The sequence below is a fragment of the Pedobacter nototheniae genome, assembly GCF_004335085.1.
Lineage (GTDB): Bacteria > Bacteroidota > Bacteroidia > Sphingobacteriales > Sphingobacteriaceae > Pedobacter > Pedobacter nototheniae.
This window is the reverse complement of record NZ_RQRS01000013.1, coordinates 1-57671: the sequence shown is the minus strand read 5'-3', so window position 1 is coordinate 57671 and position 57671 is coordinate 1. Positions and strand designations below refer to the sequence as shown.

At 33.8% G+C, this 57671-nt stretch carries 49 protein-coding genes (1 of these 49 running past the window's edge); 18 read left to right on the top strand and 31 right to left on the bottom strand.

The window, feature by feature from the left end; genetic code table 11:
• The 3 genes from EHC72_RS12735 to EHC72_RS12725 form a co-directional block, all read left to right on the top strand.
• Positions 1 to 1857, top strand: partial view of a SusC/RagA family TonB-linked outer membrane protein gene (locus EHC72_RS12735; protein WP_131538089.1) — the 3' portion only. The gene continues 1506 nt to the left of window position 1, outside the view; 1857 of the gene's 3363 nt are visible here — the last part of the coding sequence; its start codon lies beyond the left edge, outside the window; the stop codon is at positions 1855 to 1857.
• Positions 1858 to 1868: 11 nt separating this feature from the next.
• Positions 1869 to 3194: a RagB/SusD family nutrient uptake outer membrane protein gene (locus tag EHC72_RS12730; protein ID WP_131538088.1), complete on the top strand. Its 1326-nt coding sequence runs from the start codon at positions 1869 to 1871 to the stop codon at positions 3192 to 3194.
• Positions 3195 to 3262: 68 nt separating this feature from the next.
• Positions 3263 to 4018 carry a LytR/AlgR family response regulator transcription factor gene (locus EHC72_RS12725; RefSeq protein ID WP_131538087.1) on the top strand — a complete coding sequence of 252 codons (756 nt, stop codon included), beginning with the start codon at positions 3263 to 3265 and terminating at the stop codon, positions 4016 to 4018.
• 358 nt (positions 4019 to 4376) lie between these two features.
• On the opposite strand, the gene EHC72_RS12720 is transcribed toward EHC72_RS12725, so the two are convergent.
• The 5 genes from EHC72_RS12720 to tgt form a co-directional block, all read right to left on the bottom strand.
• Positions 4377 to 4655 carry a lipopolysaccharide assembly protein LapA domain-containing protein gene (locus EHC72_RS12720; RefSeq protein WP_131538086.1) on the bottom strand — a complete coding sequence of 93 codons (279 nt, stop codon included), beginning with the start codon at positions 4653 to 4655 and terminating at the stop codon, positions 4377 to 4379.
• A gap of 3 nt (positions 4656 to 4658) precedes the next feature.
• A complete protein-coding gene (locus EHC72_RS12715; protein ID WP_131538085.1) occupies positions 4659 to 7463 on the bottom strand; it encodes a TolB-like translocation protein in 2805 nt (934 codons plus the stop codon).
• A gap of 1954 nt (positions 7464 to 9417) precedes the next feature.
• Entirely contained in the window at positions 9418 to 10296 is an 879-nt protein-coding gene (locus tag EHC72_RS12710) for a DMT family transporter (RefSeq protein ID WP_131538084.1), read from the bottom strand.
• Positions 10297 to 11400 (bottom strand): LptF/LptG family permease, encoded by a 1104-nt coding sequence (locus EHC72_RS12705; RefSeq protein ID WP_131538083.1) that lies wholly within the window; start codon positions 11398 to 11400, stop codon positions 10297 to 10299.
• Position 11401: 1 nt separating this feature from the next.
• Complete coding sequence (gene tgt / locus EHC72_RS12700; RefSeq protein ID WP_131538082.1) at positions 11402 to 12532, bottom strand: tRNA guanosine(34) transglycosylase Tgt; 1131 nt, start codon at positions 12530 to 12532, stop codon at positions 11402 to 11404.
• A gap of 229 nt (positions 12533 to 12761) precedes the next feature.
• Between tgt and EHC72_RS12695 the strand changes: the two genes are divergently transcribed.
• Positions 12762 to 13796 carry a glycosyltransferase gene (locus EHC72_RS12695; RefSeq protein ID WP_246029423.1) on the top strand — a complete coding sequence of 345 codons (1035 nt, stop codon included), beginning with the start codon at positions 12762 to 12764 and terminating at the stop codon, positions 13794 to 13796.
• Between the two features lie 20 nt (positions 13797 to 13816).
• Positions 13817 to 14452: a 16S rRNA (guanine(527)-N(7))-methyltransferase RsmG gene (rsmG, locus tag EHC72_RS12690; protein ID WP_131538080.1), complete on the top strand. Its 636-nt coding sequence runs from the start codon at positions 13817 to 13819 to the stop codon at positions 14450 to 14452.
• 2 nt (positions 14453 to 14454) lie between these two features.
• On the opposite strand, the gene EHC72_RS12685 is transcribed toward rsmG, so the two are convergent.
• From EHC72_RS12685 to EHC72_RS12660, 6 genes are all read right to left on the bottom strand, one after another.
• On the bottom strand, positions 14455 to 16011 hold the full coding sequence (locus EHC72_RS12685) for a M56 family metallopeptidase (protein WP_165585819.1): 1557 nt from the start codon (positions 16009 to 16011) through the stop codon (positions 14455 to 14457).
• Positions 16012 to 16121: 110 nt separating this feature from the next.
• On the bottom strand, positions 16122 to 16493 hold the full coding sequence (locus tag EHC72_RS12680) for a BlaI/MecI/CopY family transcriptional regulator (RefSeq protein ID WP_131538078.1): 372 nt from the start codon (positions 16491 to 16493) through the stop codon (positions 16122 to 16124).
• 180 nt (positions 16494 to 16673) lie between these two features.
• A complete protein-coding gene (locus tag EHC72_RS12675) occupies positions 16674 to 17618 on the bottom strand; it encodes a M28 family peptidase (RefSeq protein ID WP_131538077.1) in 945 nt (314 codons plus the stop codon).
• A gap of 95 nt (positions 17619 to 17713) precedes the next feature.
• Positions 17714 to 18295, bottom strand: a complete 582-nt coding sequence (locus EHC72_RS12670; RefSeq protein WP_211660310.1) for a rhodanese-like domain-containing protein — start codon at positions 18293 to 18295, stop codon at positions 17714 to 17716.
• 60 nt (positions 18296 to 18355) lie between these two features.
• The gene (gene smc, locus EHC72_RS12665; RefSeq protein WP_131538075.1) at positions 18356 to 21889 is read right to left on the bottom strand and encodes a chromosome segregation protein SMC; all 3534 of its coding nucleotides are present in this window, start codon (positions 21887 to 21889) and stop codon (positions 18356 to 18358) included.
• 171 nt (positions 21890 to 22060) lie between these two features.
• Positions 22061 to 22666: a hypothetical protein gene (locus EHC72_RS12660; RefSeq protein WP_131538074.1), complete on the bottom strand. Its 606-nt coding sequence runs from the start codon at positions 22664 to 22666 to the stop codon at positions 22061 to 22063.
• A gap of 236 nt (positions 22667 to 22902) precedes the next feature.
• Here EHC72_RS12660 and EHC72_RS12655 point away from each other — a divergent pair, with 236 nt between their 5' ends.
• Positions 22903 to 23886 (top strand): potassium channel beta subunit family protein, encoded by a 984-nt coding sequence (locus EHC72_RS12655; protein ID WP_131538073.1) that lies wholly within the window; start codon positions 22903 to 22905, stop codon positions 23884 to 23886.
• Positions 23887 to 23942: 56 nt separating this feature from the next.
• Here the strand turns inward: EHC72_RS12655 and EHC72_RS12650 are convergent, their stop codons facing one another.
• Together EHC72_RS12650 and EHC72_RS12645 are read right to left on the bottom strand one after the other, a co-directional pair.
• Complete coding sequence (locus EHC72_RS12650) at positions 23943 to 26249, bottom strand: ATP-dependent helicase (RefSeq protein WP_131538179.1); 2307 nt, start codon at positions 26247 to 26249, stop codon at positions 23943 to 23945.
• Between the two features lie 273 nt (positions 26250 to 26522).
• Positions 26523 to 26870: a winged helix-turn-helix transcriptional regulator gene (locus EHC72_RS12645; RefSeq protein ID WP_131538072.1), complete on the bottom strand. Its 348-nt coding sequence runs from the start codon at positions 26868 to 26870 to the stop codon at positions 26523 to 26525.
• A 92-nt stretch (positions 26871 to 26962) separates the two neighbouring features.
• Between EHC72_RS12645 and EHC72_RS12640 the strand changes: the two genes are divergently transcribed.
• Entirely contained in the window at positions 26963 to 27850 is an 888-nt protein-coding gene (locus EHC72_RS12640; RefSeq protein WP_131538071.1) for an NmrA family NAD(P)-binding protein, read from the top strand.
• A 1-nt stretch (position 27851) separates the two neighbouring features.
• Here the strand turns inward: EHC72_RS12640 and EHC72_RS12635 are convergent, their stop codons facing one another.
• From EHC72_RS12635 to EHC72_RS12615, 5 genes are all read right to left on the bottom strand, one after another.
• A complete protein-coding gene (locus tag EHC72_RS12635) occupies positions 27852 to 28241 on the bottom strand; it encodes a DUF7793 family protein (protein WP_211660309.1) in 390 nt (129 codons plus the stop codon).
• A 41-nt stretch (positions 28242 to 28282) separates the two neighbouring features.
• Positions 28283 to 28822 carry a hypothetical protein gene (locus EHC72_RS12630; RefSeq protein WP_131538070.1) on the bottom strand — a complete coding sequence of 180 codons (540 nt, stop codon included), beginning with the start codon at positions 28820 to 28822 and terminating at the stop codon, positions 28283 to 28285.
• 14 nt (positions 28823 to 28836) lie between these two features.
• Positions 28837 to 30342 (bottom strand): PH domain-containing protein, encoded by a 1506-nt coding sequence (locus tag EHC72_RS12625; protein WP_131538069.1) that lies wholly within the window; start codon positions 30340 to 30342, stop codon positions 28837 to 28839.
• A 1-nt stretch (position 30343) separates the two neighbouring features.
• Entirely contained in the window at positions 30344 to 30880 is a 537-nt protein-coding gene (locus tag EHC72_RS12620) for a PH domain-containing protein (protein WP_131538068.1), read from the bottom strand.
• A 69-nt stretch (positions 30881 to 30949) separates the two neighbouring features.
• Complete coding sequence (locus EHC72_RS12615) at positions 30950 to 31912, bottom strand: GDSL-type esterase/lipase family protein (RefSeq protein WP_131538067.1); 963 nt, start codon at positions 31910 to 31912, stop codon at positions 30950 to 30952.
• 243 nt (positions 31913 to 32155) lie between these two features.
• Here EHC72_RS12615 and EHC72_RS12610 point away from each other — a divergent pair, with 243 nt between their 5' ends.
• Positions 32156 to 33526, top strand: a complete 1371-nt coding sequence (locus EHC72_RS12610; protein WP_131538066.1) for a dipeptidase — start codon at positions 32156 to 32158, stop codon at positions 33524 to 33526.
• Between the two features lie 258 nt (positions 33527 to 33784).
• Positions 33785 to 34765, top strand: a complete 981-nt coding sequence (locus EHC72_RS12605; protein WP_131538065.1) for a glycoside hydrolase family 43 protein — start codon at positions 33785 to 33787, stop codon at positions 34763 to 34765.
• Between the two features lie 39 nt (positions 34766 to 34804).
• Here the strand turns inward: EHC72_RS12605 and EHC72_RS12600 are convergent, their stop codons facing one another.
• On the bottom strand, positions 34805 to 36037 hold the full coding sequence (locus tag EHC72_RS12600) for an MFS transporter (protein WP_131538064.1): 1233 nt from the start codon (positions 36035 to 36037) through the stop codon (positions 34805 to 34807).
• A gap of 106 nt (positions 36038 to 36143) precedes the next feature.
• Between EHC72_RS12600 and EHC72_RS12595 the strand changes: the two genes are divergently transcribed.
• Entirely contained in the window at positions 36144 to 37022 is an 879-nt protein-coding gene (locus tag EHC72_RS12595) for a glycoside hydrolase family 25 protein (protein WP_131538063.1), read from the top strand.
• A gap of 188 nt (positions 37023 to 37210) precedes the next feature.
• Here the strand turns inward: EHC72_RS12595 and EHC72_RS12590 are convergent, their stop codons facing one another.
• Positions 37211 to 38308, bottom strand: coding sequence for a mandelate racemase/muconate lactonizing enzyme family protein (locus tag EHC72_RS12590; protein WP_131538062.1), 1098 nt, complete (start codon positions 38306 to 38308; stop codon positions 37211 to 37213).
• Between the two features lie 116 nt (positions 38309 to 38424).
• Between EHC72_RS12590 and EHC72_RS12585 the strand changes: the two genes are divergently transcribed.
• Both EHC72_RS12585 and EHC72_RS12580 read left to right on the top strand, forming a co-directional pair.
• Positions 38425 to 40437 (top strand): thioredoxin domain-containing protein, encoded by a 2013-nt coding sequence (locus EHC72_RS12585; RefSeq protein ID WP_131538061.1) that lies wholly within the window; start codon positions 38425 to 38427, stop codon positions 40435 to 40437.
• 193 nt (positions 40438 to 40630) lie between these two features.
• On the top strand, positions 40631 to 41089 hold the full coding sequence (locus EHC72_RS12580) for a hypothetical protein (RefSeq protein WP_131538060.1): 459 nt from the start codon (positions 40631 to 40633) through the stop codon (positions 41087 to 41089).
• 31 nt (positions 41090 to 41120) lie between these two features.
• Here EHC72_RS12580 and EHC72_RS12575 read toward each other — a convergent pair whose 3' ends face one another.
• Positions 41121 to 41798, bottom strand: coding sequence for a hypothetical protein (locus tag EHC72_RS12575; RefSeq protein ID WP_131538059.1), 678 nt, complete (start codon positions 41796 to 41798; stop codon positions 41121 to 41123).
• 326 nt (positions 41799 to 42124) lie between these two features.
• On the opposite strand from EHC72_RS12575, the gene EHC72_RS12570 reads away from it, so the two are divergent.
• Complete coding sequence (locus EHC72_RS12570) at positions 42125 to 42631, top strand: FKBP-type peptidyl-prolyl cis-trans isomerase (protein ID WP_131538058.1); 507 nt, start codon at positions 42125 to 42127, stop codon at positions 42629 to 42631.
• A gap of 72 nt (positions 42632 to 42703) precedes the next feature.
• On the opposite strand, the gene EHC72_RS12565 is transcribed toward EHC72_RS12570, so the two are convergent.
• The 6 genes from EHC72_RS12565 to EHC72_RS12540 all read right to left on the bottom strand — a co-directional run bounded on the left by EHC72_RS12565 (position 42704) and on the right by EHC72_RS12540 (position 48391).
• On the bottom strand, positions 42704 to 43141 hold the full coding sequence (locus tag EHC72_RS12565; RefSeq protein ID WP_131538057.1) for a hypothetical protein: 438 nt from the start codon (positions 43139 to 43141) through the stop codon (positions 42704 to 42706).
• A 100-nt stretch (positions 43142 to 43241) separates the two neighbouring features.
• Complete coding sequence (locus EHC72_RS12560; protein WP_131538056.1) at positions 43242 to 44510, bottom strand: hypothetical protein; 1269 nt, start codon at positions 44508 to 44510, stop codon at positions 43242 to 43244.
• Positions 44503 to 44985 carry an RNA polymerase sigma factor gene (locus EHC72_RS12555; protein ID WP_233166963.1) on the bottom strand — a complete coding sequence of 161 codons (483 nt, stop codon included), beginning with the start codon at positions 44983 to 44985 and terminating at the stop codon, positions 44503 to 44505. The genes EHC72_RS12560 and EHC72_RS12555 overlap by 8 nt, the downstream gene beginning before the upstream one ends.
• A 232-nt stretch (positions 44986 to 45217) precedes the next feature.
• Positions 45218 to 45928 carry a DUF4397 domain-containing protein gene (locus EHC72_RS12550; RefSeq protein WP_131538054.1) on the bottom strand — a complete coding sequence of 237 codons (711 nt, stop codon included), beginning with the start codon at positions 45926 to 45928 and terminating at the stop codon, positions 45218 to 45220.
• A 112-nt stretch (positions 45929 to 46040) separates the two neighbouring features.
• The gene (locus EHC72_RS12545; RefSeq protein WP_131538053.1) at positions 46041 to 46697 is read right to left on the bottom strand and encodes a hypothetical protein; all 657 of its coding nucleotides are present in this window, start codon (positions 46695 to 46697) and stop codon (positions 46041 to 46043) included.
• Positions 46698 to 46768: 71 nt separating this feature from the next.
• Positions 46769 to 48391 (bottom strand): ABC-F family ATP-binding cassette domain-containing protein, encoded by a 1623-nt coding sequence (locus tag EHC72_RS12540; protein ID WP_131538177.1) that lies wholly within the window; start codon positions 48389 to 48391, stop codon positions 46769 to 46771.
• A gap of 238 nt (positions 48392 to 48629) precedes the next feature.
• Here EHC72_RS12540 and EHC72_RS12535 point away from each other — a divergent pair, with 238 nt between their 5' ends.
• From EHC72_RS12535 to EHC72_RS12520, 4 genes are all read left to right on the top strand, one after another.
• Positions 48630 to 49190 (top strand): hypothetical protein, encoded by a 561-nt coding sequence (locus EHC72_RS12535; RefSeq protein WP_131538052.1) that lies wholly within the window; start codon positions 48630 to 48632, stop codon positions 49188 to 49190.
• A gap of 113 nt (positions 49191 to 49303) precedes the next feature.
• Entirely contained in the window at positions 49304 to 49879 is a 576-nt protein-coding gene (locus tag EHC72_RS12530; protein WP_131538051.1) for a nitroreductase family protein, read from the top strand.
• A 20-nt stretch (positions 49880 to 49899) separates the two neighbouring features.
• Positions 49900 to 50244, top strand: a complete 345-nt coding sequence (locus EHC72_RS12525; RefSeq protein ID WP_131538050.1) for a DUF1801 domain-containing protein — start codon at positions 49900 to 49902, stop codon at positions 50242 to 50244.
• A gap of 28 nt (positions 50245 to 50272) precedes the next feature.
• Complete coding sequence (locus tag EHC72_RS12520) at positions 50273 to 50725, top strand: 3-oxoacyl-ACP synthase (protein WP_131538049.1); 453 nt, start codon at positions 50273 to 50275, stop codon at positions 50723 to 50725.
• Between the two features lie 7 nt (positions 50726 to 50732).
• Here EHC72_RS12520 and EHC72_RS12515 read toward each other — a convergent pair whose 3' ends face one another.
• The 3 genes from EHC72_RS12515 to EHC72_RS12505 are packed head-to-tail and all read right to left on the bottom strand — an operon-like array spanning position 50733 to position 53686.
• Positions 50733 to 51902: an RsiV family protein gene (locus EHC72_RS12515; RefSeq protein WP_131538048.1), complete on the bottom strand. Its 1170-nt coding sequence runs from the start codon at positions 51900 to 51902 to the stop codon at positions 50733 to 50735.
• Between the two features lie 42 nt (positions 51903 to 51944).
• Positions 51945 to 52796, bottom strand: coding sequence for a polysaccharide deacetylase family protein (locus EHC72_RS12510; RefSeq protein ID WP_131538047.1), 852 nt, complete (start codon positions 52794 to 52796; stop codon positions 51945 to 51947).
• Positions 52797 to 52807: 11 nt separating this feature from the next.
• On the bottom strand, positions 52808 to 53686 hold the full coding sequence (locus EHC72_RS12505; RefSeq protein WP_131538046.1) for a polysaccharide deacetylase family protein: 879 nt from the start codon (positions 53684 to 53686) through the stop codon (positions 52808 to 52810).
• 174 nt (positions 53687 to 53860) lie between these two features.
• Here EHC72_RS12505 and EHC72_RS12500 point away from each other — a divergent pair, with 174 nt between their 5' ends.
• Positions 53861 to 56371 (top strand): S9 family peptidase, encoded by a 2511-nt coding sequence (locus tag EHC72_RS12500; protein ID WP_131538045.1) that lies wholly within the window; start codon positions 53861 to 53863, stop codon positions 56369 to 56371.
• 109 nt (positions 56372 to 56480) lie between these two features.
• On the opposite strand, the gene EHC72_RS12495 is transcribed toward EHC72_RS12500, so the two are convergent.
• Positions 56481 to 57320, bottom strand: a complete 840-nt coding sequence (locus tag EHC72_RS12495; protein WP_131538044.1) for a M57 family metalloprotease — start codon at positions 57318 to 57320, stop codon at positions 56481 to 56483.
• Between the last annotated feature and the right edge of the window lie 351 nt (positions 57321 to 57671).

Sequence of the window (57671 nt, the reverse complement as noted above, 5' to 3'; positions counted from 1 at the left end):
GCCATTTTGGATTTAAGCTACCAAATTAATAAAAACCTAAATATTCGTACCGAATTAGGCTTACAGTTTGAAGATACTGGTGTAGAAAAATATGCTGCTCAAAATACTTATAACACACGTAAATTAAGACAGAGCACTAGTTTTTATAACTCAGCAACCAAGCAATATGAATATTATTTACCAGTAGGAGGTATAATTTACAACCAAAATAATTCAGCATTTCAATACAATTGGAAATCTATTTTGGAATATAAAAAGGTATTTAACGAAAAACACGAGATTGAAGCTTTGGCAGGGTCGGAGTTAAGAAGAACTTATGATGATGGGACAATGACAAGAGGCTTCGGTTACGATGATCGTACGCTGACTAACCAAGCCATTGTTTTCAGAAATTCTGCTGATGCCGCAAGATCAGATTTGAGATCTTACCAGAAAACACAACTTGAAAATGCCTATGCTTCGTTTTACGGTACATTATCTTATACTTATGATAGAAAGTATACTTTGTACGGAAGTATCCGTTATGATGGATCAGATTTATTTGGTGTAGATCCAAAATACAGATTTTTGCCAATCTATTCGCTATCAGGTGCTTGGAACGCTAGTGAAGAGAAATTCATTAAAAATATCAGCTGGATATCAAACCTTCGCGTACGTACTTCTTACGGTTTGCAAGGAAACATTGATAAAAATACTTCTCCATATGTGGTTGGTACGTATAACCAAACGGGAATTCTTCCTGGCGGAAACCAACCAACTATTGCATTAAGCAGTCCACCAAATGATAAATTAAGATGGGAGAAAACTTCTACTTTTAACGCCGGTGTAGATTTTGGTATTTTAAATAATGCCGTTCAGATTACATTTGATTATTATAACCGTTTCAGTAAAGACTTAATTGGAACTGAAATTTTGCAGCCAGAAAATGGTTTCAATTACACCAATTCAAACTATTCACAAATTAGAAATAAAGGTTTAGAGCTAACCATTTCTACAAGAAACATCAGTACACCTAATTTCCAATGGTTTACAGATTTTAATATTGCCCACAATAAAAGCAAGGTTGTTAGAGAAAAAGTGCGTGATAATCAGCTAAATCCTTCAAAAGAAGGTTATCCAGTTAATGCAATTTTCGTATTAAAAACAGCAGGATTAGATAAAAACGGACTTCCTTTATTCAATAAAAATGGTAAAACGGTTTCGCTTGAAGAGTTTTATCAATTGTATGATCCATATGCAGATAACGAATGGCTTGCCGGGAACTATTCAAACAGCGCCTTAAAAAATACCGATTTTCAAAACCTATACACCTATGCAGGTGATGGTGATGCGGAGTTTACAGGTGGTTTAACCAATCGTTTCCGTTATGCTAATTTCGATTTAGCTATAAGTGCACTTTTCAATATTAATAAACTGGTAAAACAGCAAGCGTTGTACAATCCAACTCAGGTTGATCGAGGTAGAAATTATTCAAAAGATATTTTAAATGCATGGTCGCCAGGAAACACAAGCAGTACTTTGCCTGCAATTTATGGCAATGCAACTTATAACGGTGATAGATGGATGGCTTATGCATGGCAAAATGGAAATGACCCGGCAAACTCTTTCAATGACCTGGATATTTTTGTAAAAAACATGAGTTATGTGCGCATTAACAGCATCCGTTTAGGCTACACTTTGCCAGCCAAAATTGCTGGTAAAATAAAAGCAAATAGTTTAAGATTAAGCTTGGAAGCCAGAAATCCATTTGTATTCGGAACAGATTATAAAGGCTACTTTGATCCAGAAACTTATGGAAATATTTATGCACAACCAATTACCAGAAGCTTTGCAATTGGTTTAAATGCTACTTTTTAATTTATATTAAGATGAATAAGATTATAAAATTAACCGCAGTTTTGTTCCTGACACTATCAGTAAGCAGCTGCAAAAAATACCTGGATGTAGAGCCAGTAGGGAAGGTTATTCCAACGACCGTCGCCGATTTTAGAGCTTTATTAAACTCAGGATACGCACAGTTTCCTCGTCATAAATCTGTATTAGCATTTCGTACCGATGAATTGGTTTTAAATAATGATGAGCCCGATGCAGCAAGCTTCCGCGATCAATACCAATGGAACGATGAAAACCCCGATGCAAATTCAAAGGAAATGCCTTACGGAGAGTTTTATACTTCAATTTTTTATGCAAACTCAGTAATTGCTGATATTGAAAATAAAGCAGGTAAAAACACAGAAACAGCACAAATTAAAGGCGAGGCTTATTTACTTCGTGCTTATGCTTACTTTGAATTGTTAAACGTTTATGCAAAAACTTTTAATAAAAATACAGCAGCAGCAGATCGTGGCGTGCCAATTGCCCTGGTTATTGATATTGAAACAAATTATAAACCAGCAACTGTAGAAGCGGTGTACAATCAAATTTTTGCAGATTTAGCTACTGGTCAATCTTTAATTAATGCCGATAGCTTTAACGCCGGTTTAAATTACCGTTTTACCAAACGTGCAGCACTTGCACTTGCTGCCAGAATTTATCAGTTTAGAGGCGATTGGAGCAATGCCCTTAAAGCAACTCAAAGTGCCTTAACAATCAACAATCAATTAGAAGATTTAAATGTTGCCGGTGCTGTTGCGCCAAATAGCTACCTTTCAAAGGAGAATATTATGTCGATGGAAGATGTGTTTAACTCGTCAACAAGCAGAAGTTCGTACATGTCATCTCACTTAATTGGCATTTACGACCAAGCAAATGATAAGCGATTTGCTTTATACTTCGGTAAAACATTTGATGGTTATGTCTCTAAAAAAGGTAATGATAACGCTTTTAAAATTTCCTTCCGTAACGGAGAACTTTACCTAATTCAAGCAGAAGCAGCTTTGCAAACTGGTAATCTTACTTTAGCACAGCAAAGTTTGTTAGCTTTAAAAGCTAAGCGTTATACGCCTGCTTTTTATGCTACAGAGCAAACGCGAATAGCCGCTATGAATAATGATGATTTGATGCAGGAAATTATCAAGGAAAGAGAAAAAGAACTGGCATTGGAAGGTCACCGTTGGTATGATCTTAAACGATACGGCCAGCCAGTGATTAAGCATATAGTGGATGGTAAGGAATTTACGCTAACTAAAAACGATCCGAGGTATACATTACGTTTCCCACAATCGGCGATAAAGGCAAATCCAAACCTTCAATAGCATTAAACTCCGGTCTGTTTTTACAGGCCGGAGTTTTTTTTTACTTTTACATCCAAGTAAAAAACAGGATGAAAGTAGCAATAATTGAGGATGAAGAGCTGGCAGCGGATACGCTAAAAAAAATGCTGGTTAAGCTCAATCCCGAAATACAAATATTGGCCATCCTCGCTACCGTAGAAGAAGCCATAACATGGCTTACAAAAAATAATGCTGATTTATTGTTTATGGATATTCATCTAGGAGATGGAGAGAGCTTCCAAATCTTTGAACAAGTTTCAGTATCTGCCCCTGTTATTTTTACAACAGCTTACGATCAATACACCCTTAAAGCCTTTAAAAATCAGGGTATAGATTATTTGTTAAAACCTTATGATGAAGAAGATTTAGCTTTAGCATTAACAAAACTTGATAGTATCCGTACGTTTTCTACCCGTAAATTTGCTCAAATCAGTTATCAAACTCAAGGTTCTGCCCCTAAAATTCGTAACCGCTTTATGGTTAAGTTAGGGAAACTGATTAAAACTGTCCAATCTGATGATATTGCATATTTTATGGCTGAAGGGAAATATCTTTTTCTCGTAACCAACGATAAACAAAACTATATTATTGAAGAAACCATTGGCAGTTTAGAACCTCAGTTGGATAGCGCAGATTTTTTTCGCATCAATCGGAAATTTATCATCAACATTAATGCGGTAAGGGAAATGTATAAACTATCCCGAAACAGAGTAAGAATTGTGCTAGAACCTGCACCAGTAGAAGGATTAGAAGTTGTAGTGAGCGAAGAACGTGCAGAAGCATTCAAAAACTGGCTCAATCAGTAAAATTGGTTACTCATTTATTTTGAATGCAATTTTGACTAAGCTAAACCATCCTTTTTTTAATTAATATCGTATTTTCAGCGTTAGGTAATCTGTACTATTTAATGGCATTCCGAAAGGATTTTTTAATGGGGCGTAACTAAACCATAATCACTTTTTATTAATACTTTTATCTCTATACCTAATTTTATTAAACATACATGCAGTATCGATGCATAATGGCGCCAATATAAAGCCTTCTGTTGACGTGAAGACAATAGCGGAGACAAACTAAGTCATTAAAGCTGAAGAAGCCTGTAAAAGCTTAAAAATAAGTTTTACAGCTTTGTAGGCAAATGGATTAAATAATAAATACTTTTTATTAACTAATATAATCTCTATCCTCGTCGCTCAAGGTTTTTTTATTTCCTTCAATCGAGTGTTTTTCTATTTCTGCATCCAGATTTTTTAAGGTTTTTCTTGGGAGACCAACTATAAATCCGATAATAAAGCCAATAACAATACATACGCCAACAACAAGTAATTTTGAAACTGCCAATGTTGTAACCAGGAAATTAAAGTCTACAGGATCTGTATTAACCATTAAGAAAATTGTTAATAGTGCCGTTAGAATGATGATAAAGATTGTTTTTGTGCTCATGTTTTAGAAGCTATAGTTAAATGAAAACTCTAATATCGGGTTTTGATTGTAAATTTGATTAACAAATACTAATCTCGTACCAACATCAACAACAGGTTGATACCTTAAAATGTTTAAGCTTGTGTTCAATTCTACACCATAAGTTTTAGGCTGACTCAAATTTGTGTCTTTGCCAATGTTCTCATAATGACAAAATAATCCTCCTCTAAAATTTCGAATATAAGCCAACGGTCCGATTTCCCAATCTGGAAAAGCAAAAGGAAAACGATAATTAAAAAGTAAGCTATTTTGAAGTTTACTTTTAGCTAAAATATTATTGTAACCATACACCGTTGCAATTTCAGTAGCGTACTGATTTACGCCCGTTGCTTCTTGATAATTGAAGCTTGCCAGGAACGAATGGTTTTTAGCAAATCCAGGGAAGTACAAAAAACTTTCTAAAGCCAAAATCTCTCCTTTTAAATTTTTATCAAAAGGTTGATGGTCGTATGTTACCCTAAAAATTTGTGCCCATTTTGGAGCAATATCTCTTTCGGTTGTTGTAACGCTATGGTTAAAAGTAAAGTTGTATTCCATCGGAAATTTTAGCCTCGTAATAAAATTGGTTGGCATATTTTGCGGCATGTACCTTTGCGTAAAACTCGTTGCCGCATTTAAGTTAAAAGAGTAGTTTTGATTTCTGGCGTTAAACGAAAGTGGGAGTGAAGCATTCAACTTTATATAGTTCTCTCGCCAATCTCCCTGCTGTGTGCCATTTTTAGTTCTGTAGAAAGTTCTTTTAGGTCTGTTGCGATATAGAACACTAAAAACTGGATAAAATGCCTTGTAGCTAATGTCTGCAGTGTATTCAAATCTTTTTAAATCCCGATGGTATTTTGTCCCAGTATAAAAGTCCATCGTATTAAGTAAATTGTTAGATTGTAACTCTAATCCAAAAGTATATTCATCATCAATACTCGGAATGATACTGTGAAAATTGAAAAGATTTAAAGCCTGATGATAACGCCTAGATTGGTAAATACTGTCTGGGATATTTTCAAAAACATTACCCGTATTTTCTTGCTTTTCTGCCGCTGCGGCAAAATCTACAAATCCATCTTTTCCAATTTCTTTTTCCTCAATATTTTTCTCGGAAATTTCATAACCGTTAATTTTATAATCATTAAAAATAATTTTTTTATTCTCGGTTACTGTCGGGTTAAAAGCACCGTAGTTCGAAGCCGTAAGTGCACTAATCTTTCCAGTCGTAATATCAATATCGTAAATATTATCAATGCCATTAAAGTGTGCATTAAAACCTATTTTATCATCAATAAAAATTGGCCTGCTCAGTTGCTGTCGGCTATCGGTAATCAGTAACTTCTTATTCCCGTCATTTAGTAAAATTAAATTTTTACCTTTTTCATTCACCCCAATGTAGGCAATCTTGTTTCCTGTTGCATCAAAATTTGGAGTTTGTAAAATTAGGTTTTCAGGGTTTGGATATGTTTTTAAAATTTTGCCTGTTGCTGTTTCAATTTCAATTAGATTAAACTTATTTTGAAGATCAACTTTTACAGCTATAATTTTCTTTGCGTCGGCCGAGAGACTAGGAGAAAAAATCTTACTTTTTTTACTCAGTTTACTGAATTTTTTTTTGTTGAAATCATAGCTGCAAATCACGCTGTAGTTTCGTTGCTTATACCTCGGGTCATACCTCACTTCATCCCAAACTAAAACACCATTTTTAAAGCTAAACCACGGCTGATCTTGATAACCAATTCCAAATAATTTTTGCTCACTCTTATCCTCGTTAATTAGCACAAAATGTTTCGCCTCAGTCTTACTTTCTTTAAGCGCCAAAATTTGATTTTTATTAAAGCGTGCAGGTAAAAAATAATTGGTAGCATAAACCGATTTTTGATTCAAACTAGAGTAGCTTTCTGTCGATAAATTTTCAGCTTGATTTTTCCATTTTTTCTCAATGCTATTTTGTGTAGAAAGAAAAAACTGCCTTGTGTTTTCTCCAATAAATTTTTTTAAGCTTTCAGAAAAAGGGTATGGGCGAATAGGTCTTTTTCTAATATCATGTAGCAAGCTATCCGAAAAGAATTTTCCATGTTCCTCCTTCATACTTGCAACCATTAAATAGCCAGTTTGGTAATAGCCTGGAGTCACATCTTTATTCGATCCAAAATACGCTTTACTATAACTGAATTTTTTGCCTTCCAAAATTGAAGCCCTAAAAGGCATAATCCAATTTGGCTGCCTCCCTCTGCCCGATAAGGTTAGAGCGGTTTCGTTAACTACTGCATCACCTTCAAAAAACCAAGTTGGTATAGCAGCTCCCATGTATGCAAAGTAAACCAACTCAGGAAAAGGTTTTGCTTGTCCACCTGTCAATCTGTCAAATTGAGCAATGTGCCGAAGCTCATGTACCGCAAGGTTATTGAGCCAATCTTGGCTATCGAAGTACTGTGGAGGGGTAGCGTAAAATTCAGATTTTTTAGGTGCCAGCTGAACAAAGCCGTTCGCTAACGTTCCTCTGTTTTGTAGTAGGAGTGGAATGGAGGTTTTCTGCCTGTTTAATCCGCTTCCAATTTTGGTGTAGATGAATGGTAGGGTATTGGCCATTCTTTGGGCCTCTTTCTCCAATTCTTCAGGATAGATGATTTTAAAGCCGCCAGACGAAATATAGTGCCATTTTACACTAAGTGGGTTCTGAGCAGTGCTGAAAATTTGCCCAAAAACTGATACTGAAATAAAACTTAATGTAATTGTTGATAAGTATCTGATAATTAGTTGTTTGTTTGCTTTTTTGAAGTTCATCTAAGTTTTATGCTAAAATATTTAGTTTTTCAAAATTTGTAATCTTAATTTTATCTATTTTTAAGATTTATATAAAATTTATAACTTATTGATTTTTATTTTTTTATTTAATTTATATAGATTAATTAATTTGATGTTTTTAGTGTTTTTGTTGGCGATTGTTATATCTATTTTTTATCATAAGTGGAATGAACAACTCATCAATATTTACTGCTTTAAATTACACTTATTATTCGATTTTCCTTGAAAATTTTTTCTCCATTTTGAAATTCTGTTTACATAATATGATTTTAAACAGGCTAAAAAAAATCTAATTAAGGCGTCCAATTTTGACTGTATTTCTTTATGTTTTTGTTTTTACCTTGTGCTTCTAAAAAGTGCTTACAAAATCTACGGTTCTCGATTTTGTTTCTTTAGGTTTTTACATTCGATTTTTCTTTTGTGTTTACCTGGAATTCTACTCAATTAAATGCTAGTTTTTAATAATCGAATTACTTTAAAAACTATTCTTATAGAAGATAAAGTTTATGACAATAAGTCATGCTTTGTTTTTTTTAAGCTTCACTATTTAAGATTTACTAATAGATTTATATATAGATTGACATTTCATTCTTAAAATTTTTGGCTAAAAATCTAAAAATCCATTTTTCAATTTCCTTTACTTTTTTGGAATTATCTACCGTTTGAACCAGATTTTTAGGACTATTTTTAGCTTGCAAAAAGTAGGATATTTTAATTTTTTGTATGAAAAATGGTTTTAAAAACAGCTAAAAATTTATAGAATTTGGTTCGATAATGCAGTTTTACTGGAATATTTGATTGCTTACGCCTAAAAATTAGAAAATATTGAAAAATTTCATTTTCGATATAATTATCTGATTTATAGCGATTTGTGGTTATTTTCGTGTTTCCTTATTTTCTTTAAAACCATCGGGCATGTGGAGTTAATTTATTCAGTTTTATGTGAATATGGACTGAACTGCTGATTGAAAACCAGCATTTAATCAGGAAAATTTGAGTCAAATTCAAAAGGGAATAACGATTTTTTTTGCGTTGATTAGAGCCTTTTTTTTAATTTTTATAATTGCTCTTTAACTGAATCAATATAGATTTTATCTCTATTTCTAAACAGGAGTTGGTTGCGGTTAATCAATGTTTTACTCCTATTTATTTGGAATATTTTGATTTTATTTAATAAGTTTTTGGTTTAATAGAACTTATTATTTGCGTTGTATTTTACTTAAAATAGTGTTTTGTTTTTTAAGTTTTTTACTTGGTTTTTAGCGCTTTTTTTTAGTGATTTTAACCATCTATTTGGTGGTTGATTTTTCATTATTTTAATATATTATTTTGTGTTAAATTACTTCATAGATTGGCTGTGTTTATGGTTTTCTGTTAGTCTATTTTTAGGGCGATTTATGTTTAGTTTTATTCCCTTAATGTGGTAAAATTTAGGGCTTATTTTGATGTGAAATCTATCTCATAAGCTTCTTTTATTATCTTAATAAATTAGTTTTTTTTAGCTGGAATATCATTGAATTTATGCTGTATTAATTCTTAATTATGAATACCAAATTTCTTGTTATTGCATCTGTTTTAATAATCATTAGTTGTCGTTTTTACTTAATAAAATGAGCTTGCAGTATAATCAATTTCTTAGCCATTAATTGGTTTTAGGCTTTCGGAATTTTGAGCTTTTTGGCTGTCTTTACGAGCGTAATAATTTAATACCATATGAAATTTAGCGGTTATTATTCACTTAAAAGATTGGTTTATTTCGGAAGATTAGTATTGTTTAAACAACACCAATTTATACACCTAATCTTTTTATTATCTCACTTCTGAAAATATTTTTATACAGGTTTTAATAGTTAGTTTTTGCTCGTTACTTAACTTTTTAAAACTTAAATGAAGTTATAATATTGGATAGAATAGAACTGTTATTATGAAAAAATTAAGGATGATTTTTTCTGTTTTTATATATAGGATAAAGGAATACAGAAGCCAGGATAATGATCGCTCCGATATAAAAGCCACCCGTCATTTGTTCCTTATTTTTAAAGAAAATAAAAGCCAAAATAATTCCGTAAACAGGTTCTAGATTGGTAACTAAGGCTACTCTAAAAGCAGATAAAGTCCTCATTACAGATACGCCTGCAACGTAAGCAACGGAAGTACAAAAAGTGCCTAAAATAGTTAGGTAGAACCAATCTTTTAAGCTCAGATTAAAATGAGTATTTAATAGGGATCCATCATATAAACGGTATAATGTAATCCAAAATAACCCACCAATAAGTTCATAAAAACCAATAATAGATGGTTCACTTTTTTGTACTAAAGTAGAATTTATAGTGGAGAAAAGGCTTGAGGCAACTGCCGCTAAAAGCCCAAAGATTATTCCTAAAGTATATTGACTTTCGAATTTAAAGATTAAATAAATACCAGCTATAATTAATAATCCAACTAAAATATCACCCATAAAAATAGGCTGCTTTTTAATCAGCGGTTCTAAAATTGCAGTAAATAAAGTAAAGGACGAAAGGCAAACAAGGGTAACAGAAACAGTAGAAACCTTGATAGCATGAAAGAAAAATATCCAGTGTATAGCTACAATTCCTCCAGTTAAAAAGAACTGGATAAATTGTTTTCGAGTAACTTTTAAATTAGTTTTCGTAATTAAAAACCATGCTAAAAGAGTTGAAGTTGCAATTAAAACGCGGTACCAAACCATGGGTACTGCATCAATAGAAATTACTTTTCCAAGTACACCTGTAAAGCCCCAAACAAAAACGGTAAGATGAAGAATTAGGAGATTTTTTTTATTTGCATCCATTTATTTAGGCGCTTTAACAAGCAGGTAAACACCTAGTATCCCAAAGAAAATTGTTGGCGCTAATACCGCAATAAAAGGGGGTAAACCACCTTTAGTAGAAAACATTTGAGTAAACTGGTTAAACACTATATAAGCGAAACTTAGAAAGATGCCAATACCAAGCGATACGCCAACGCCTCCGCGTACTTTGCGTGAAGACAAGGCTACGCCGATTAAAGTTAATACGAAGGCTGATAATGGATGCAAATAGCGTTTGTACTGCTCAAACCTAAGATCATTCATTACACCTGTTCCCCTAATTTTTTCTTTCCTTATTTTCTCAGAAAGCTCTGCCGTTGTTAAGTTTTGTACTACGTTATCATAAGCTGAGAAATCATCAGGCCGCATATCTAAAATAGTATCCTTAAGCTTCCCATTACCATAAATCATGGTTTCTTTGAGGCCATCAATTTTGCGAATAGAGTAGTTATTTAGTTGCCATTTACGTTTTAATGAATCCCATTTAATGTTTTCGGCAATGATTTTTTTAGTTAGTACATCACCATCAAAATTATCCAAAGAAAAACGATAGCCTGAATTGGTTTTGTTGTCGAAATTATCAATGTAGATATATGTTTTATCATCCAGTTTCATGTGGATGTTGGATTTTGTTGATGGATCGTTACGTTTGACGTAAGTGTTTTCAAACTTATTTTTTAACGTATTTGTATATGGTAAAAGGTATAAATTTGATAATAAATTTGCCGAAAAAATAATTGTTGCTGAGATGAAATACGGCCACAGAAAGCGATTAAAGCTTACGCCACCGCTTAAAATAGGCACAATTTCTGTTTGATCAGCCATTTTTGCTGTAAAAAATATAACCGCAATAAAGTTAATTAGCGGCGAAAGCATATTAATATAAAATGGAATAGAGCCGGCATAATATTTAGTTAATATGCCCCAAAAACTTAAACCGCTTTTCATAAAATCATCCATTTTCTCCGATAAGTCGAAAACAACGATGATAATTACAAAAATAGCCAGTGCATACACAAATGTACCAAGGTATTTGCCTATAATGTAGCGGTCTATAATTTTTATATTGCCCTTAATTATGTTCATTTTATAGTTTATTGCCTAATACTTTAACCATCTGATTTTTCCACGCGTAAAATTCACCAGTTAAAATCTTTTCTCTGGCCTGTTTTACCAACCAAAGATAGAAATGTAAATTGTGTAATGTGGCAATTTGAGCACCTAGCATCTCCTTGCTGTGTACCAAATGCCTTAAATATGCTTTACTCGTAACTAAATCTACATGTAAATCACTATCCGGTTCTAAAGGTGAAAAATCATTTTCCCACTTCTTATTACGGATATTAATAATGCCGTTTTTGGTAAATAACATCCCGTTTCTGGCATTTCTGGTCGGCATAACACAATCAAACATGTCAACACCCAGAGCAATATTCTCTAATATATTAATAGGAGTACCCACACCCATTAAATAACGTGGTTTTTCTACTGGTAATATATCGCAAACTACTTCTGTCATTGCATACATTTCCTCGGCAGGCTCTCCAACGGATAAACCACCAATAGCATTCCCCTCACGGTCCATACTTGCGATAAATTCGGCAGATTTTATCCTTAAATCCTTATAAACAGAACCCTGTACAATAGGAAACAAGGTTTGATCGAATCCGTATTTTGGTTCCGTCTGGTCAAAATGCGTGCAACAGCGCTTCAACCAACGATGTGTCATTTTAATAGATTGTGCCGCATATGTATAATCGCACGGATATGGTGTGCACTCATCAAATGCCATAATAATATCGGCGCCAATGGTTCTTTGGATATCCATTGCATATTCAGGCGTAAACAAGTGTTTTGAACCATCAATGTGCGAGTGAAAAGTTACGCCTTCTTCCTTAATCTTTCTTACTTTACTTAAAGAATAAACCTGGTAACCGCCGCTATCTGTCAAAATTGGTCTGTCCCAACCTATAAACTTATGTAATCCACCAGCCTGTTCTAACGTGTCCAATCCTGGTCTTAAATATAAATGATAGGTATTGCCTAAAATAATTTGGGCATCAATATCCTGTTTTAATTCTCGTTGGTGTACTGCTTTTACTGTTCCAGCAGTGCCCACAGGCATAAAAATGGGTGTTTGTATCTCTCCGTGAGCAGTTGTAACTGTTCCTGCTCTGGCTTTTGAAAGTGGATCGTTTGCCTGTAAAGTAAATTTCATATCGTTCTTTTCTCCTCGCTAAAAATCTGCCAAAAATAGCAAATTATGAGGTCATATTTTTGTTTAATTTTTTATCAACATAAAAGTGGATTACTGATTTAAAATGAGAAATTTGTGCCTGTTTTATTTTAACATCGTGATATTAACCTTACCCGAACTTTGTTTGCTAGCTTTTCTGGCCTTTTGTTTATTTATACAACTGTATTATGTGCTTTTTGTGCATTTAAAATTGGCAAACATACGTATAGAAGAAGTGCCCCATATTGCCCTAAAGCCTATTAGTGTAGTTATTTGCGCTCGAAATGAAATCGTAAATCTTCAAAAATACTTGCCGTCTATATTTGCTCAAAATTACCCTGATTTTGAGGTTGTCGTTGTTAATGATCGATCATGGGATGGTACAGAGGATTTCCTTGAAGAACTGGAAAAGCAGTATAAAAACTTAAAAGTAGTAAAAGTACTCGATAACGATAAGTTTATTGCAGGCAAGAAGTTTGCCGTTACCATGGGGATTAAAGCTGCTAAAAATGAATGGCTTGTTTTTACGGATGCAGATTGTACTCCAGCATCAGGAAATTGGTTGAGAGACATGCAGCAACCTGCCGAAGAGCAAACAGAAATTTTATTAGGTTATTCTCCATATTTAAGAAAAAGGGGGCTCCTAAATGCTTTAATACGTTTTGAAACTTTTTTTACTGCTGTAAACTATCTTTCTTTTGCCTTAAAAGGAATGCCTTATATGGGCGTTGGTCGTAATATGGCTTATAAAAAATCTTTGTTTTTTAAAAATAAAGGCTTCGCTGCGCATATGCATATTCCATCAGGTGATGATGACCTTTTTGTAAATGCACATGCTAATAATAGAAATACAGCAGTTAGAATTAATAAAGATAGCCATGTTTGGAGCGAGCCAAATACCAGTTGGGCGGGCTACTTAAGACAGAAAAAACGTCATTTTGGCGCTGGAAAGCTATATAAATCAAAGCATAAGTTTATTTTAAGCGTGCAAATTATTTTCCAGTTCTTGTTTTATGCATCATTTGCAGCTTGCATGTTTTTTAGCAGAGAAGTACAATATGTTGCAGCAGGTATTTTGCTTTTAAGCATTATCATTCGTTGTTTTATTTATCCTAAAATTTTAAAACGCTTAAATTATAGCGATTTACGTTGGTGGTTCCCAATATTAGATATACTTTTGTTCTTCTTTTTAACACTTAATGGCTTTTTAGCCCTATTTGGTAAGAAAAAAGTGAACTGGAAATAAGATTCTCAATTGTTATAAATATGCTTGAAGTTAAACCTGACATCATCCTTAAATACTTTACAAATTTAACTGAAAAACAAATTGCTCAGTTTGAACAGCTTTTTGAATTATATAGCTTCTGGAATGCACAAATCAATGTAATTTCTAGAAAAGATATTGAAGAATTGTATGAACGCCATGTATTACACTCTTTAGGAATAGCTAAAATTTGTACATTTAAACCAGGCGAGGATGTTTTAGATGTAGGAACTGGCGGAGGATTTCCAGGTATTCCATTAGCCATACTTTTTCCTGAAACCAATTTCCATTTGGTTGATTCTATCGGAAAAAAAATTAAGGTTGTTAAGGAAGTAGCATCAGCACTTGGCTTAGAAAATCTGCAGGCAGATCATTTACGGGCCGAACAAATCAAAAATAAATACAATTTTATTGTTTCAAGGGCTGTTACCAGACTTGGAGAGTTCTATCCTTGGATCCAAGGTAAATTCAAAAAAGAATCTATTAATGCAATTCCAAACGGTATTTTGTATTTAAAAGGAGGGGATTTAGCTGAAGAAATTAAAGAATCAAAACTGAAAGCAGAATTATATCCGCTTTCAGATTATTTTAGTGAAGATTTCTTTGAAACAAAATACGTGGTTTATGTGCCACAATAATCTTAATCGGTTAAATTAACTACACCTCTTTTATTTAAATAGGGCTTTCCATCAATTTTCATAAGGTACTGATATTTACCGGCTGGCAATGACGAAAGGTATTTTCCATAATTGCCGTTATTGCCATTCCAATCGTTTTCATAATTGGTATTATTGTATACAACTTTACCCTTTTCATTATATACGGTTAATGTTTTAACCTTAAAATCAGAGTCTGGGATAACTAATAATTCACTTTTTCCTCTATTAAGAGAAAGTTTTGAGAATAGTGGGGGCGGGCTGATTGCAGCTGTATTTTTCTGCACTTCTGGTTTCGGCTCAATTGCCGGTGGTGGTTGAAGATGAGTACGAGGCTCACCAATTCTGTTTGTTATTTTTGTGCCTTTTTTTGGCGGTTTAGGTGGTTTAGGTGGTTTTGGTGGAGATGCTGGTTCCATTGGAGGTGGCGGTGCAGGAATATCTAAAATAGTTGCCTTTGAACCAATGATTTCAATAACCCCGTTTTTTCCCTTTTCTCCATATTTTTTAAATCCGTTCTCAGGATTCAATAATATAATGTGATTCACATTTTTTACGCCTCCTAAGGTGCCTGGCTCAACTTCTTTACTGTTAACAATTAATAATCTTTTACTCACGGGCATTGGCTTTTTCTGTTCTTCATTAAACCTGTAATCAAAATAAACAGTGCTTAAATTCGGTACATTAATGCCATTTGAACGAAAAGCTTTTTTAACTGTATCTTGTCTTATAGCCAGTTTCGCTTGGTTTTTGCCTGAATAAAGATCTACAATTCCATAATCTTTTGTAAAGGCCATAGTTGATAAAGAAACTATTCCGCCTACTAAAGGTAAAGTTAATAATAACCTTAGCCTTGACCATTTGCTGGATTTTTTCTGATTTAACATTTTAATTCGTTTTTTTAATATTGAGGTACTAAACATTTGATTCGTTAAATTGACAACGTTAATTCCTTGCGAATTTTGGATGAGAAACATGGCATAATCGTATTTTTCATCATCTTTTTCTGTCATTTGTTCATCAGCAAGATATTCATGAGTGGTTCTTATCTCGCTTTTAATTAGGTAGGTAATTGGATTAAACCAGTTGATGATTTGAGTTAATTCAAAAAATAATATATCGTAACTATGTTTTTGTTTAATATGAACCATTTCATGCTTTAAAATGATATTTCTTTGCGGTAATAATGGATCAATAAAAAGTAAGTTGAAAAAGGAAAAGGCAAATTTTGAATTTTGTAATTCAACTATTTTTATTCCATTTTCTACCCTTTGTGTCGATTTTCTTAGGATTTTATTGATTTTAAGAACACCGATTACGGTTTTACAAAGCAGTATAAACGTTACTAAAGCATACACAATTAATAAGAGTTGAGACAGATTAAAAAAATCAGACTGTTTTGATGCAGCTTGTTGAAAATCAATTGCTTCAGTTGTATATTGTGTGAAGTCATCTTCAGGGATAAAATTAGGTAGTATCGGATTAAAATATCCTATTTTTAGTAGCGGAAAAATGAATGAAAACACTGTACTAAATATCAAGAAACATCGATTTGCAGTATAAAAGGTTTCTTTCTGTAGAAATAATTTGTAAAACCCATAAAATAGGGTGAGGTACAAATTTGACTCGAGTAAATAATAGAACCAGTTCATCATTTATCTTTTTTAAGTTTCTCTGCCAGTTGAATAATTTCATCTAATTCACTTTTACTTAAACTTTTTTCCTTTACGAGAAAAGAAACTAAACTTTCGTAAGAATTTTCAAAGTAATTGTTCATTACCTTGTCAAAAGCAAAGTGTTTATAATCAGATTCTTGTATTGTGGGGAAATAGATGTGCGTGTTTCCTATTGCCTTATGATCGATAAAACCTTTGGTTTCTAAAACCCTAATAACAGTTGAAACAGTATTGTATGCAGGTTTCGGTTCTGGCATTTTCTCTATTACTTCTTTTACTAGCGCTTCACCCAGTTCCCAAAGGATCAGCATAATTTGTTCTTCCGCTTTTGTAAGTTCTTTTATCATTGTAACTATTTTTATAGTTTGCTTAATTGAAGTTACTACTATTTTTATAGTTTTCAAACTATTTTTGTAGTTTGTTGTTAAGTATTTGAATTACAGAATTTTATTTTTTATTTGGAATTAACTTTAAACAAAAAAACCTGCCGATAGGGCAGGTTTTAAAATTATTAAGTGAAAAGATTACTAATTCTTCATCATTGTTTTGTTTTTAAGGGATAATTGCAAGCCTGTTTGACGATCAACATTTTTTGCTACTTCTAAAACTGCATTTGCGGCATCATTAAAAAATGATTGGGTAATGGTTTCAAACTTATCTGTTGATTGATGGTAATCTTTATGATCTTCGACTCCAAAGTATAAAAAAGGGATATTTTTTGAATTAAATGCACCTTGATCGCTTTGATTTGTCCAATCTTCATGCCCCAACTTTGGATCATCATGTCCTAATAAAACCTTTATTTTAGGGTTATTATTAACAACATATTTTTTAAGTTCTGGGTATTTAAAAGTTCCACAAACGTATAATTCACCTTTATCGCTATGACTAATCATATCCATATTTAGATTTAAGCTTATGGTGTTAATTGGCACTGGTGGGTTAGAAACAAATGCTTTAGCGCCTTGTAAACCAACTTCTTCAGCATCAAATGCCGCAAAAATTAGGGTGTTATTTGGTTTGTTCTTTGAAAAATAAGCAGCAATTTTTAATAAGCCTGCAACTCCAGATGCATTATCATCTGCACCATTAAATATAACATCTTTAACTATACCTAAATGATCATAATGGGCAGAAATAACCACCACATTTCCACTTTTTCCAGGAATGTAACCTACTATATTTGTGCCATTAACAGTTGCTCCTTTGGATTTAAAAGTAAATTCTTGGGCATAATTTACATTTGCGGGGTAAGATTTTAAGCCCAATTTAATAAATCTGTCAACAATGTAAGCTCTTGCCATTTCTGCTCCTTTTGTTCCAGTTTTTCTGCCTTGATAAGCGTCAGACGAAAGGACTTGCACATCTTTTATCAATTGGTTATCTACATTTTGAGTGGTTCCCTGCTGATTTTTAACAGATGAACAGCAACTTAGCATAAGTGCTAAAGGGATAATATATAGGATTTTCATTTAATGTTATTTGGCTTAAAGGTATTAATTATTGAAAGAAAACGTCGTTTATTCAACCGTATTGCATAAAAATTAAGACTAATAAACTCTCAAATTTATTTCACTGTTCCTTCAAACTTAATTCTTTTGTCATTCACATTTACCAGTTCATTCAATTCGTACACATTTCTATATCCATAACCATAAAGATTGATGTATGTTGGAATATTTAGCGCAAGCATTATTGGCTTTCTATTGGATAGAATCTGACTTTCCATTTGAGGTTTAGGTGTGGCAATCTTTGATGCAAAATCTACTTGATCTCCCTCAAAATTATTATTACAGTAAATTAATATTTTTGTATTAACATCGGGGATAAGTTGATTGAGATTTTGTTGAGTAAAATCTGTAAAACTTAATGATTTAGCCCCTTTTAAATGCTTTCTTTTATATCTAAATGTAGAACGTGCATCTAAAATAATTACATTTTTCTCTTTACTCATTTTTAAAAATGTATCTAAATTGATTAGGCGATCTCTTCTATGATTTTCTACTGCTGTTACGAGGTTTTTGAAATCCTCATAATTAACCAAAGCTTTTTTATATTTCAGAGGAGAAGAAACGTCTTCCTGGGAAAAGGAATATTTGGTAAACAATAACAGAACAGCTACAAGGGCATATTTAACAATGTTTTTCATACTCATATTGTAATTAACTAAAATTAAAGTTAATAATAATTCCCGTCTATGAGATAAAAATTAAGCTGCTACTTCTCTTAAATCTACGGCTACAACTCTTGAAACGCCTTGTTCAACCATTGTTACACCATAAATTATATCTGTACTGGCAATAGTACGTTTGTTATGCGATACGATAATAAATTGAGACTGATCTGAGAATTTCCGGATAATATTATTGAATTTATCAATATTGGTATCGTCTAAGGGGGCATCTACCTCGTCAAAAATACAAAATGGTGCAGGTTTTAAAAGATAAAGGGAGAATAGGAGCGCTGTAGCGGTTAAAGTTTTTTCGCCACCAGATAATTGATTAATAGATAGCGGTCTTTTTCCCTTCGGACGGGCAATAATATCAATATCAGCTTCCAGAGGATTAGCGGTATCTGATAAAATTAAGTCACAGCTATCTTCATCATTAAATAAAGAGCGAAAAACTACAATAAAGTGCTCTCTTGCCTGCGTAAAAGCCTGCATAAATTTCTCTTTTGCGGTATCATCAATTTCTTTAATGGTTTGCAAAAGATCAGTTTTTGCTGCAATAAGATCCTTTTTTTGGTTCTGAATAAAGGTATAACGCTCATCCATTTCCTTGTAAGCTTCCATAGCCATAGAGTTAATTGCTCCAAACTCATCAAGCTGTCGCTTCATTTTCTCTACTTTTTGCCTTAAATCAAATTCGCTTTCAGTTACTTCAGTTTCAGTTTCTAAAAGGTCATTAATATCTATGTTAAATTCAACTGCAAGGCGCTCTTTTAAAGCATTTAAGTCTATTTTTAATGCATTTTTCTTATCTTTTAATTCAGTTAATAGAAAGTCGGTTTCCTCTCTATTTTTACGAAGAGTTGTTAGGTTTCCTTCAACTTCATTAATATTACCCTTGCTTTCAAAATATTCTTTTTCCGCTTCGGCAAGTCCCTTTTCCATTTCCTCGCGTTGTTGATACATTTCTAAAAGCGTATCATCATTTAAATCAGTATGCTGAAGAGTTTTAGTGATTTCTGTTAAGGTTTCCTGCAGGTCTTTTTCATTCTGTTCTACACGTTTATTCAAAGCTTCTTCCTGCACAAAACGATAGTCTAAATCCTTTTCAAGGCCAGAAAGTTTGTTTTGTTGCTGATGAAAACGGATATTATCCTGATTGTATTTTCCAGCCAATTCATTAACCTGATCGGCAATTTCTTGATAGTTAATTTGTTGCTCCTGTAGATTAATGTGCGCTTCTTGCTGATTTTTTTGTAATGCAACCAATGCCGGAAGCTTTTCAGACAAACCTTTTTCTATCGAAACAATCTTTTGAGCAATATCCGCTTTACGGTTTTCGCTCGTGGTAATAAACTCATGGTATTGATCTCTACGGGTTTGCACAGAAATATGCTCGTTATTTAGGCGATTTAATTCCTGTTGCAGGGCGTTAATCTGATTAAGTCTTGATGCCTCTTTCAGATTGAAAATGTTATCTGTTTCAGTCGCAATTGCTGCATTGTATTGATTAATAAGTGTTTCTGCAGATTTTACTTCTTTTGCTAAGTTTTCTAAATTTTTAGCACGACCAATTCTCTTTCCTTCAAATAAACCAACGGAGCCACCTGCCAAAGTAAATTTTGTTTGTGCATACTTCCCATTTTTAGCCAAAATAGTAAGTCCTTCTGTTGGAGTTTGCTTAAATAATTGCTCTTGTTCGCCAGTCGCGATGTATACATTTTGAAGCAACAAATTGCAAAGATGCTGGTATTTTTTATCAACTTCTATAACTTGTAAAGCAGAAATAAGGCCATCATGTTCTTTTAATAAAGGGTTTTTATCAGGCACATTTTCTAAAATAAAGAAATTTGCTCTTCCTCGGCTTGCATCTGTTAATAGATTAATTGCCTGAACTGCGTCCGCATATTTTTCAACTACATAATGGTTCATTACGGGCTCCAAATAGTTCTCAATTGCGATACGATAATCTTCATTACAGAATAAAATATCAGAAAGGAGAAGGGCACTTTTTGCAAAGGAATTGTTCTTTTTTAAGAAACGAATAGACTCTGGAAAGCCTTCTAAACTATCTACAAGTGATTTTGTAAGGTTATATTCATTTTGCTTTGCATCCCTTTTGCGGTTTTCTGCATTAAGTTTTTCTTTATTTGAGCTTAAATTGATTTCTGCCTCCGCCAGTTTGGTTTTTAATACTTCCTCAGCTTCCGTATATTGCTTAATATTACTTTGCTTTTCGCGTACCTGAATATCGAGCTCGGCTAAAGCATGATCAAAAGCTTTTAATTCGAGACTTTTGGTTTCCGTATCATCCACATTTCTATTGGTTTCCTGCACCAAAGCATCTTTTTGGATATTTAAAATATCTATTTCCTTTTGCGATTGATAAACCTGATTCTGCAAATCGTTAACAGATTTAATCAAATTATCCGTCCGGTTTTTCTCCGTTTGCTGTTGTTCTCTTAAAGTATCAAGTGTTTGCTTTAAAAGTTTTAAATCAGATTCAAGGCGATTAAAAACTTCAGTTTCTGTTAGCACTTCCTCATTTAAGCGCTTAATATTATATTTTATATGATTAACTTGGTTTTTATCCTTTTCCAACTCACCTGACAAACGGTTTTCTTTTTCCTGCAGAAAACGCATTTGCTCATTTTTAACCTTCTTTTCGCTTTCGTAAGCACGAATTTTAGAAACAAAGTCATTGGTCGCTCTTTGCTGCACAGAAAGATTTTTTTCCTGATTTATGCTGCCTAATTTAAGCTTTTGCAATTCAGCCTCACCAGTATCAATTTTGGTGCTTAGCTCAGTTCTATTTACTTGTTGTAACTGTTCCTGGCCTTCTAATGCGGTTAAATCGGTACGGAAAAAAGCAATACGATGGGTAGCAAGCTGAACACTTAACTCGCGGTATTGCTCTTTTAATTTATAATAGCGTTCTGCCTTTTTAGCCTGATTTTCTAAAGTTTTAAGATTTTTCTCAATTTCAAAAAGTAAATCTTCAACACGTTCTAAATCGGCTTCAGTATCTTTTAACTTGTTAAAGGTTTGTTTTTTTCTGAGTTTGTATTTTGAAATTCCTGAAGCTTCTTCAAATAAAGAGCGACGAGAATTTTCCTTATTGGAAATAATTTCATCAACCATCTTTAATTCGATAATTGAATAGCTATCTGAACCAATACCTGTATCAAGAAATAAATCTGTTATATCTTTTAAACGGCACTGAACATCATTTAAACGATATTCGCTATCACCATTTCGGTATAATTTACGGGTAATTGTAACTTGTGAATAAGCTGTTGGAAGTACATTTTTAGTATTATCAAAGCTTAAAGAAACTTCTGCAAGCTGCGCCTGCTTTCTATTTTTTGTGCCGTTAAAGATGATGTTTTCCATCTTTTCTGAACGTAGGGCACGAGTACTTTGCTCGCCCAAAACCCAGCGCATGGCATCAATTACATTGGATTTTCCGCAACCATTTGGACCTACAATAGCCGTAACACCCTCGTTAAAGTTAATGGTAACTTTATCGCCAAAGCTTTTAAAACCTTTAATTTCTAATCGGGTGAGTTGCATTTATATCGAACCCTGGAACGGGAACTCAATAATAAGGATAATTTCGCTGATTTTCAATTTAAATACTAAGCCGATTTTTAAAAATAAATCCTTGTTAGTTTAAGGATCTTTAGTACATCAACGCTAGATATGGGGATCAATAATGGATTGATCCCCTCACTTAAAAATTAGCTATTTGGATTTTGGTGTGGATGGTTGTCCGGGGCCTTCACCTCCACCAAGTATTTGTTTAGTATATTGAACTTTTATCCCTTCCGATGGAAATATACTGACTTGTGAAGTAATATCTTCTTGTGTATCAAAGTCTATTACTTTTTTTATTTTAATATTATATTCTTTATGGATAACTGTAGTTTGTACAGCACCTACACCCGTTGTCATATATTCGTTTTCAAGAGAATAATCAAAAAAATAATTTGGATAAGCATGAATAAAGCAAGAGCCAGGACCAACTAATTCAAGCTTGCCTGTTGGCTTACTCACAGATCTTGCTTCCCATATAATTCTTAAATTTCTATTACTGCCTTCTTGGTAAACCCTAAAAGTATCCCAATTATCAACTGGATCTAAACTCTGCCCGTAGATAGTTCCCGTATTTACAATATATATATACTCGGTAGAATTAACTGTATTATTTTGAGTGTCGTTTGCCCGCTTATTATTTTGCTGTATTAATGCATTACTAGATTCAAGTGTGGAAGAGTCATTTTTTTTACAAGAAAGAATTAACGTTACAACAGTGGTCATCGCTAAAAAATAAATTTTTGTGTTTTTCATAGTGCTAAAAAATATGTATTTGGATTGTTTTATGTGGGTATTATTGTATATGGCTTGTATTTTTTATTTGTAGTACTCAAAAATAATAAAAGTATCTGGATGCAAAGAATTAATAAATTTATTGAAATAGTTTGTTGTTTGTAAAAAATCTAATAACTCAAACATTCTCTAAACTTTAATGGTAATATTGATAGTGAAATTCAATCATTTAAAACTTAAACATTCAATAATTAAACATGGAATATAGAAGATTAGGTAAATCTGGCTTACAGGTAAGCGCTTTATCATTAGGTAGTTGGTTAACATTTGGTGCGCAGATTAGTGATAAAGTTGCCGATGAATTAATGGGAATTGCATACGATGCTGGTGTAAACTTTTTTGATAATGCTGAAGGTTATGCAGAAGGTAAGTCGGAAATTGTGATGGGTAAAATCCTTAAATCAAAAGGTTGGGAAAGAGAGTCGTTTGTGGTATCAAGCAAGGTGTTTTTTGGTACGGAAAATAAGGGTCCAAATCAAATGGGTTTATCACGTAAGCATGTTGTAGAGGCTTGTAATGCCGCTTTAAAACGTTTGCAAGTGGATTATTTAGACTTATATTTTTGCCACCGTCCAGATAAAAATACGCCGATTGAAGAAACAGTTTTAGCGATGAATACTTTATTACAACAAGGTAAAATTTTATATTGGGGTACATCAGAGTGGAGCGCAGCAGAAATTACCGAAGCCATTGCGGTTGCTAAAGATTATCGTTTAATTGGCCCTACTATGGAACAACCACAGTATAATTTGTTTGAGCGTAAAAAACTGGAAGATGATTTCTTATTGCTTTTCCGCGATCACGGATTGGGCACTACCATTTGGTCGCCACTGGCATCTGGTTTATTATCAGGTAAATATACTAAGGGTGATGTAAAAGATACACGTTTGGCTGATGCGAAATTGGGTTGGTTAAAAGACAATGTTTTACAGGCTGATAGATTAAAGAAAGTGGAAGAACTGCAGAAAGTTGCTGATAAACTGAATGTATCTTTAGCGAAATTCTCTTTGGCTTGGTGCTTAAAAAATCCAAATGTAAGTACGGTTATTTTAGGTGCATCTAAAGGAGAGCAGTTGAAAGAAAACCTTACCGCTTTGGAAGTTGTGCCTTTACTTACTGATAAAGTGATGGAACAGGTGGAAGAAATTATGGGAACAAAACCAAAACTTCCTCAATTTTAATTATAATTCGCCAGGTTGAGTTTCGCTAAACTTAACCTGACGAATCTTGACTATTGTTAATTTTTTACAATCATTAGTTTAGCAAATTTAAGCAGCAATTGCTTGTTTCCTAAACCTTGAAAAAATACGGTTGCTTTAACATCCGGTAGTTGACCTTCCAGGCTGATAATTTTTCCAAATCCAAATTTTTCGTGTTCAACTTCCATTCCACCTTGAAACTCGTGTGGAAGTGATGGTGTAAAGCCAGGCGTTGGCACATGGGCTTTAGCTAGTAACGAAGTAGTTTTTGGCCTAACTGGAGGAGCTGAAGTAGTTGCACCAGCAGCAGGCTTAGGTTTGCTAAAGAAATCACGCGGTTGCGATGTCCATGTTTTACGTTCATCATCAAAATTACCTTCCAAAGAATTAGATTTTGAAGGTTTTACATCCAGTTCTAAAAATTTTGGATTTATTTCGTTAATGAAACGACTTGGCTCACAATTAGTTAGCGTACCCCAGCGGTAACGAGAGGTGGAGTAGGTAAGGGTTAACTTTTTCTCGGCACGAGTTACGGCTACATAAAATAAACGACGCTCTTCTTCCAAATCCGAACGTGAATTGACTGACATTTGCGATGGGAAAAGGTTTTCTTCCAAGCCAACAACAAATACATTTATAAACTCTAAACCTTTGGCAGAGTGTATGGTCATTAAGGAAACGGTATCCTTATTTTTGTCGCCATCCTTATCATCATTGGTTAAAAGTGCAACATCCTGCATAAAAATATCCAGTCCACGCTCTTCAATATCTTCACGTTCTGCAAATTCCTTAATACCGTTTAGTAGTTCTTGAATGTTTTCGTATCTGCTTCGGCCCTCAACACTATCATCGCTATATAATTCTTTTAAAATACCAGCGTGTTGCGCAATAAATAAAGCAGTTTCGTACGCATCCAACTTTTTAGCTTCCGCTGCGAAGCTCTGAATCATCATCGAAAAATCATTCAACTGGTTGGCTAAACGGCCATCAACGTACATGTGTGCATTGGAAATTACTTCCCACATGGTTTTATCATGCTGATCGGCGGCAACAATAATTTTATCTATTGAGGTATCGCCAATACCACGTTTAGGATAATTAATTACTCGTTTTACGGCTTCTTCATCATTTGGGTTAAACGTTAGGCGGAAATAAGCAATTAAATCTTTAATCTCCTTACGCTGATAGAATGAAAGTCCTCCATAAATACGATAAGGAACATTAAGCTTTCTTAAAGCCTCCTCCATAGCCCTACTTTGTGCATTTGTTCGGTATAAAATGGCGAAATCGTGATAATTATAACCTTTTGTACTGCGCTCCTGAACAATGGATTCTGCAACCAGTTTGCCTTCCTCATTATCGGTAAAGGCACGGGTTACTTTGATGCGATCTCCTGATTCATTATCAGAAAACACATTTTTTTCCAGTTGATTTTTATTATTGGCAATAATACTACTGGCTGCATCAACAATATTTTGGGTAGAGCGATAGTTTTGCTCTAATTTATAAACCTTTAAATCAGGATAATCTCGTTCAAAATTTAAAATATTCTGAATGTTTGCACCACGGAAAGCATAAATACTTTGTGCATCATCACCAACAACACATATATTTTGATAAGCAGCCGCCAATTTTTTCACAATGGTGTATTGCGAAAAGTTGGTATCCTGATACTCATCCACCATTAGGTATCTAAATTTTTGTTGGTATTTATTTAAAACGTCAGGATGATCTTTTAACAAAATGTTAGTTTTGAAAAGTAAATCATCAAAATCCATTGCACCAGCTCTAAAACAACGTTTGGCGTAGGTTTCGTAAATCTGACCAATTAAAGGACGTTTGTTCTGAATATCTTCAGCCTGAATTTGATCATTGGTAATGTACTCGGCAGGGGAAATTAAATTATTCTTAGCAGAAGAAATACGGTTAAAAACAAAGTTAGCTGCATATAATTTGTCGTCCAACTGCATTTCTTTCAAAATACTACGGATTACACTTTTACTATCATCGGTATCGTAAATGGTGAAATTGCTTGGATAGCCAATTTTCTCCGCTTCAACGCGAAGAATTTTAGCGAAAACAGAGTGAAAAGTACCCATCCAAATGTTTTTAGCCTCCGCACCAACAACTTTACTAATACGCTCACGCATATCCTTACTCGCCTTGTTGGTAAAGGTTAAAACCAGAATGTTAAAGGCATCGGTTCCCGATTGAATTAAATGGGCTACACGGTATGTAATAACCCGGGTTTTGCCCGATCCGGCACCAGCAACGATCATTACCGGTCCTTTAGTGTTCTCTACTGCTGCTCTTTGTTGTGGGTTTAATCCTTCTAAGTAATCCAAATCGGCTCCTGTTTTTTTGAGGCTCAAAAATAACAAATTATGTGCGCTTATTAAAAGGTGTTGGTAAATTGAAGCCTAATAATATATTTTTGGTTCTGAATGAGCTGAATATAAGTGTATTGCTGTTCTTAGAAAAGCAATGTCATTATTTTATAGTAAAGGCAGTTCCCGTGCTCCGCTAATCCCGATGAAAAATCGGGGAATCGCTTTGCCCGGGTTTAGGTGGCATCGAAAGTAAAACTATATCCTGTTAATTGCAAAGCCAAACATTAATCAACTGTGTTTTAAGGCCCAATCCACCATAGAATTTAATACCTGAGAAAGTTCGCTGCCTGAGGCAGTTAAACTATAAGTAACTTCTGGTGGCACAACAGGTTTTGCTTTCCTAATCACTAGCTCATCAGCCTGCATTTGTTTTAAATGCTGAATCAACATTTTTTCAGTAATCTCCGGAATAGCCCTTTTTAATTCGCTGTAGCGTTTTGGTCCGCTCATTAAATGGTACAAAATAATCGGCTTCCAATAGCCACCAATTTTATTCATTACAAAAGTTACTGGGCAACTGCCTAACGCAATTCCTTTATTATAGTTACGAGTAGAATTTTCCTTAATGGCTGTCATTAGTTACATACTTTGGGGTAAGTACTTGTATAAAAGTAAGTACAAATATAACTTTGTATTAGACAATTAAAAAGATTAAAAACATTTTAAATATGAAAATTACATTAACAGGATCACTAGGAAATATTAGTAAGCCATTAGCGCAAACATTAATAAATAAAGGTCACGAAGTAACTATTATCAGCAGCAATGCTAATCGGGCGGCAGAAATAGAAGCTTTAGGAGCAACTCCAGCCATTGGAAGTATTGATGATGTAGACTTTCTAACTTCTGCTTTTAGTACTGCAGATGCAGTTTACACTATGGTACCGCCTTCATTTACAACAACAAATTATAGAACCTATATTGCTGGGATTGGAAGTAAATATGCCGAAGCAATTAAAAAATCTGGGGTTAAAAAAATTGTAAACTTAAGTAGCATCGGTGCTGATTTACCTGCAGGAACAGGACCAATTGCGGGTTTACATGATGTAGAAAACATTTACAAAAATTTAGATGGTGTTGCTATAAAGCATTTACGTCCGGCTTATTTCTTTATTAACTTTTTTGGCAATATAGATATGATTAAGCACGCAAATATTTTAGGTTCTAATTACAGCGCCGATACTAAATTAGTGCTTGTACATCCTAATGATATTGCAGAAGCAGCTGCAGAAGAGTTACAACAAAATTTTACCGGTACAAGTGTGCGTTATATTGCCAGTAATGACGAAGTTACGGCTGGAGATGTTGCTTCTACTTTGGGTAAAGCGGTTGGCAAGGCAGAATTACCTTGGATAGAATTTACAAATGAACAAGCTTTGGAAGGCATGGTGCAAGCAGGATTATCTGAAGAAATTGCCAAAAATTATGTGGAAATGGGAGATGCAATTAGAAATAAAGTACTTTTTGAAGATTATTATAAAAATAGACCAGCAGCTTTGGGAAAAACGAAACTTGAAGATTTCGCTTCAGAATTTGCCTTAGTTTATAATAGTTAAGTTAAATAAATTGCTTTAACCATTCTTTGGCAGTTTCATCATCAGTAAAACTTTTTATTGGAATAGGGGATGCTTTAAACTTGAATAAAATCTTCATAATAAATTGGGCAAGCCCTGGTTTGGAAACCATTGCCATTGCAGAATAAATGATAGGCAATTGTTGGGTAGAAAATTCTCTTGTTTCCCGATCGGGAACAGGAGAGTTTTTTAAATAAATTAATAATGGCATCCGCTTGCCATTTGTAATCTGCTTTACTAAAGCTACATTTTCTGTTATATTTTGTACCGTACGTCTAATGCTTTTTGATAGTGACACTAAAATTTCATCGCTAAACCAATAGGTGGCAATTTGACCTTCATAAATTTCTCTATCTTTTGGAATTTCTATCATAACGTACAATATTTATTGACTGAAAATAATTTCTTGCTCTTTTATAAGGTTGTCTTATTATTTGCATTCAATGCATTAAATTTTTCTTTAATGTATTCATAAAGCCCTTCATCAAACATCCCCTGGGTTTTACTTCTTCCAAATCTTATGGTATTTATCAGAATATCTTTGCCATCAAAAATAATGGTAACCTGGGTTTTCCAATTGGGAATGGCAATCATCAGTCTATCTTCTTCATATATTTCCCAGTTTAACGGTTTGAAAATGCCATTTAAATGCTCTTTGTTTTCAATCAGATTGTTACCAGTTATTCTTAAGAGTTTTTTTCCTCCAGTAAACAATTTAAATATCAAGTAGCCTAAAATAAAGGCAACTAAATTAGCTGTTGCAATATATAATGTATAGCCTTGATTAAAAAGATACGTGTTCTTTAGCGTTATAATTATCGCACTAAGCGGGATAATAGTGATAATGGCAACCTCGATACAAATAATTAGGAGCCGACTCGTTTTACTTCTTTTCAAGTATAATCTATTCCTATTTATACTTTTTACTACATCAATTCTATCTGCATCAATCATTATTCGTTCCTTATTTACATCCAATCTTTGTTGCCACTTTCAATTTGATAAAGCCAATAGTTTACCAATTGTTTAATTTCTGTATAGTTGCCGTATTTAAATCGAATTTGTCCGGCGGCAGTGTGCAAACAAAGATGACCTACATCTAAACCTTTATGCCACGGATATTGAAAAGTTGTAATGGCCTGTATTTTATTAGGTGTTATAATTTCGTGGGAAATATCCCAAATACCACTTTTCTTTATGATAAACTCTTCATTTACAGTAATTCTATGCCTTTTATAACTCATGTAAATCATAAATACACCTGTTAAAAAATAAATAACAGCCAGTGGCAAGTAGGGTTTAACTTCCGAAACGTTGAAACCAATAACTAAGAAAATTATTGTAGGGATAACCAGATTGAAGAAAATAGGAAGATTTATAAATCTCCAGTTGGGAACAAATATTTTACCCTGTGCAGGGATTTTCCCAAAAATCATTTTTAATAATTCATCTCTCTCATTAGCATTGCAACCCACAACTTCCAAAGTACTATCCTGCATTTCATGTCCATCCTTGCTTTTTCCAAAATGTGCCTGACTGAGACTCATATTTAAAAGCTTTATTTTTTTCTGGAAAAAATTTTGAGTGTATTTCGTAATCTGAACTCTTTCAGGATTAACTAACGTATTCTTTTTTGCAAATAAACCATAAGATATTAGCAAGGAGTGCTTATGCTGGGTAATTTTGAGTTCGAAATACTTGTAAAATATTCTAACTAAATTAAAAATTAAGAACAAAAGCAATAGCGCAAAAACCAGAAATGCAACCGAAAACATAGTCGCCATTCCACTCATTACCGACATATAGTGATTGCCATCAATTTTGAAGGCTTTAATAATTTGCTGTCCCTCATGAATTAGCGAGGTTAAAAACAAGATTAATAAACCTAAACTTCTTCCATAATTTGAAGTTAAACCAACTTTAAATAAAGTTCCGTTACTAATTTGCAGAATAGAACGATTTTCTACTGCTGTGTTAACTTCATTGTTTTCTTCAATATTCGCTAAATCAATGTTTTTATTAAGTAGATGTTCTTTTAAATTATACGCTGAACTTTCATCAATCGCCATTATATTGGCTTCAACACTATTAGAGCCTGCAGTATCAATTTTTAATCCGTAAACGCCGATAATTTTTTGAAGAATGGTTTGATTGATATTTACCTGTTGGATTTTGGCGAGCTGAATAATAACCTGATCTCGGTTAAAAATTCCCTTATTAACAATAAATTCCTGTTTTTCTTTATCCAGAAAGAAGGTGAATTTTAAGTACCATAAATAAGCAATTAGAAAGCTAATGAAAATAATAATTGCCGAGCCAGAAGCTAGGAATATCAAATTATTGGTTTTCATTTTAACCAACGATATAACAAAAGGAATAATAAAAATTTTTACAATTTGGAAAGCTGTGTGGCTTCCCATAATAATAATTCCTGCTGCTGATTGGCGTTGTGGCTTACTGAAATCGTTATCCATTTTACTCTTCAGGGATTGTTGGATTTTTAGCTAAATTAAGTGTATTCAATAATAAATCACGTATGCTTTTAGCTTCATCAATAGGAATTCCCTTTATCTTTAAATGTCCGCTATCGCCTCCGGCAGTAAACACCTGTAGGGAGCCAAGTTTGAAAATTCTGGAAAAAATCCCCTCGTTTAGTTCAATATGTTGAATCCTATTTAAAGGAACAATGGTAGTAGATTCAGCTATTATACCACTTTTATAAATCACATCTTTGGATCTAATGGCATAACCACGCTTTTTAAAACTGGCCACAAATAGCAGTATAAGCAAGGCCATGAAAATAAGATATATGGATAAAATTAGAATTGCATTTGGTTTAAGTTCATCAATAAAAGTGACTCCTAAACCTATTACAACACCAAAAATAACGAAGGAAATAATAAAATTTAGGTAGATAATTTTAAGATAATCTCGGTGAGGTTTATTTAATTCAATTTCTTCGTAACGCGGAATTGTACTAATATCGATCGTATCATTTTCAAATAGGGACATGATGTTTGAACTTTCTGTTAAAGATATAAAACTATTGATCCACTAATAGATGAAAAATATATTGCTTTGTTACCGAACAACAATGAATTTCTTTATAGCAGAATATTGACCAGAATCAGATGATATTTTGAAAAAATATACACCAGGGTTAAAATTAGAAATATTAACATCTAAAGTATGTTTTCCTGTGTTAAGATATTCGTTTACGACCGTTTTAACTAATCTGCCCATTAAATCATAAACCTGCACATTAATTTTATCAGTTTCAGGTAAAACAATATCGATATAAGTTTGGTTTGCAGCAGGGTTTGGATAGTTTTGAGAAACAATGAACATCAAAAACTTATCAAAAATAGCTTTGTTAATAGCGTCGAAAATAACATAACTAATTAATCTATAGCCTCGTGCATTTGGATGGTAACTATCCTGATAAAGTGAAAAATCTCGACGCATGGCTGCGTTAACATCTGCCAGGTATATTTTATATTCCGCAACTAGTTTTCTATAAATACCATTTAATGTTCTAATGTGGTTGTTTACTGCCACTAAATCTTTATTTGTACGGTCATCAACATATTGAAGCGTACAAAGTATAGGAACTAGTTTTTGATTTAAGCAAGTTTGAATTAACGACCTCATGTTAGCTTCAGTATTAGCAATTGTGCCTTTACCTGCAGCTATTGCCCCAGCATCATTAATGCCCATATCAATTACAATAAAGCCAGTTCTATTATAAACAGCCCTATCAATACGCAGTAAACCTTGCGCAGTTGTTTGTCCGCCAATACCCTGATTAGTAATATCTATAACCTTACCAGTATAGCAATTTTGGAAATTATCGCTCAGCATGGTTTGAAACCCCAGGCCTTTTACACCTTCAACAGTACTGGCACCAAAAGTTACAATATTTACACTGTCCTTAGCGTAATATTGGGCCGCTTCAGGACAGCTTACTCGGGTTTGAGCAAAGCTTGAGGTGTTAAAATAAAAAAGCAGCAGTAGAAAAGGGTAAACTATTGCGCTTAATTTCATTGTTAAAGATCTTTCAGACAGGATTTAAGGATTTAAATATTGGGGCGCAATTTACTAATAAAATTAATTAATCTATTTAAGATATTGAGTTTTATAAAATAAAATTATACAATAACACCACGATTATAAATTGGTTAATCTAGGAATAATTATTTGTCAAACCAGTGAAAATTAATTTGTGATCAATCTAAAATTTAATGCCTTTTACCTTAAAATCTTATATTTGCCCAAATTCATTTTGTTATGCAAGAGATTAAAAATTATGTAGAAACGCACAAACAACGTTTTTTAGATGAGTTGTTTGAGTTATTACGCTTTCCATCGGTTAGTGCCGATCCAAAATATAAAGCTGATGTTTTAAAAACAGCAGATTATGTAGCACAAAAGCTAAAGGATGCAGGCGCAGATAACGTTGAAATATGCCCTACAGCAGGTTATCCAATTGTTTATGGCGAAAAAATTATAGATGCTTCTTTACCTACAGTTCTAATTTACGGTCATTACGATGTACAACCAGCAGACCCAATAGAACTGTGGAAAACACCACCTTTTGAACCTACAGTACGCGATGGTAAAATTTATGCCCGTGGAGCCTGTGATGATAAAGGCCAATTTTATATGCACGTTAAAGCATTTGAATTGATGATGGAAACCAATACCCTTGCCTGCAACGTCAAATTTATGATTGAAGGTGAAGAAGAAGTTGGATCTGCTAATCTTGGTGTTTTTGTTAAGGAAAATGCTGAAAGATTAAAGGCAGATGTTGTTCTAATTTCAGATACATCAATGATAAGCATGGAAAACCCTTCTATTGAGACTGGTTTGCGTGGGTTAGCTTACATGGAAGTAGAAGTTGTTGGTCCTAATCGCGATTTACACTCAGGTGTTTACGGTGGCGCAGTAGCGAATCCGGCAACTATTTTGTGCAAAATGATTGCTTCATTACACGATGAAAATAATCACATTACCATTCCTGCTTTTTACGATAAAGTTGTAGAATTAACTGATGATGAGAAAAAAGCTCTAAATTCTGCCCCTTATGATGAAAAAGAATATAAAGAAGATTTAGATATTGAAGAGGTTTGGGGCGAAAAAGGTTATAGCACTTTAGAGCGTACCGGAACAAGACCAACGTTAGAAGTAAATGGCATTTGGAGTGGTTACATTGGTGAAGGCGCAAAAACAGTACTTCCAAGTAAAGCAAATGCTAAAATTTCGATGCGTTTAGTACCAAACCAAAGTTCGGATGAAATTTCTGAAATTTTTGCCAAGCATTTCGAAAGTATTGCCCCAAAAAATGTAAAGGTAAAAGTTACGGCACACCACGGTGGCGAGCCTGTTGTTACACCAACAGATAGTATTGCCTATAAAGCAGCAGAAAAAGCTATTGAAGATAGTTTCGGTAAAACCGCGATTCCGACAAGGGGTGGAGGCAGTATTCCAATTGTAGCCCTGTTTGAAGATGTTTTGGGGATTAAATCGGTATTATTTGGCTTCGGCTTAGATAGCGATGCGCTACACTCACCAAATGAAAAATACGATATTTTTAATTACTATAAAGGTATTGAAACCTTGCCTTTGTTTCATAAGTACTTTGCAGAGTTAAGTAAATAGAATTTTCTGTAAAAATCTAAATCCCTGTTTAATTTTAAGCAGGGATTTTTTTTGGAAATTAACTTTCATTATTTCATTGGAAAGGGCAGTCCCGCCCGCTGCTAAATCCCGATGAAAAATCGGAATACCGCTGTTGGTCGGTTTTATTTCACAACATTCTGTGCATTTTTACAATCTGTTTTATCAATACTGCCATTTCAATTGCTTTTTAATCAGGCGTTAATTTTTTTAGCGGCAATTTTTTTCTAAATTGGTATTATGAAATATCTAATCCCATCCCTTTTGTTATTTGCAGCATCCTCTTGTTTTGCTCAAAATACTAAAACGATTAACCAATCTGGAAACCCGATATTTAAAGGTTGGTACGCCGACCCTGAAGCGGCAATTTTTAACAATAAATATTGGGTTTATCCAACTTATTCTGCCAAATACAAAGAGCAGGTTTTTATGGATGCTTTTTCTTCTGATGATTTAGTAAATTGGAAAAAGCACGAACATATTGTAGATACTGCTGCAATAAAATGGGCTAATAAAGCTATGTGGGCACCTGCAATTGTACAAAAGGATAAGAAGTACTATCTGTTTTTTGGTGCTAACGATATTCAAAGCGACAATGAAATAGGCGGAATTGGTGTAGCCGTTGCAGATAAACCCGAAGGGCCATACAAGGATCATTTAGGAAAACCACTGGTTGATAAATTCCATAATGGCGCTCAACCCATAGATCAGTTTGTGTTTAAAGATAAAGACGGTCAATATTATTTAATTTATGGTGGTTGGAAGCATTGCAATATTGCAAAATTAAACAAGGATTTTACAGGCTTTCTACCATTTGATGATGGGCAGATTTTTAAGGAAATTACACCCGAAAATTACGTTGAAGGACCATATATGTTTATGCGCAATGGAAAATACTATTTTATGTGGAGCGAAGGCGGCTGGACGGGGCCTGATTATTCAGTTGCCTATGCTATTGGCGATACACCTTTTGGGCCTTTTAAAAGAATCGGTAAAATTTTGAAACAAGATCCTGCAATTGCCACTGGAGCAGGGCATCACTCAGTAATTATTAATGAGAAGAAAAATCAATATTATATTGTTTACCACCGCAGGCCGTTGGGCGATAATGATGGTAACCATCGCGAAACTTGTATTGATGAAATGAAATTTGATGCCGGTGGAAATATCCTTCCGGTAATTATTACTAAAGAAGGCGTTAAAGCACAAAAAGTTAAATAGTTTTTAGCCACAGGAAATTAAATTCTGTGGCTAATTTATTTAAGTGCTAATTTCTGTAGCCGCTACCGGAATATGTCTTTTACTTAGTAAATGATAACCATAGGCACAAAAAAATAAAAGTATGGCAACACCAGCCCAAAGCCAGTTATAGCCCAGCTGCTTGGCTATGTAAAAGCCAGCCAACGGACCAACAACTTGTGCAAAAGACCAACTTAAAGTATAGCCTGCAGCATATAAACCTCGGTTGTGTGGATTACTTCTACTAATTACCACCGTATTAATAAATGGTAAGGCAAACATTTCGCCAATGGTAAGTGTAATTATTGCGAGCACGGCAACACCTATATGAAATATTAACGGAACACTTAATAGAAGGTAAGATACTGCAAAAAATAAGGCACCAACAATGATAAAAAAGATTGGCGGGCGCTTTTTTTCGATCCTGTTAATCATTATCATTTCAAAAAGGGCAATTATACCGCCATTTAAACCAATAATAATTCCGATCGCAAACTCATCAATATGCCACTGTTCTTTAAAAAATATGGGTACAACCCTAAACATCAAAAATGCACAAGTAATAAAAATAGTTGTTAATAAAATAAATTGCACATAAAAAGCATCCTGCCAAGGTTTTACGATATTCATTTTGCTTCTATTTTCTTTAGCTTGCTTAACAAAGCCCTTAACTTTTGGCAATAAGAATAAAATAGATAAGCCTACCATTATGCTTACTAAGCCTTCAACAATAAAAAGCAAATGGTAATTAATAGAGGCAATTAAGCCGCCTAAAGTAATCCCGGCAGAAAAACCCATATTAGTTGCCAGGCGATTTAGCGAATAGGAGCGTGTTGTTGTTCCTTCTTTTGCATAATTGGCTATGGCTGTAAAATTCGCTGGTCTAAATGCTTCAGAAAAGAAACTTATAATTACCGCCAGTACGCAAAGGGTAGAAAAATGAGTTATGGTTGAAAATAAAATAAACAAGACACCGCTAATAGCCGAAGATAAAATTTGAACGGGCCTAAAGCCAATTACATCTGTTAATTTTCCGCCGGCAGCAGAACCTAAAATTGCACCAACACCAAATAATGCGACTATTAAACCTGCATCCATTTCTGATCGGTGTAAGCTCTGCGTAACATACAAACCCATAAACGGAACTGCCATGCTGCCACAGCGGTTAAGGAGCATTACAATACTCAAAAGCCATGTTTCGCGACTTAAACCACTAAAAGATGTTTTGTAAGTATTGAGTATAAGCCTGAACATTGGGGAATGGGTTTTGAACTGCAAAAATACTAAATGCTTTAATTTTATCGGTTAGATTATTGGATAATTAAATTTATGATCGCTCAATTTTGTTTATTTTTGTTCCATGCCAGTAAGTAAACCAAAGGCTGCGATTAGCAAGCCAAAAACTGAAGCGAGTAAGCCAAAACGTGTTGTAAGAAAGAAAAAGAAAAATGGTTTATCTACTAAATGGAAGGTTGTAATTGCAGGTTTATTATTGGTTTTACTTTCGCCACTTTATTACGGCTATATTTTAAAAGGCTTTGTTGCCACTTGGAGTTGGGTTAGAGATTGGGGACAAGATCCCAATTATAGAACTTACGAAAGCTTTAATATTAAAATTCCTAAAAAATATTCTATTCATGGTATAGATGTTTCCTACTATCAGGGAAAAATAAACTGGCAAAAGGTTAAACTAATGAAAGAAGATGAAGTAAATATCAAATTTGCTTTTATTAAAGCAACTGAAGGTCTTTTACTTGTTGATCCATATTTTCAACGCAATTGGCGTGAGGCTCCAAAAGTTGGGATAGTTTGCGGAGCTTATCATTTTTTCAGGCCTAAAAAGGATGGCAAAGCACAAGCTAAATTCTTTTTACAAGTTGTAAATATTGAAAAGGGAGATTTGGCTCCAGTCGTAGATATTGAATCTCTTGATGGTGTATCTCCGCTTAAAATGCGAACTGAATTAATGGATTTTTTGAATTATGTGGAACTTAAAACGAAAGTTCGTCCGATTATTTACAGTGGTTTAACTTTTTACAAAGATTACTTGGAAGATTATTTTGAAGGATATCCACTTTGGATTGCCCATTATTACCAACCCAGGTTAAACTTAGATAAAAGCAAGTGGAGTTTTTGGCAACATTCTGATAAAGCCAGGATAAATGGCATCGGTCATATTGTAGATTTTAATGCATTTAACGGCGATAGTACTCAGCTCGCAGAAATGCTCGTGAAATAGTTAATTGGTTCATTTGCCATTAGTTATTTGGTTTGCATAGTTAGTGGTCCGTTGCATATCAATTTTAGCTTCACTAGCTGAGTCGATCGTCCTGCTGAACTTGTTTCAGCATCTTTCCTACCAAAATAGACCTTGAAATAAATTCAGGGTGACGATTATAGCTTAAAAATGTAATTCAGATTAATAAACTAAACGGTCCAGCTTTCGCACTTTTCAAGAAAAAATTCGTCCGCTTCAGCACCAATTCCGGGTTCATCTGGCACATCTAAAAAGTAACCGTTATAAGTTAAGCCGCCCACAACAGGATCAACCAAATGACCGAGTAAGCAGGTATCTAAATCAAAAAACTCTACATTAGGGCTTGCCAAAGCAAAGTGTAAATTAGCACTTAAAGCAATTCTAGTTTCAAGCATACTGCCAATCATACATTTAACGCCTTTTTGTAAAGCTTCTTCGTGAATTTTTTGTGCTTCTAAAATTCCACCAGATTTGGAAAATTTAATGTTTAAATAAGTTGTAGATTGGCTGTTAATCAGTTTTCTGGCATCGTGATGGTTGTAACAACTTTCATCTGCCATTAATTTAATGGGCGAATTTACATTCAATTCTGGTAATTTATCATCATACCAAGTACGCATGGGTTGTTCACAAAACTCAATATTATATTTTTCTAGCTCCGTTAAAGCAAATAAAGCGTCATCAAAACTCCAGCCTTGGTTTGCATCTAACCTTAAAATCATTTCATCACCAACGGCTGTCCTTATTTGCTTAACACGTTCAATATCATCATGGATTTTCTTTCCAAGCTTAATTTTAAGAATCCTGCAGCCCTGATTTTGATATTTTAAGGCTGTTTTAGCCATTCCCTCTGGGGTATCAATCCCAATCGTCATATCAGTTTCAATAGTGCGTTTTTGTCCACCTAAAAACTTATAAAGAGGTAAACCAGCATGTTTGGCAGCAATATCAAATAAAGCCATATCAAAAGCACTTTTTATAGTGCTATTATGGTCTGCATACCCCAATAAATCGTTCATTCTTTCGGGTATATCCAAAGGATTTTTCCCTTTCCAAATTTGGGCAAAATCCTTTGCCATAGCCAAACAAGTATCTTGTGTTTCGCCAACAATCATTGGAAAAGCAGAACATTCGCCAACGCCATGAATACCCGAATCCGTATAAACCCTTATTAATACATTTTGGGCAAAATGCATAGTTCCTGTTGCTATAACAAAAGGTTCCATCGGGATGCTGAAGCGATATATTTCGGTATGGGTAATTTTCATTTTCTAAAATTTAGATACAGAACTAAAGGTATAATGTTCTGGCATGAAATTAGAAATTTATGTCAACTTTATCAAAAAACCTATGCCTTAAAGCTTAAACCTTTTACCTTTACAGTATGGAAAATCAACCTAATAATTTAATTAAAGCCTCTTCGCCCTATCTTTTGCAACATGCATATAACCCCGTTAACTGGTACGAGTGGGGTACAGAAGCTTTGGAAAAGGCCAAGGTAGAAAATAAGTTGATTTTGGTTAGCATTGGTTACTCAGCGTGCCATTGGTGCCATGTTATGGAACGAGAAAGTTTCGAAAACCATGAAGTAGCCGAAGTAATGAACCAGCATTTTGTTTGTATTAAAGTGGATAGGGAGGAACGGCCAGATATAGACCAGATTTATATGTACGCCATTCAGTTAATGACTGGAAGCGGTGGTTGGCCTTTAAATTGTATTTGCTTGCCAGACCAACGACCAATTTATGGGGGCACTTATTTCCGCAAAAACGATTGGATAAACATTTTAGAAAATGTTGCTGGTTTATGGGCAAATGAGCCTGATAAAGCCATTCAATATGCGGAGCGACTAACTACTGGTATTAAAGATAGCGAAAAAATTATCCCTGCGGTAAGAACTGAAGAATACACAAATACAGATTTAACTGAGATTGTTGATCCCTGGAAACATCATTTCGATATTAGTTTTGGAGGTTATAACCGGGCACCTAAATTCCCCTTGCCTAACAATTGGGTTTTCTTATTGCGGTATGGATTTTTAAAAGATGATGAGTCTGTTTTTACAGTTACGTGCAATACACTGGAAACAATGAGTCGTGGCGGTATTTACGATCAGATTGGGGGAGGTTTTGCCCGTTACTCCGTTGATGATAAATGGCATGTGCCACATTTTGAGAAAATGCTTTACGATAATGCCCAGTTAATAAGTTTATATGCGGAAGCATATCAATGCACAAAATTTGATTCGTTTAAGCAAATTGTTGTGGAGTGTATAGATTGGTTATTTACTGAAATGACCTCTGCCGAAGGCTTATTTTATTCGGCATTGGATGCAGATAGTGAAGGCGTAGAAGGTAAATTTTACATTTGGGATAAGGAGGAGTTTGATAAGGTGCTAGGGGTTGATGCAGCATTAATAGGCGATTATTACAACATTACAGAAGAGGGAAATTGGGAAGAGGAGCAAACTAATATTTTACGTAAAACCATTAGTGATGATGATTTAATTGCAAAATATAATATAGATTTAGAAACGCTTTATGATAAAGTAAAAGCCTCAAAAGCAAAATTACTTGCGGTAAGAAATAAAAGGGTAAGGCCAGGTTTAGATGATAAATGTTTAACCGCCTGGAACGCCATGATAATTAAAGCCTTGGCTGATGCATCTCAGGTATTAAATCACAATTTATATTATGAAAAAGCTGCTACTGCTGCGGCATTTATTTTAAAGCACTTAAAAACGGAAAACGGTGGTTTATATCGTAATTATAAAAATGGTAAGGCCTCAATAACTGCTTTTTTAGATGATTATGCTTTTTTAATTGAAGCACTTATTGCTTTGTATGAATGTGATTTTGATGAAAATTGGTTACAAGAAGCCAAAGAATTAACAGATTATGTGGTCGCTAATTTCGCTGATGAGGAATCGCCCATGTTTTTTTATACTTCTGCTGAGGCTGAAGATTTAATAGCCCGTAAACACGAGGTGATGGATAATGTTATTCCGGCTTCAAATTCTGTTATGGCACAAAACCTTAAAAAATTAGGATTATTGTTTGATAAAGAAATTTACACGAAAAAGGCTTCTGATATGCTCGCTTCGGTACATTCTAAGATAAAAACTTATGGATCTGCGTATTCAAATTGGGCCATTCAAATGCTTAACGAAGTGTATGGAATAAACGAAATTGCAATAACAGGATTGGAAACAGATGTAATTAAATTGGAGTTGAGCGGACATTATATTCCAAACAAAATTACATTAGGTGGAACAAAAAGTAACCTACCGCTGTTAAAAGGTAAGCAAAGCAATGAAACAAAAGTTTATATTTGCCGAAATAAAGTATGCCAGTTACCGGTTAACACTGTTGAGGACGCATTAGAGTATTTACAATAGAATAGCTTTTGTAGTAGTAAATAATTTAAATATTATATATTTGTATTATAATGACACTTAAGACATTACATATCGATAATCCTTCTGCAAAGCTTATAACTTTTGTTAGAAAATTGCAATCAGAAAAAGAAGTTAAATTAAAGCAACTTGATTCTGAGCGTGAAAAGTATTTCGGAACAAAGAAATAGCTTTAATGGGTAAAAAAGAGATTATACCCTTGATAACAAAGGAGGGGCACAATTATCTTATTCAATTCGAATTTATTGGTAAAGCGCAAATTCCAGACGGAGTTAAGACAGATATAGTTGATGTTCTTATATCAGTAGAAAATAATGTTGGTATTAATAACGGCTCAACGCTTGGTCAATTTGCATGCATTCTTAAAAAATTTCTTGCCGAGAATAATGTTATCTTATATTGTTATTGTGACCATGCTGAAATTAATAGAGGGGCAAACAAGCAGAATATGAGCCCCCAAAAGTTTCGGAGCAAGTTATTCTCAGCGATGTTTGACAAGCAAGGCAATGATGATTATGTCAATCAATTAATAGTGATTAATGATGAAGTAGACCACTATATTCATCTAATATCTCATAAAAAAAATGAGGGGGATATCGTTTTACTCAAAAACGAAATCCTGGCCCAAAAATAATACTATCACTACTTCCTTAACTAATTTATATTTATTTCAGTGTATTATAGACTACTAATTTTCTTTCTTTAAATTCACTAAAGGGAGAAATACAAGCAATGTCAGCAATACTTCCAATAGACAAACGCAGTGATTGGTTTGAATCACTATATATCAAGTAACGATATTCATTCTGATTGCAGTATTCATTATCCTTTAAGAAAAAATTTTTTCTTACCTCAAATTGTTCCAAATCCAAATATTTGACAAAACCCTGTTGAAATCTTAAATTTTTATCCCTAATCGCTTTTTCAACCCTCAAACAAAACTCCTTTACATTATGGATATAAACACAGTACCCATCAATATCACAATTAATATTTAGATTATAAACTCCTGTTTGTAGTGTATCAAGTGGAAATCTCAAAGTGTAAAGACAATAAAGATTACCTACAGAATGGTTGCTATTAATCGAACGAGTAACTTTTGCAGGACCTAATGATTGTTTTCTATGAAATCCACCTTGACTAATTTGAAATTCATAAACGTTTTGAATGTTTTTTATGAAATCTACTGTCTCGTAAAAGTCACCTCGATTGTTTTCATCTTTGAGGTCAGCAAAATAATGTAAGGTGTTGCAATAAATTGTTCCATTTTTAAAGAGGTCATAGCTGTTTTTTTTGCTACCTATCTTCAAAAATGCAGCTCTCGTTGTTATCTCTTCACTCATAGGATAAATATACTTTTTAAATATTGAACTGTAAATTTCTTCCAGTGAAAGAAAATATATTAAGCCTTTTAGGTTTCCATCTTAATAAATCCAATTTGGAAATAACCAAGTTTATAGTACGACATTTTGTACTAGTACTAAAAATTATATTCTTTTAAGAACAATCAGCACATCTTTTTTGTTAGGTAAATAATTAACTTATCTTTGCCCAGCAATATTTAAAAGCACTATAATAAGTTTAATAAATATTTGCCGAAATAAAGTATGCCAGTTGCCGGTTAACACTGTTGAGGACGCATTAGAGTATTTACAATAAATTAATTTAAATGAATATTTCACCAAACTCTGTAGTAGCGTTAACTTACGAATTACATACTACTAATGAAGAAGGACAACAAGTTTTTGTTGAAAAAGCTGATGAGCAAAATCCTTTAGTATTTTTATACGGCGTAGGCATGATGTTGCCTAAATTTGAAGAGCATTTAACAGGTTTAACTACCGGTGCTGAGTATAGCTTTGAGTTATCAGCTGCTGATGGTTACGGAGAGATTGATCCAGGTGCTTTTGCTGATTTACCTAAAGCAATGTTTACTGAAGCTGGTGGCGAATTGCCAAATGTTGGTGATGTAATTCCTTTGCAGGATAATAACGGTAACCAATTTAGAGCTGGCGTTACTGCTGTACACGATGAAACTATTTCTGTTGATTTAAACCACCCAATGGCTGGTAAAAATTTAATGTTTAGCGGAACAATTTTAAACGTTCGCGAAGCAACTCAGGATGAATTGGCGCATGGGCATGCTCATGGTGCTGATGGACATTCAGGTCACTAAGAACAAACGATATTAAAATTAAAAAGGCTTCAAAATATTTTGAAGCCTTTTTAATTTCCTATATTTTATGTTTTATAATTGTTTTGATGCAATTAAGGCAATCGGAGGATTATCCATTGCATTTCCTTTGTTTAATTTCAATGTACCTTTAACGCTTATAGGTAGATAAGTAAATTTTATCGGCTCTGTCATTTCTACTAAAACCATAATAGGAATTCCATTTTTACCACAAAAAAAACATTGATTAATTGGGAGAGTAGAAAGCATAAATTTGGTTTGCTTCATTCCATCCTTAATTGGTACAATATATCCGGTAAGGTCAAATTGTTTATTCTCGTATTTTTTAATGTTTGTATTGTAAATGGCATACATTTCTGTGGGCTTAATGGTTTTAAATTCAACACCACCAATTACATCCCAGTTTGCCGATTCCATTTGGTCGCTTGGATCATGTTGCGCTTTAGCCACAAAGCCTATAAACATTAAAAATATAAAAGCAATTCTTATCATAATTTGTATTAAATGAGCAGTTTTCCAAATACAAATATAAAAAAGTAGAAGCTTTTTAAGGGTAATTTATTTGCTACGTGTAGTTTAAATTCAGGCAATCTTAAAAATCTATTTTCAACCTCAGTCCACCATTTGTAAGGTTTAAATTGTCTTTAGAGAAATTTTTCATTGGCACCCTTAAAAAGGGTTCAACAGCAATGTTTTTCTTAGGCGATATCTTCTGTTTGTAACCGAAAGAGAAATTATAAAAACCTAAATACTTTTCAGGTGCAATTACAGTTTCAGATTGTTGTTCGGAAACACGTTCAGTAACTACAAGCATTTTTTGTTCGGCAAAGCCCATTGCATTAACAACAGTTGTGTTTTGCGCCTGAGTAACAACGTAATTATTTTGCTGTTTATTATTGGTAATTACCATCGCTGATATTCCAATGCCAGTATATAATTTGTTGCTAATGTTGTATTTAAGTTCCAGTGGGATGCTGATACCACGTACGCTGGCATCAATAGATTGTAGGCTTTTACTGCTATTATCTGTGCTTGCAAATGTATTGCGGGCAGGCGCATCCATAGCCATATTTCCACCCCCTTTATTTTGAGATGGATCACTTGTAGAACTTAATGCCGCATAAGAAATACCTGAGCTAACTGATAATTTATTTGCTAAGTTGTAAGAAAGAGAGAATCCGTAATTCATGTTTACCTTATTGTCATTTCCCATAGCTGGAGCTACAAAAATGCCTGGTTCCCATTTACTTTCACCTTTATCATTTTTGATTTTCCCCTTTTGTTGCGCAAGAAAGGTATCTTTCGCCAGTAATTCTTCAAAGCTATTTTTTGGTGATACTTTTTTCTTCTCTTTTACAATTTCAAAATCCCTTTGTTTTTGTATCGGCAATATCGAAATGTTAGTCAACTTACCTTCTAATTTATTTGAATTTAAATCAACTAATTCAGTATTACTCTCCGATAAAGTTGTGTTTTCTATTTGTAAAGGTTGTGATGAAGAATTAAAAACCTCGCCATGCTTAGTGTAATTAGTCTGATTGTTATTTAATTGAACCTTATTTTCTACCAGAGTATTTTCTGTGTTAATTGTATTAGAATCTGAAATAGGAGCGGTTGGTTTTACTTTTTCAATTGTTGGTTTTGATACCACAATGGTATTTGGTTTCTCTGTTTTGTATAAAGAGAAAAATATACCGCCAAAAGCTAAAACCAAAGCAGCAGCACTCCACAAAGGCCAATAAATAAAGCCTCGTTTTTTATCCTTCTCCTGAATAGAAAAGCGCTCCCAAGCCCCAGGAGAATAAGATTCTTCATGGTTATTGAGTTGCGTTTTGATATGATCAATTAACTCTTTATCCATTTTTTTTATATGAATTAACCAATGTGTTTTGGTAAAGGGTACGTAATTTGTTTTTTGCTCTAGTTAAGTAAACCCGACTAGAGTTTTCGGGGATGGTTAATAATTTTGAAATTTCATCGTGGGCAAATCCCTCAATTTCATATAAGTTAAAAACCAGCCTTTGTGTATCAGGTAAATGATTAAGTAAATTTAAAATATCATTAACATGAAGATCAGAAGCGATAGAAACCTGCGTAACAGGATGTTCATCTTCTCCCAAATCATCAACGTAAAATTGAGCCTTATTGCTCCTTAATTTATCAATTGCAGTGCGAGAGGCAATTTGGGCAATCCAACCTTTAAAGGTTTTTTGAAGTTCATCAGGATTTTTAGGAGCTTTAAAATTCCCAACATTCTTAAAAATCTTTATAAAGCTATCATTAACAAGCTCTTCACTATCGGAAATGTTTTTAGTATATCTTAAAATAATACCCATTAAGTAGCCATAAAATGATTTATACATCATTTCTTTACAGCTGTTGTCGTTTTTTACACAGCCCTTTAAAATTTCCTCAAAACTGAGTATTTTTTTGATCACCCCTGGCGATTTTTTATTAAAAAGGTTGATTAGCTAAGATCAGTCAATTAAACTGTAAGGCAAAATTAAGGAAAATAACACCATCCACAATTCTGGATGTAATTGGGATGATGCTAAGTTCCGGGTAGAATTAGTTGTTAGACATTACTTTAAGTCCAAACTTGGTGCTATCTGTTTTGCTTTTTAAACCTTTAGCCCAAATTGTATAAATTTTTCCTTTTTCAATTTTTACGCCTTCAAGCGTTGTTTTTACTGTTGGATTTGCACTTTCTTTCACTTCGAAAGTATAATTATCAGAAGGTGTTACCGAAACAAAACTTGTAAATTCTTTAAAAGCTTTAGTTGCAAATAGGGCAGGCTGACCTTGTATAGCTAAATCCAATGCAGGTGCATCAGGACTTAAATTAATAAAACGAACTTTAGCTTTATCCGTTTCAGGAGCTTTTAAATCATCTTCTAAAACCAAGATGCTGTTCTTTTTTAAAGTATCAACTACAAAAACTGAATAAAATTTGCCCGATTTAAAGGCTGCATTTGTTGTTGTAAGGTACTTTAACGAATCTCTTTTTGTTACACCAATTAATCTCGATCCAGGGTAGGCTGCAAAATAACCCATATCGTTTGTATAGGTAAATATTTTGCCGTTTACTCTGCTATTATCTACTATAAAGTCTAAAGCACCAGCTCCAGGTGATGCATGCACGAAACCTACTCCTGCAGCTTCAATTGGATCGCTATTATTCCAATCTTTTTTACAAGAAGAAAAAATTAAGGTAATCGCTAACAGAGAGAAGATAATTTTTGATGTAATACCAAAGTAGTTGTTAAGATTAGTTTTCATGTAGTTAAATCAATTTTATAAATAAATTGGTTAATGGCCATTAACACTTTTCTCCTAAAACGAGGCCCGCTACAAAAACGCTACAATGAATATGTTTTTTTTCTAAAGATGATTAGTCGACAGTCAGTCTACTCTTAAAAATAAGCCTACTTGCAACAGATTTACCATTTACATATGCGGGTACAAATTCAAAATCTTCTGCTTGTAATTCCTTTAGATCAATGCTATATTTCTTTTTTAACTCTCCTCCACCAGTTTCAGTTTCATATTTTGTCAGCTTGCCATGCTCATCAATATAGAAAATTAAAAATATAGGATGTTCACCCGGTAATTGTTTAAATTCTTTTGGCGGAGAGAATTTTTTTATTAGAAAATGTAAACCCGTGGAAAAGCCACCTATTTTAGCAGGATAAACAATCTTATCGCCTGGTTTTAACGAATCTACTTCATAAATAATGTCTTTGTCAGGATTATTATATTCTAATTTCTTAGTTGTATAATTATATACTTGCTCAATTGAATCTAATTCTTTGAAAAAACGCCACCGTCCAAAGCGCTCGCCATCTTTATATATTCCTGTTGCTAATAAATTTTTTCCTGATTTTATTTCGGAAGAGCCATTTTTAATATGTGGTTTAGACTTTAATTCTGTAGAATGTTCTATCATTCCGCCACGAATTATTCTATAGTGAGTATGTGTTGAATCACTTTTCTGTGCAACCACAGAAAAACTAATTAACATAATAATAAAAGAGAGCAGCGTTTTCATTAATAATTATTTAGTGTAAAAAAAGCGTTTTGATTTAACACCAAAACGCTTTTAAATATAATAAGTTTTAATTACGAATACATAGATTCACGTAATTTTGCAACTTCTTCGCTGTTAATGTACTCATCATAAGTCATTAACTTATCAATGGTACCTTTTGGCGTAATTTCAATTATTCTATTTGCCACCGTTTCTGTTAACTGGTGATCTCGTGAGGTAAATAAAATTGTTCCTTTAAAATCTTTCATTCCGTTGTTCAGCGCTTCGATAGATTCAAGGTCAAGGTGATTGGTTGGCTCATCAAACATCAATAAATTAGCTTGTTGCAACATCATTCTTGAAAACATACAACGCATTTTCTCTCCACCGGAAAGTACTTTTACATTTTTCAAAACTTCCTCACCAGAGAATAACATACGACCTAAAAAGCTACGTACAAATTGCTCATCAGCATCAGTGCCCGAATATTCGCGTAACCAATCAACAAGGTTTTCATCTTTACCTGCAAAATATTCAGAGTTATCATTCGGAATATCAGCTGTACTAATGGTTACGCCCCACTTAAATTCGCCTTTATGGTCTGTATCACGACCAGCTAAAACATCATAAAATGCTGCGGTTGCCAAACTGTTTTGAGAAAGGATGGCAATTTTATCACCTTTATTCACCATAAAAGTAATGTCTTGAAATAAAACGCCATCATTACCAGTTTTTCCAAGTTTTTCTACCTGTAAAATCTGATCTCCAGCTTCTCTACCCGTATTGTTAAATATAATTGCAGGGTATTTTCTGCTTGAAGCCTTAATTTCAGAAATATCAATTTTATCCAACGCTTTTTTACGTGAAGTAGCTTGCTTGGATTTTGAAGCATTTGCGCTAAACCTGCGGATAAACTCCTGCAGCTCTTTAACCTTATCTTCCATTTTCTTGTTTTGATCGCTACGTTGTTTCAAAGCCAACTGACTTGATTCATACCAGAAAGTGTAGTTACCTGAATAAATACTCATTTTAGCAAAATCAATATCAACAATGTGTGTACAAACGGCATCTAAAAAGTGCCTATCGTGAGATACAACCAGTACAATGTTTTGATAATCAGCAAGGAAATTCTCCAACCAGGCAATCGTTTCAATGTCCAAATCGTTGGTAGGTTCATCCAGCAATAAAATATCAGGATTTCCAAACAATGCCTGCGCTAATAATACACGTACTTTTTGCGTATTATCTAATTCTTTAAGCAGTTTATAATGATTTTCTTCCGTTATACCTAAGTTGCTTAACATGGTAGCTGCATTGCTTTCCATATTCCAGCCATCCATTTCAGCAAAAATGTTTTCAAGTTCTCCGGCACGCTCACCATCTTTTTCAGAAAAATCTTCCTTCATATAGATGGCATCCTTTTCTTTCATAATAGAATAAAGCTCTTTATGGCCCATCATTACGGTTTCAAGTACGGTAAATTCATCAAATTCGTAATGGTTTTGCTTTAAAACTGCCATTCTCTCACCAGGAGTAAAAGCCACACTACCCGAAGTTTGATTTACCTCGCCAGATAAGATTTTAAGGAAAGTAGATTTACCTGCTCCGTTAGCTCCAATTACACCGTAGCAGTTGCCTTGAGTAAATTTTAAGTTAACATCTTCAAATAATGTGCGTTTGCCGTAGCGTAATGATAAATTAGAAACTGAAATCATGCTATATAGAAATAAGCCGCAAAGGTAAGCAAAAAGGTTGAGGGTAGAAAGACTGAAAACAAAAGGTTTAGGTTTAAATAATTTCAAAACCATCATTCTATGTAATATATAATGGAGCCTGCTTTACCCATCTGCTAGGTAAAAACTGGTGCTTTTCGGTTAATCTCGTTTACATCGGTTTAAGAAATACGGATTATGTTTATTCCATCTTTTAGGATAAAACACTTATTTTAGTCGTATGCAAAACCAAATCTTGCTCGAAACTATAAAAACAACTCTTCAAAAGAATAAGGTAGAAAAACTGGCTGCTATTTCTTCTGAAGAAACTTTTTCGGTAAAAGACCTAATCGATTTAAGTTTTTATCATGATGAACAGATCGGGTTTAGAGCCGCCTGGATTTTAGAAAACGTATTTGCAAGCCATCAGGAAAGGTTTTTGCCTTACGTGCTATATTTTTTAGAGAAATTCCATTTGCAAACTAATTTATCGGCACTGAGGCATTATGTTAAAATTTTGGCTTTTATGACAAAGAAAAATGCTTCACCACTCATTAAAAAAGTAATTATAGATTATGATACCGATAAACTGGTTGAAACAGTTTTTAGCTGGCTAATTGATGAGAAGATTCCTGTTGCTGTAAAATCACACTGTTTGAATATTTTGGCCAATTTAAATGTTAAACACAGTTGGATAAAAGAAGAACTTTTGCAAACCATGGATTTTTTGGTTGATAAGGAAAGCATTGCCTTTTACGCAAAGGTAAAACAGATTAGAAAGCAATTTTCAGTTCGCAATTAACTGTTATCAATTTTCAATTAATAGCTTGCGGTTTCGGTTAATTAAACGTCAAATCTTTAAGCGTTCCCAGCCTTAAACCTTCTACCTTCCGCCTTTTACCTTATATTTACCAAATGAGTAGCACATACGAAATCATATCAAAAGTAATTAAAGAACGCAGAAGCATTTTCCCTGCTAGCTATATACAAAAAGAAATCCCTGTTGAGGTTATAAATCAGATATTAGAAACCGCTAATTATGCCCCAACGCATAAATTAACACAACCTTGGCGCTTTACAGTGATTAGAAAAGATGGAAAAGCTAAGTTGGGTGCAGAGCTTGGGCGTTTATATAAAAACCTGGTAACCGAGCAACAATTTCTACAGAAGAAGTACGATAGCTTTGCTGAGAAAACCAATCAGGCAGATTGTATTATAGCTATAAATATGCTTGTAAGCGGTAAAGTGCCAGAATGGGAGGAACTTGCAGCGGTTTCATGCGCAGTACAAAATATGGCTTTAACAGCCGAAAGCTTAAATGTTGGTGCTTATTGGAGTTCACCACCTTTGATTCATGATTTAGGCGATTTTTTAGGTCTTAAAGAAAATGAAAAGTGCATTGGCCTTTTTTATATGGGGTATCATAATGAAAAACCATGGGAACCTAATCGTACTTCTATGGCAGAGAAAATAAACTGGATAGAAGAGTAGGTCAATTATATTGTGCTATTATGCTTAATCCCCTTGATCGGTATTTTGAAGAAAAAGACGAACCTTTAAAAGGTTGTTTGCAATACCTCAGGCAATTGTTAAAGGGTTATGAAGGAATAACGGAGCACTGGAAGTATGGCCTTCCTTTTTACTATTATAAAGGTAAAGCATTCTGTTATTTTTGGTTTCATAAAAAGTATAATCAGCCTTATATTGGTTTTGTTGATGGTAATAAAATGGAGCACGAGGATCTGCTGCAGGAGAAAAGAGCCAAAATGAAAATATTATTAATTAATCATCAGGAAGATATACCTAAACAAAAAATAGAAACTATTTTGAAGCAGGCCTTTGCTTTACGTAACTAGTTTAGTTACTTTCTGTTAATAAACATACATGTCTACAATTAAAACGCAATTATATCAGCTTTGCTTAATTTTTATTGAGAAAAGAATAGAAAATATAGAATATTCACTTCAACAAGCCAGGCAGGCATCAAATGATGATACTAAAAGTAGCGCTGGCGATAAGTATGAAACTACCCGTGAAATGATGCAACAGGAAATGGATAGAAATAGTAAATTGTTGTATGAAGCCGGACAGCAAAAGATTGCGTTACAGCAAATTGAAAATGTTGATGCCGCAAAAGAGGTGAAAAATGGTAGTTTGGTTTTTACTTCTGAAGGTAATTTTTACATCAGTATAAGTGCTGGCGAATTAAAAACAGATGAACAAACTTTTTATGCGGTTTCTCAGGCTGCACCAATTGGTAAATTATTAATTGGTAAAAAGGTTGGTGAGGGATTTAAATTTAATAGTAAAACTTATCAAATTAATCAGATTTTATAAAATCTGATTAATTTAAACCCATTCGTTGCGCAAATGTTGGATTAATATATTTCTTTAACTGCTTAAAAGGAATATAAACAATAATTTGCCCTTGAGCATAACTCGCAATTTCGTAAGGATTGTACAAGAAAGCTAAGCCATTATTATTAAAGTAAAAGTTTTTACTTGGTTTTAAATAGTCGTCAAATAAAACAGTATTTAAATTATCTCCACTTTTAACTTCATATTGTTTTCTGAAATTTTGCTCCAGAAAGCCTTGTAAAGTATTAGAATCTATTTTAACTACATCATCAAGCTTTAATCTTTTTTTGTTTTTGGTATCCAAACAATACATTGAGCTGCCGTAATTGCCATGCGCACCACCTGTATAAGCACTGTTTAAATGTTCAATTATAGTAAAGTACTTATCATTGTATAAAATGCTCAAATCATCATCGCTGGTAAAGTTTAACGTAGCAGATAAACCTTCTGATTCGTCCATAAGCTCTTTTACGTCATTTTTATAGCTCTTAAAGTATTCATTTGAAGCATTTTTTAGGTTTTTTGTCCAGTCGGTTTCCTTTTCATTCAACTGGAGCATGTTTTTAAGTTGCTTGTTTAACCAATTTTCAGTTTCGCCACTTCCGGTAGCCACTAAATATCTGTAACCAATTGTGGCAACTGGAGATTTCGCTTTGCCAGGCACAGCGGCAGCAGAATCAGTATATTCTGCATATGAAAAAGGAAAACTGCCGGCAGGATATTTTTCTTCCAATAAAATAGGATATGTTTTTATAACTTTTCCACCTTTCCAAGTTCCCTCAAAACCATTTCCATTCCATTTTAATGAAAGGGTAGGGTTTTTTGCCTTTTCATCAGGATTATAGTCGTATGCGTTACTTTCCAGTAATATTATATTCTCTTTATCAATGATTGAATCCGTTGATAGGCTAATCCACGAGCCATTATAGTAGTAAGAACCAGAAAAGCTAGTTCCTAAACGCTGTAGATTCATCACTACTGACTTACCGCCGATAGTACCTTCAAATCTTTTATAAAAATTTTCTGATAACGCAGCTTTTGGCTTAATGCTGTCTACAACTTTTTCAGCTTCAGTTTCTTTTTTATCTGCTTTTTGATTGTTACAAGCTACTAATGCAGTAATGCTGAAAAGAAATAGATAAGTAAAACGGTTCATAATCTTTGATGAATTATTAGTTAATAGATACACCCAGAGCTATTATTTTGTTTTATTAAAACTTTTATTAATGCTATAATATAAATTTTTTGCTGTGTATCTTCCTGGGTCAATTATGCGCCTAATGGTATATAGAGGATAATTTTCGTCTTGTTTTGTGGATAGAATAAATGCAGCCTTAAAACCATGTTCTTTTAATTTATGCAGCGTTGAAGCTTTAGAAACACCATACGGAAAAGCAAAATACTCTACCTTTTTGCCAGTAATGTGTTCTAAAGTTTTTGTTGGTTTATCAATTTGGGTGGTCCAATCCTCTTCCGTAAACTGGGCAAAGTTTTTATGGTCGTAAGTATGGCTTGCAATTACATTTCCATCATCAGATAGTTCCTTAATTTGCGCTTTACTCATATATCTTGGCCTACCGATAGAAACCGTCATAATAAAATAAACGCCTTTAAAACCATATTTTTTCAATTCACCGGCGCCTGTAGTGTACTGGTCTAAATCTGTATCATCGAAGGTAATCATGATAGGTTTTTCAGGCAGTTTGGCGCCATAAACCAAATAATTATAAAGCTGATCTGGCAGGATGGTATGATAACCACTATCAGCCAGCATTTTCATATGTGCCTTAAAATTTGCAGGCGGAATAATATCATCGTGTGCCCTTTTAGAATCAGAGCTTTTCCAATCCCTAATTTGGTGGTAACATAATACAGGCACTTCTCTACGAGATAAAATGGTTTTATTATCCGCAGGTTTTTGATTCACCGTATCTTTAATTTCTTGCTTTTCAGTTGCAGTTAACTCTGTTTTTACCTTGTCTTTTGACGAATTAGCTTTGCAGGCAAATAAAAATAAAGGAACAATTAAGCAGAAGTGCTTGTATTTCATTTTAGTATAATTTAAAAGCTAAGTTTAATGTTGTTGCTTAGTGTTTTAGGCGACCAGTAACCACTTGCAATAATTCTGCGGATGGTATATAAAGGATCATTTTGATCGCGTTTATCAGCCAATGAAAAAGCCATTCTGAAACCTCGTTTCTTTAATTCAGGGAAACCTTGCGAATTCCATAAGCCAAATGGGTAAGCAAACTCAGTCATTTTTTTGCCAGTAATTTCTTCCAATTTTTTAGTCGGCTTATCTAATTGCTCTTCCCAATCCTTACCAGCATATTTTTTAAAGTTTTTATGATCGTAAGTATGGCTTCCAATTACGTTACCCTCATCTGATAATTGTTTAATTTGTTCTTTAGTCATATAATCAACAAACTTTCCTTTTCTGCCGATAGAAACTGTCATGATAAAATAAACCGCCTTATAGCCATATTTCTGTAAAGTAGGGCGTACAAAAGTAAATTGATCCATGTCGGTATCATCAAACGTAAGCATAATTGGTTTGCTAGGAAGTGCTGCACCAGTATTTAAGTAAGCATACAATTGATCGGGCAAAATGGTATGGTATCCGCTATCAGCGAGCATTTTAATCTGATCTCTAAAATTTTGTTCTTCCACAATATAATCCTTTCCAACTTTGCCATCCGTTGGTTTCCAGTTTCTTACCTGGTGATAACATAAAATAGGAACTTGCTTTCTTGCTAAAATTGTTTTAGCATCAGCGGGTTTAATTTTAGAAACATCTACATTACGAGTACGCGTTTCAGCAGTTTTTTCTGTTGTTGTGGTAGAATCTTTAGTGTTTTTAGATTCTGTTTGTGATTTAGATTGGCAGCCGGCAAATAATATTAATCCCGCTGAGATTATGGTTAAAAGATTGAATTTCATATTTAAGAATTATGCTACAAAACTAAAAAAAGCATTAAGGAATCAAAGTATCAAAAAATAATCTGTTGATAATTATTTAACAGCAATATTTAAAATAAACTAACGCATTTATTACAATTATGTACTTTTTAATCATCTTTAATTAAATAATTTAGCCGAATAAACCACACATTGATGAATAAACTTTATAAACTACTTTTTTGTGCGCAATTTTTATCGCTTACGGTTGCCGCACAAACCAAAACATTTACAATAACCGAAAGTGCACAACCGCAACCTAAGGCAAACTATCAACTTGCTTCGCGATTTTCGCCTCAAAAGCTTAAAAAAATGGTGTATTCCACCTCGGTAGATCCTCATTGGTTAAAACTGAGCAATCGTTTCTGGTATAATTTCGAAACTCCAAAAGGGAAGTTCTGGTATTTAGTTGATGCGAATACAAAAAGTAAAAAACTGCTTTTTGATAATGCTAAAATTGCAGCAGATATAACACTAATTGTTCGTGATCCATTTGATGCTGAACATTTGCCATTAGAAAACTTAAAATTTGCTGCTGATGAGAAAAGCATTTCCTTCGAAGTTAAAAGTTCTATTGATGAGTTAAAAAAAGATAGGAAAGATAAAAAAGCTGCAGATTCTATGCAGAAGAAAATTTTTTCCTTTAAATATGAATTAGCTTCGGCAAAACTAACCGAGGTGCCAAACTTTAGCAAACCAAAACCTAAACCTTCTTGGGGTTCTGTAGCACCAGATTCTTCTGCAATAATTTTCTCCCGTAATTACAATTTATATTGGATGGATAAAGAGAATTATAAAAAAGCCGTAAAAAATGAAGAAGATAGTACCATTATAGAACATCAATTAACTAAGGATGGCGTTAAATTTTATTCTTATGGTAGCGATGGTGATGGAGAAAATAATGTAGAAAACGAGAAAAATAATAAGAAAAGAAGAGGTGCCTATGTGTTATGGTCGCCAAACTCCAAATACTTCGTTTTAGATAGAACAGACTCCAGAAAGGTAAAAGATCTTTGGGTAATTAACAGCGTAACGCCTGGGCGCCCAACTTTAGAAACCTATAAATATCAAATGCCTGGTGAGGCTGAGGCACCGCAAGACGAAGTTTTGTTATTCGATTTTGCTGCTAAAAGTTATAAAAAATTATCTGTTTCATCCTTTAAAGATCAAAGCGTTTCTGTATGGAGCAAGCCTTCTTTAAATAAAGATCGTGATAATGAATTTCGCCCTTCAATTTGGTTAGGAAACGATAGTAAATTCTATTTCTCACGCACCAGCCGTGATTTAAAACGAATAGATATTTGTACAGTTGATATCAATACAAGCGTTGTAAAACCTCTAATTGATGAGCGTTTCAATACTTATGTGGAAGTTAATCGCCCTGCGTTAATAAATGATGGCAAAGAACTGATCCACTGGAGTGAAAGAGATGGATGGGCACATTTTTACCTTTTTGACGGTAATGGAAAGCTGAAAAACCAAATTACTAAAGGCTCTTTCCATTGCGAAAGTATTGTAAATGTTGACGAAAAAAATCGTGTACTTTATTTTACCGCCAACGGAAAAGAAGCCAATGAAGATCCTTACTACTTGCATTTATACAGCATTAATTTTGATGGTACTAACTTAAAGCTACTTAACCCTGGCGATTTTGACCACGCTGTGAGTATGAATGATAACAATACGTTCTTTGTAGATAATTATTCAAGAGTAAACACCGCACCAAAATCTTTTTTATATGATAAAACAGGTAAAAAGGTAATGGAGTTAGAAAGTACAGATTTATCTTTATTAATGGCTGCCGGCTATAAATTCCCTGAGCCTTTTAAAGTAAAGGCTGATGACGGAATTACCGATTTATATGGTGTAATGTATAAACCATTTGATTTTGATCCAAACAAAAAATATCCAATTATTGAGTATGTATATCCCGGCCCGCAAACTGAGGCTGTAAATAAAGCTTTCAGTAAAAGCATGGACCGTACAGAAAGATTAGCCCAGTTTGGGTATATCGTAATTACAGTTGGTAACCGCGGTGGAAATCCGTCACGTTCAAAATGGTATCATACCTATGGCTATGGAAACTTACGCGATTATGGTTTGGCTGATAAAAAGGCAGCTATTGAGCAACTGGCAGCAAAATATTCTTTTATAGACGATCAAAAAGTTGGTATTACAGGTCACTCAGGCGGCGGCTTTATGTCTACAGCAGCTATGTTGGTTTATCCTGATTTCTTTAAAGCAGCTGTTTCAAATGCTGGAAATCATGATAATAGTATTTACAACCGTTGGTGGAGTGAAAAACATCATGGTGTGAAAGAAATTATTTCAACCAAAGGGGATACAACATTTAAATATAGTATAGATAAAAACCCTGATTTAGCTAAAAACTTAAAAGGACATTTGTTATTAATGCATGGTGACGTTGATAACAATGTGCATCCGGCTAATTCTATTCGGGTTGCAAACGCTTTGATGAAGGCTGGTAAACGTTTCGATTTCCTGATTATTCCAGGTCAGCGTCATGGTTTTGGTGATATGACAGAATTTGCCTTCTGGAAACTTGCAGATCATTTTAATAAATATCTTATTGGTGATTTTTCAGGCTCTGAGCAGGTTGATATTATAGAAATGGATCGAGATATAGAACAAAACGGGAAGAATTAATCGTTCTTACATATAAAAAAGAAAGCCCGGATCATCCAGATTCCGGGCTTTTTAATGAATTAAGTAACCACCTACATTGACATTAGTTAGTTAATGATTATGAATAATTTTAGTACAAATAATCTAATGCAATTTTATCATTTGCATTAAATGTACGGTTACCACCGTTTGAGCATGCAAGCATAAATGAAGCTGCATCAGGTGTAGAAGGTGTACCCGGAATTTGAACAGCACCAACATTAGATTGACCTTCATTACCAGCTCCAGCCGATCCGCAACTAAATGCACGGTTCATATAATCTGTATGGCGTAAACCGATACAATGACCAACTTCATGCTGAATAACAGATGCTAAGTACAATAAATTTGGATTTGAACCATATGCAGCAGCATTTGTATTCATTCTAATTTGATTAAATGGCTGACCAGATGAAGTAGGAAAACCTGCAGAACCTAAGGTGATGAAACCACCGCTTGGACCTTCGTTAAATCCAACTACATTAATGTTTCCAGTAGTACCGGCAGCAGCCCTTTGAAAAGTGATACGCAAACCTAAGTTATTGTATCTGGTAATCATTTCATTTACTGCATTGCTATAAACGGTAGGTAAATTGGTTACAGAAACAGTAATTACCCTTGGTAAGTTTTTAACAGTATTTGTGGTTCTATACTGTTCTGTTTCTGCAACACTTAAAGCTGTGTTCTCGCTTTTTTCAGATAAGTTAGCTTGAGTTAGAAAAATATCTCCCTCAACTAAATATCCACCATCCACTTCACGTGCATTTTCGGTGCTAAAGCCTAAGTTTTTAATTTGTGCTAAAACATTAGCCGAAACATTGCTTTTTGGCTCCACTTCTTGTTGTGAAGTAGATCCATTTTTTTTACAGGCATAAATGCCTACGATCAAAACGCATAACACGCTTAGTGATAAAATTCTCTTGTTTTTCATGAGATGACTTAGTTAGTTTGTCTTTGTAGGTGATTAGTATGACCAATTTATAGATAATTTTTATGTAAACAAATATTTACAATGAAAATATTTTTAAAATATATAATTGTCTATTATATTATTAACAACTATATGGAATAATTATGTTAATTAAATGTTAAACTATTCAGTATTATAGTGTTTTTTATACACCATTAATTTTTTACTTTTTTATTTGAAATTTAAAAAACAACTTAATTATTAGTTTTAAGGCTGTTTTAGCCTAAATTATTAGGATGATTTATTGAAATGAAATGGATTTTTAATGTATCTATTCAACTATTTTTAAATATTAACTCTGTAGTTCAAATT

Excerpts from the sequence above, each read along its gene's own strand:
- EHC72_RS12580 (WP_131538060.1), top strand. The coding sequence starts at position 40,631 with ATGGGTAAAAAAGAGATTATACCCTTGATAACAAAGGAGGGGCACAAT.
- smc (WP_131538075.1), bottom strand. The coding sequence starts at position 21,889 with ATGCAACTCACCCGATTAGAAATTAAAGGTTTTAAAAGCTTTGGCGAT.
- tgt (WP_131538082.1), bottom strand. The coding sequence starts at position 12,532 with ATGAAATTTACTTTACAGGCAAACGATCCACTTTCAAAAGCCAGAGCA.
- EHC72_RS12680 (WP_131538078.1), bottom strand. The coding sequence starts at position 16,493 with ATGATAAAAGAACTTACAAAAGCGGAAGAACAAATTATGCTGATCCTT.
- EHC72_RS12645 (WP_131538072.1), bottom strand. The coding sequence starts at position 26,870 with ATGACAGCCATTAAGGAAAATTCTACTCGTAACTATAATAAAGGAATT.
- EHC72_RS12610 (WP_131538066.1), top strand. The coding sequence starts at position 32,156 with ATGCAAGAGATTAAAAATTATGTAGAAACGCACAAACAACGTTTTTTA.
- EHC72_RS12575 (WP_131538059.1), bottom strand. The coding sequence starts at position 41,798 with ATGAGTGAAGAGATAACAACGAGAGCTGCATTTTTGAAGATAGGTAGC.
- EHC72_RS12540 (WP_131538177.1), bottom strand. The coding sequence starts at position 48,391 with ATGATTTCAGTTTCTAATTTATCATTACGCTACGGCAAACGCACATTA.
- EHC72_RS12555 (WP_233166963.1), bottom strand. The coding sequence starts at position 44,985 with ATGGGTATTATTTTAAGATATACTAAAAACATTTCCGATAGTGAAGAG.
- EHC72_RS12625 (WP_131538069.1), bottom strand. The coding sequence starts at position 30,342 with ATGGATAACGATTTCAGTAAGCCACAACGCCAATCAGCAGCAGGAATT.
- EHC72_RS12535 (WP_131538052.1), top strand. The coding sequence starts at position 48,630 with ATGCAAAACCAAATCTTGCTCGAAACTATAAAAACAACTCTTCAAAAG.
- EHC72_RS12525 (WP_131538050.1), top strand. The coding sequence starts at position 49,900 with ATGCTTAATCCCCTTGATCGGTATTTTGAAGAAAAAGACGAACCTTTA.
- EHC72_RS12590 (WP_131538062.1), bottom strand. The coding sequence starts at position 38,308 with ATGAAAATTACCCATACCGAAATATATCGCTTCAGCATCCCGATGGAA.
- EHC72_RS12715 (WP_131538085.1), bottom strand. The coding sequence starts at position 7,463 with ATGAACTTCAAAAAAGCAAACAAACAACTAATTATCAGATACTTATCA.
- EHC72_RS12635 (WP_211660309.1), bottom strand. The coding sequence starts at position 28,241 with ATGATAGAAATTCCAAAAGATAGAGAAATTTATGAAGGTCAAATTGCC.
- rsmG (WP_131538080.1), top strand. The coding sequence starts at position 13,817 with ATGCTTGAAGTTAAACCTGACATCATCCTTAAATACTTTACAAATTTA.
- EHC72_RS12510 (WP_131538047.1), bottom strand. The coding sequence starts at position 52,796 with ATGAAATACAAGCACTTCTGCTTAATTGTTCCTTTATTTTTATTTGCC.
- EHC72_RS12495 (WP_131538044.1), bottom strand. The coding sequence starts at position 57,320 with ATGAAAAACAAGAGAATTTTATCACTAAGCGTGTTATGCGTTTTGATC.
- EHC72_RS12560 (WP_131538056.1), bottom strand. The coding sequence starts at position 44,510 with ATGGATAAAGAGTTAATTGATCATATCAAAACGCAACTCAATAACCAT.
- EHC72_RS12615 (WP_131538067.1), bottom strand. The coding sequence starts at position 31,912 with ATGAAATTAAGCGCAATAGTTTACCCTTTTCTACTGCTGCTTTTTTAT.
- EHC72_RS12595 (WP_131538063.1), top strand. The coding sequence starts at position 36,144 with ATGCCAGTAAGTAAACCAAAGGCTGCGATTAGCAAGCCAAAAACTGAA.
- EHC72_RS12530 (WP_131538051.1), top strand. The coding sequence starts at position 49,304 with ATGAGTAGCACATACGAAATCATATCAAAAGTAATTAAAGAACGCAGA.
- EHC72_RS12675 (WP_131538077.1), bottom strand. The coding sequence starts at position 17,618 with ATGAAAATCCTATATATTATCCCTTTAGCACTTATGCTAAGTTGCTGT.
- EHC72_RS12640 (WP_131538071.1), top strand. The coding sequence starts at position 26,963 with ATGAAAATTACATTAACAGGATCACTAGGAAATATTAGTAAGCCATTA.
- EHC72_RS12570 (WP_131538058.1), top strand. The coding sequence starts at position 42,125 with ATGAATATTTCACCAAACTCTGTAGTAGCGTTAACTTACGAATTACAT.
- EHC72_RS12725 (WP_131538087.1), top strand. The coding sequence starts at position 3,263 with ATGAAAGTAGCAATAATTGAGGATGAAGAGCTGGCAGCGGATACGCTA.
- EHC72_RS12500 (WP_131538045.1), top strand. The coding sequence starts at position 53,861 with ATGAATAAACTTTATAAACTACTTTTTTGTGCGCAATTTTTATCGCTT.
- EHC72_RS12710 (WP_131538084.1), bottom strand. The coding sequence starts at position 10,296 with ATGGATGCAAATAAAAAAAATCTCCTAATTCTTCATCTTACCGTTTTT.
- EHC72_RS12545 (WP_131538053.1), bottom strand. The coding sequence starts at position 46,697 with ATGAAAACGCTGCTCTCTTTTATTATTATGTTAATTAGTTTTTCTGTG.
- EHC72_RS12600 (WP_131538064.1), bottom strand. The coding sequence starts at position 36,037 with ATGTTCAGGCTTATACTCAATACTTACAAAACATCTTTTAGTGGTTTA.
- EHC72_RS12550 (WP_131538054.1), bottom strand. The coding sequence starts at position 45,928 with ATGAAAACTAATCTTAACAACTACTTTGGTATTACATCAAAAATTATC.
- EHC72_RS12720 (WP_131538086.1), bottom strand. The coding sequence starts at position 4,655 with ATGAGCACAAAAACAATCTTTATCATCATTCTAACGGCACTATTAACA.
- EHC72_RS12520 (WP_131538049.1), top strand. The coding sequence starts at position 50,273 with ATGTCTACAATTAAAACGCAATTATATCAGCTTTGCTTAATTTTTATT.
- EHC72_RS12705 (WP_131538083.1), bottom strand. The coding sequence starts at position 11,400 with ATGAACATAATTAAGGGCAATATAAAAATTATAGACCGCTACATTATA.
- EHC72_RS12670 (WP_211660310.1), bottom strand. The coding sequence starts at position 18,295 with ATGAAAAACATTGTTAAATATGCCCTTGTAGCTGTTCTGTTATTGTTT.
- EHC72_RS12515 (WP_131538048.1), bottom strand. The coding sequence starts at position 51,902 with ATGAACCGTTTTACTTATCTATTTCTTTTCAGCATTACTGCATTAGTA.
- EHC72_RS12655 (WP_131538073.1), top strand. The coding sequence starts at position 22,903 with ATGGAATATAGAAGATTAGGTAAATCTGGCTTACAGGTAAGCGCTTTA.
- EHC72_RS12660 (WP_131538074.1), bottom strand. The coding sequence starts at position 22,666 with ATGAAAAACACAAAAATTTATTTTTTAGCGATGACCACTGTTGTAACG.
- EHC72_RS12565 (WP_131538057.1), bottom strand. The coding sequence starts at position 43,141 with ATGATAAGAATTGCTTTTATATTTTTAATGTTTATAGGCTTTGTGGCT.
- EHC72_RS12730 (WP_131538088.1), top strand. The coding sequence starts at position 1,869 with ATGAATAAGATTATAAAATTAACCGCAGTTTTGTTCCTGACACTATCA.
- EHC72_RS12505 (WP_131538046.1), bottom strand. The coding sequence starts at position 53,686 with ATGAAATTCAATCTTTTAACCATAATCTCAGCGGGATTAATATTATTT.
- EHC72_RS12630 (WP_131538070.1), bottom strand. The coding sequence starts at position 28,822 with ATGATTGATGCAGATAGAATTGATGTAGTAAAAAGTATAAATAGGAAT.
- EHC72_RS12620 (WP_131538068.1), bottom strand. The coding sequence starts at position 30,880 with ATGTCCCTATTTGAAAATGATACGATCGATATTAGTACAATTCCGCGT.
- EHC72_RS12585 (WP_131538061.1), top strand. The coding sequence starts at position 38,425 with ATGGAAAATCAACCTAATAATTTAATTAAAGCCTCTTCGCCCTATCTT.
- EHC72_RS12605 (WP_131538065.1), top strand. The coding sequence starts at position 33,785 with ATGAAATATCTAATCCCATCCCTTTTGTTATTTGCAGCATCCTCTTGT.